Source organism: Streptomyces sp. NPDC005266, from assembly GCF_040607655.1.
Classification (GTDB): domain Bacteria; phylum Actinomycetota; class Actinomycetes; order Streptomycetales; family Streptomycetaceae; genus Streptomyces.
This window is the reverse complement of record NZ_JBEXHC010000030.1, coordinates 4049-60952: the sequence shown is the minus strand read 5'-3', so window position 1 is coordinate 60952 and position 56904 is coordinate 4049. Positions and strand designations below refer to the sequence as shown.

General features: G+C 71.7%; 45 protein-coding genes, 8 tRNA genes and 3 pseudogenes (1 of these 56 running past the window's edge). 25 read left to right on the top strand and 31 right to left on the bottom strand.

The genetic code is table 11. The annotated features are described in order from the left end of the window. Both ABZU99_RS33055 and ABZU99_RS33050 read right to left on the bottom strand, forming a co-directional pair. On the bottom strand, positions 1-495 hold the 5' portion of the coding sequence (locus ABZU99_RS33055; protein WP_356048039.1) for a hypothetical protein. The gene continues 126 nt to the left of window position 1, outside the view; only the first 495 of its 621 coding nucleotides appear in the window; it begins with the start codon at positions 493-495; its stop codon lies beyond the left edge, outside the window. A gap of 209 nt (positions 496-704) precedes the next feature. Further along, positions 705-1055 (bottom strand): metallopeptidase family protein, encoded by a 351-nt coding sequence (locus tag ABZU99_RS33050; RefSeq protein WP_355948619.1) that lies wholly within the window; start codon positions 1053-1055, stop codon positions 705-707. A 115-nt stretch (positions 1056-1170) separates the two neighbouring features. Between ABZU99_RS33050 and ABZU99_RS33045 the strand changes: the two genes are divergently transcribed. The 7 genes from ABZU99_RS33045 to ABZU99_RS33015 all read left to right on the top strand — a co-directional run bounded on the left by ABZU99_RS33045 (position 1171) and on the right by ABZU99_RS33015 (position 5574). After that, positions 1171-2778, top strand: a complete 1608-nt coding sequence (locus ABZU99_RS33045; RefSeq protein WP_356048037.1) for a metallophosphoesterase — start codon at positions 1171-1173, stop codon at positions 2776-2778. An 81-nt stretch (positions 2779-2859) separates the two neighbouring features. Continuing rightward, positions 2860-2932 (top strand) — tRNA-Glu (locus ABZU99_RS33040). Positions 2933-3199: 267 nt separating this feature from the next. Continuing rightward, positions 3200-3274, top strand: a tRNA-Asp gene (locus tag ABZU99_RS33035). A gap of 4 nt (positions 3275-3278) precedes the next feature. Next, positions 3279-3352: transfer RNA gene (locus ABZU99_RS33030), tRNA-Phe, on the top strand. Positions 3353-3517: 165 nt separating this feature from the next. Continuing rightward, entirely contained in the window at positions 3518-4198 is a 681-nt protein-coding gene (locus ABZU99_RS33025; protein ID WP_355948615.1) for a DUF899 family protein, read from the top strand. Positions 4199-4359: 161 nt separating this feature from the next. Beyond that, complete coding sequence (locus ABZU99_RS33020; protein ID WP_356048035.1) at positions 4360-5445, top strand: DUF1152 domain-containing protein; 1086 nt, start codon at positions 4360-4362, stop codon at positions 5443-5445. Positions 5446-5502: 57 nt separating this feature from the next. Continuing rightward, positions 5503-5574, top strand: a tRNA-OTHER gene (locus ABZU99_RS33015). A 48-nt stretch (positions 5575-5622) separates the two neighbouring features. Here ABZU99_RS33015 and ABZU99_RS33010 read toward each other — a convergent pair. Further along, complete coding sequence (locus ABZU99_RS33010; RefSeq protein ID WP_355948609.1) at positions 5623-6687, bottom strand: ABC transporter permease; 1065 nt, start codon at positions 6685-6687, stop codon at positions 5623-5625. Between the two features lie 100 nt (positions 6688-6787). Here ABZU99_RS33010 and hrpA point away from each other — a divergent pair, with 100 nt between their 5' ends. After that, the gene (gene hrpA / locus ABZU99_RS33005) at positions 6788-10747 is read left to right on the top strand and encodes an ATP-dependent RNA helicase HrpA (protein WP_356048032.1); all 3960 of its coding nucleotides are present in this window, start codon (positions 6788-6790) and stop codon (positions 10745-10747) included. A gap of 148 nt (positions 10748-10895) precedes the next feature. Here the strand turns inward: hrpA and ABZU99_RS33000 are convergent. Then, positions 10896-11087 (bottom strand): annotated as a pseudogene (locus ABZU99_RS33000) (transposase); the annotation flags it as partial. A gap of 478 nt (positions 11088-11565) precedes the next feature. On the opposite strand from ABZU99_RS33000, the gene ABZU99_RS32995 reads away from it, so the two are divergent. Together ABZU99_RS32995 and ABZU99_RS32990 are read left to right on the top strand one after the other, a co-directional pair. Continuing rightward, a tRNA-Asp gene (locus tag ABZU99_RS32995) sits at positions 11566-11640 on the top strand. Between the two features lie 128 nt (positions 11641-11768). Continuing rightward, on the top strand, positions 11769-11987 hold the full coding sequence (locus tag ABZU99_RS32990) for a DUF6274 family protein (protein ID WP_355948603.1): 219 nt from the start codon (positions 11769-11771) through the stop codon (positions 11985-11987). A 464-nt stretch (positions 11988-12451) separates the two neighbouring features. Here the strand turns inward: ABZU99_RS32990 and bldC are convergent, their stop codons facing one another. Next, on the bottom strand, positions 12452-12658 hold the full coding sequence (bldC, locus tag ABZU99_RS32985; protein ID WP_003949541.1) for a developmental transcriptional regulator BldC: 207 nt from the start codon (positions 12656-12658) through the stop codon (positions 12452-12454). Between the two features lie 510 nt (positions 12659-13168). Then, positions 13169-14005, bottom strand: coding sequence for a hypothetical protein (locus ABZU99_RS32980; protein ID WP_356048030.1), 837 nt, complete (start codon positions 14003-14005; stop codon positions 13169-13171). Between the two features lie 177 nt (positions 14006-14182). Between ABZU99_RS32980 and ABZU99_RS32975 the strand changes: the two genes are divergently transcribed. Then, positions 14183-15340, top strand: coding sequence for a Glu/Leu/Phe/Val dehydrogenase dimerization domain-containing protein (locus ABZU99_RS32975; RefSeq protein ID WP_355948599.1), 1158 nt, complete (start codon positions 14183-14185; stop codon positions 15338-15340). A gap of 379 nt (positions 15341-15719) precedes the next feature. Then, positions 15720-15974, top strand: a complete 255-nt coding sequence (locus ABZU99_RS32970) for a DUF3073 domain-containing protein (RefSeq protein WP_176181587.1) — start codon at positions 15720-15722, stop codon at positions 15972-15974. A 101-nt stretch (positions 15975-16075) separates the two neighbouring features. On the opposite strand, the gene purM is transcribed toward ABZU99_RS32970, so the two are convergent. From purM to ABZU99_RS32955, 3 genes are all read right to left on the bottom strand, one after another. Continuing rightward, entirely contained in the window at positions 16076-17143 is a 1068-nt protein-coding gene (gene purM / locus ABZU99_RS32965) for a phosphoribosylformylglycinamidine cyclo-ligase (protein WP_355948595.1), read from the bottom strand. A 52-nt stretch (positions 17144-17195) separates the two neighbouring features. Beyond that, the gene (gene purF, locus ABZU99_RS32960) at positions 17196-18755 is read right to left on the bottom strand and encodes an amidophosphoribosyltransferase (protein ID WP_356048028.1); all 1560 of its coding nucleotides are present in this window, start codon (positions 18753-18755) and stop codon (positions 17196-17198) included. Between the two features lie 442 nt (positions 18756-19197). Further along, entirely contained in the window at positions 19198-19992 is a 795-nt protein-coding gene (locus tag ABZU99_RS32955; RefSeq protein WP_356048026.1) for a sterol carrier family protein, read from the bottom strand. 106 nt (positions 19993-20098) lie between these two features. On the opposite strand from ABZU99_RS32955, the gene ABZU99_RS32950 reads away from it, so the two are divergent. After that, positions 20099-20503, top strand: coding sequence for a nuclear transport factor 2 family protein (locus tag ABZU99_RS32950; RefSeq protein WP_355948586.1), 405 nt, complete (start codon positions 20099-20101; stop codon positions 20501-20503). A gap of 59 nt (positions 20504-20562) precedes the next feature. Here the strand turns inward: ABZU99_RS32950 and purL are convergent, their stop codons facing one another. Genes purL through purS form a run of 3 tightly spaced genes read right to left on the bottom strand, consistent with a single transcriptional unit; the run spans position 20563 to position 23770 of the window. Continuing rightward, positions 20563-22812, bottom strand: a complete 2250-nt coding sequence (gene purL / locus ABZU99_RS32945; RefSeq protein ID WP_355948584.1) for a phosphoribosylformylglycinamidine synthase subunit PurL — start codon at positions 22810-22812, stop codon at positions 20563-20565. Then, complete coding sequence (purQ, locus tag ABZU99_RS32940; protein WP_355948582.1) at positions 22809-23489, bottom strand: phosphoribosylformylglycinamidine synthase subunit PurQ; 681 nt, start codon at positions 23487-23489, stop codon at positions 22809-22811. The genes purL and purQ overlap by 4 nt, the downstream gene beginning before the upstream one ends. Then, a complete protein-coding gene (purS, locus tag ABZU99_RS32935; RefSeq protein WP_355948579.1) occupies positions 23486-23770 on the bottom strand; it encodes a phosphoribosylformylglycinamidine synthase subunit PurS in 285 nt (94 codons plus the stop codon). The genes purQ and purS overlap by 4 nt, the downstream gene beginning before the upstream one ends. Positions 23771-24074: 304 nt before the next feature. On the opposite strand from purS, the gene ABZU99_RS32930 reads away from it, so the two are divergent. The 7 genes and pseudogenes from ABZU99_RS32930 to ABZU99_RS32900 all read left to right on the top strand — a co-directional run bounded on the left by ABZU99_RS32930 (position 24075) and on the right by ABZU99_RS32900 (position 26549). Then, positions 24075-24392, top strand: coding sequence for an Lsr2 family protein (locus ABZU99_RS32930; RefSeq protein ID WP_355948575.1), 318 nt, complete (start codon positions 24075-24077; stop codon positions 24390-24392). 104 nt (positions 24393-24496) lie between these two features. Further along, positions 24497-24568, top strand: a tRNA-Gly gene (locus tag ABZU99_RS32925). 81 nt (positions 24569-24649) lie between these two features. Continuing rightward, positions 24650-24725: transfer RNA gene (locus ABZU99_RS32920), tRNA-Gly, on the top strand. Between the two features lie 159 nt (positions 24726-24884). Then, positions 24885-25249, top strand: a pseudogene (locus tag ABZU99_RS32915) (ATP-binding cassette domain-containing protein); the annotation flags it as partial. Between the two features lie 5 nt (positions 25250-25254). Continuing rightward, positions 25255-25681: pseudogene (locus ABZU99_RS32910) on the top strand (response regulator transcription factor); the annotation flags it as partial. Between the two features lie 75 nt (positions 25682-25756). Then, entirely contained in the window at positions 25757-26383 is a 627-nt protein-coding gene (locus ABZU99_RS32905; RefSeq protein ID WP_355948572.1) for an alpha-ketoglutarate-dependent dioxygenase AlkB, read from the top strand. 93 nt (positions 26384-26476) lie between these two features. After that, positions 26477-26549: transfer RNA gene (locus tag ABZU99_RS32900), tRNA-Gly, on the top strand. A gap of 53 nt (positions 26550-26602) precedes the next feature. Here ABZU99_RS32900 and ABZU99_RS32895 read toward each other — a convergent pair. The 4 genes from ABZU99_RS32895 to purD form a co-directional block, all read right to left on the bottom strand. Next, positions 26603-27523, bottom strand: a complete 921-nt coding sequence (locus ABZU99_RS32895; RefSeq protein WP_356048022.1) for a phosphoribosylaminoimidazolesuccinocarboxamide synthase — start codon at positions 27521-27523, stop codon at positions 26603-26605. A gap of 208 nt (positions 27524-27731) precedes the next feature. Continuing rightward, positions 27732-29237 carry a N,N-dimethylformamidase beta subunit family domain-containing protein gene (locus tag ABZU99_RS32890; protein WP_355948567.1) on the bottom strand — a complete coding sequence of 502 codons (1506 nt, stop codon included), beginning with the start codon at positions 29235-29237 and terminating at the stop codon, positions 27732-27734. 248 nt (positions 29238-29485) lie between these two features. Then, on the bottom strand, positions 29486-31423 hold the full coding sequence (locus ABZU99_RS32885) for a hypothetical protein (RefSeq protein WP_356048020.1): 1938 nt from the start codon (positions 31421-31423) through the stop codon (positions 29486-29488). 291 nt (positions 31424-31714) lie between these two features. Next, positions 31715-32968, bottom strand: a complete 1254-nt coding sequence (gene purD, locus ABZU99_RS32880; protein ID WP_356048018.1) for a phosphoribosylamine--glycine ligase — start codon at positions 32966-32968, stop codon at positions 31715-31717. Between the two features lie 682 nt (positions 32969-33650). Between purD and ABZU99_RS32875 the strand changes: the two genes are divergently transcribed. Further along, a complete protein-coding gene (locus ABZU99_RS32875; RefSeq protein WP_356048016.1) occupies positions 33651-34400 on the top strand; it encodes an SLATT domain-containing protein in 750 nt (249 codons plus the stop codon). Positions 34401-34436: 36 nt separating this feature from the next. Here ABZU99_RS32875 and ABZU99_RS32870 read toward each other — a convergent pair whose 3' ends face one another. The 3 genes from ABZU99_RS32870 to ABZU99_RS32860 form a co-directional block, all read right to left on the bottom strand. Continuing rightward, complete coding sequence (locus ABZU99_RS32870; RefSeq protein ID WP_355948556.1) at positions 34437-35087, bottom strand: hypothetical protein; 651 nt, start codon at positions 35085-35087, stop codon at positions 34437-34439. 97 nt (positions 35088-35184) lie between these two features. Further along, the gene (locus ABZU99_RS32865) at positions 35185-35877 is read right to left on the bottom strand and encodes a GntR family transcriptional regulator (protein WP_356048014.1); all 693 of its coding nucleotides are present in this window, start codon (positions 35875-35877) and stop codon (positions 35185-35187) included. A 127-nt stretch (positions 35878-36004) separates the two neighbouring features. Further along, complete coding sequence (locus tag ABZU99_RS32860) at positions 36005-37375, bottom strand: aspartate aminotransferase family protein (RefSeq protein ID WP_356048012.1); 1371 nt, start codon at positions 37373-37375, stop codon at positions 36005-36007. A gap of 556 nt (positions 37376-37931) precedes the next feature. On the opposite strand from ABZU99_RS32860, the gene ABZU99_RS32855 reads away from it, so the two are divergent. Next, complete coding sequence (locus ABZU99_RS32855) at positions 37932-39797, top strand: DUF4328 domain-containing protein (protein ID WP_355948548.1); 1866 nt, start codon at positions 37932-37934, stop codon at positions 39795-39797. A gap of 63 nt (positions 39798-39860) precedes the next feature. Here ABZU99_RS32855 and ABZU99_RS32850 read toward each other — a convergent pair whose 3' ends face one another. Beyond that, positions 39861-41144, bottom strand: a complete 1284-nt coding sequence (locus ABZU99_RS32850; RefSeq protein ID WP_355948545.1) for an adenylosuccinate synthase — start codon at positions 41142-41144, stop codon at positions 39861-39863. Positions 41145-41298: 154 nt separating this feature from the next. Here ABZU99_RS32850 and ABZU99_RS32845 point away from each other — a divergent pair, with 154 nt between their 5' ends. Further along, on the top strand, positions 41299-42420 hold the full coding sequence (locus ABZU99_RS32845) for a hypothetical protein (RefSeq protein ID WP_355948542.1): 1122 nt from the start codon (positions 41299-41301) through the stop codon (positions 42418-42420). Between the two features lie 34 nt (positions 42421-42454). On the opposite strand, the gene ABZU99_RS32840 is transcribed toward ABZU99_RS32845, so the two are convergent. Then, positions 42455-42976, bottom strand: a complete 522-nt coding sequence (locus ABZU99_RS32840) for a MarR family transcriptional regulator (RefSeq protein WP_355948539.1) — start codon at positions 42974-42976, stop codon at positions 42455-42457. Between the two features lie 118 nt (positions 42977-43094). Between ABZU99_RS32840 and ABZU99_RS32835 the strand changes: the two genes are divergently transcribed. Beyond that, positions 43095-44012 (top strand): ABC transporter ATP-binding protein, encoded by a 918-nt coding sequence (locus tag ABZU99_RS32835; protein WP_355948536.1) that lies wholly within the window; start codon positions 43095-43097, stop codon positions 44010-44012. Next, entirely contained in the window at positions 44009-45661 is a 1653-nt protein-coding gene (locus ABZU99_RS32830) for an ABC transporter permease (RefSeq protein WP_355948533.1), read from the top strand. The genes ABZU99_RS32835 and ABZU99_RS32830 overlap by 4 nt, the downstream gene beginning before the upstream one ends. Before the next feature lie 81 nt (positions 45662-45742). Here ABZU99_RS32830 and ABZU99_RS32825 read toward each other — a convergent pair whose 3' ends face one another. The 10 genes from ABZU99_RS32825 to ABZU99_RS32780 all read right to left on the bottom strand — a co-directional run bounded on the left by ABZU99_RS32825 (position 45743) and on the right by ABZU99_RS32780 (position 56197). Continuing rightward, positions 45743-46966 carry a cytochrome P450 gene (locus ABZU99_RS32825; RefSeq protein WP_355948531.1) on the bottom strand — a complete coding sequence of 408 codons (1224 nt, stop codon included), beginning with the start codon at positions 46964-46966 and terminating at the stop codon, positions 45743-45745. A gap of 54 nt (positions 46967-47020) precedes the next feature. After that, positions 47021-48088 (bottom strand): alpha/beta hydrolase, encoded by a 1068-nt coding sequence (locus tag ABZU99_RS32820; protein WP_355948529.1) that lies wholly within the window; start codon positions 48086-48088, stop codon positions 47021-47023. Positions 48089-48091: 3 nt separating this feature from the next. Continuing rightward, entirely contained in the window at positions 48092-49318 is a 1227-nt protein-coding gene (kynU, locus tag ABZU99_RS32815; protein ID WP_355948526.1) for a kynureninase, read from the bottom strand. Continuing rightward, positions 49311-50174: a tryptophan 2,3-dioxygenase family protein gene (locus ABZU99_RS32810; RefSeq protein ID WP_355948524.1), complete on the bottom strand. Its 864-nt coding sequence runs from the start codon at positions 50172-50174 to the stop codon at positions 49311-49313. The genes kynU and ABZU99_RS32810 overlap by 8 nt, the downstream gene beginning before the upstream one ends. Positions 50175-50403: 229 nt before the next feature. Continuing rightward, the gene (locus ABZU99_RS32805; RefSeq protein WP_355948523.1) at positions 50404-50817 is read right to left on the bottom strand and encodes a DUF3151 domain-containing protein; all 414 of its coding nucleotides are present in this window, start codon (positions 50815-50817) and stop codon (positions 50404-50406) included. Between the two features lie 129 nt (positions 50818-50946). Then, positions 50947-52533, bottom strand: coding sequence for a DHA2 family efflux MFS transporter permease subunit (locus ABZU99_RS32800; protein WP_355948521.1), 1587 nt, complete (start codon positions 52531-52533; stop codon positions 50947-50949). A 182-nt stretch (positions 52534-52715) separates the two neighbouring features. After that, complete coding sequence (fbaA, locus tag ABZU99_RS32795; protein WP_355948519.1) at positions 52716-53738, bottom strand: class II fructose-bisphosphate aldolase; 1023 nt, start codon at positions 53736-53738, stop codon at positions 52716-52718. 175 nt (positions 53739-53913) lie between these two features. After that, complete coding sequence (gene pyrE / locus ABZU99_RS32790) at positions 53914-54453, bottom strand: orotate phosphoribosyltransferase (RefSeq protein WP_355948517.1); 540 nt, start codon at positions 54451-54453, stop codon at positions 53914-53916. Positions 54454-54486: 33 nt separating this feature from the next. Beyond that, positions 54487-55302: an aldose 1-epimerase gene (locus ABZU99_RS32785; RefSeq protein WP_355948515.1), complete on the bottom strand. Its 816-nt coding sequence runs from the start codon at positions 55300-55302 to the stop codon at positions 54487-54489. A 73-nt stretch (positions 55303-55375) separates the two neighbouring features. Beyond that, positions 55376-56197: an SRPBCC domain-containing protein gene (locus ABZU99_RS32780; RefSeq protein ID WP_355948513.1), complete on the bottom strand. Its 822-nt coding sequence runs from the start codon at positions 56195-56197 to the stop codon at positions 55376-55378. Positions 56198-56904: the final 707 nt, after the last annotated feature.

Genomic DNA, 56904 nt, shown 5'->3' with positions numbered 1-56904 from the left:
CGGGGCGGGGCCGCCCGGCTGCGCCGGCGCGGAGGGGGCGGGGCGGTTCCGCCGAGCACGGTGCTTCCCGGGAGACGGCGAGGGCGACGCCTCGGGGTCGGTCGCGGCGGCCGACGGGGACCGGCCCTTGCCGTCCTTGCGCTTCTCGCCCTTCTTCTTCTCGCCTCTCGGGTCCGTATACGGATGCCCTCTGCCGTCCGAGCGCACCACGGCGCCGTCCGGCTCCGCCACACCCTCCCGCTGATGGGAGCCGCGGTGCTTGTCCGGGCGCTCGGGGTCGTCGGAAATGCTCATGCAGCCGCCGAGCGCCATCGCCGCGGCCAGGAACGTCACGACCACGACGCCGCGCGCCGTGACGCGGGACCCGGCCCGGGCGCGGGACCCGGCCCGGACGCGGGACCAGGCCCGGACGCGGAGTCGGGCCGCGCGCCCGGCGCGCGGGGAAGGGTCCGTCCCCGAAGAACGGTCGGTGCGATGAGCGGGGGATCCGGGCATGCGCGGGACACCTCCAGGCCGCAGGGCTGTGACGCACTGCCCAACTCGTCCCGCCCCGCCCAGGACACGCGTCCGATGCGGGTCACTCTGTCGGATCCGGGCCGCCGCCCGAATCCGGGTCGCCCGATCCGGGTCGCCCGCACGCGGTGCCGGCCGGGGATACGCATCCCGGCGGAGGCGCGCCGCCCTGCCCTGACGTACGCCCGGCGTCACCCGTAGCCCAGTGCGTGCAACCGCTCGTCATCGATCCCGAAGTGGTGTGCGATCTCATGGACCACGGTCACCTCCGTCTCCTGGACCACGTCCTCCCGGGTCTCGCTCATCCGCAGCGCCGGCCCCCGGTAGACGGTGATCCGGTCGGGCAGTGCGCCCGCGTACCACTCGCCCCGATCCGTGAGCGGCGTCCCCTCGTAGAGCCCGAGCAGCTCCGGATCGTCCGTCGGCGGCTCGTCCTCCACGAACACCGCGACGTTGTCCATCAACCGCGTCAGCTCCGGCGGGATCCGGTCCAGCGCCTCGGCGACCAGTTCCTCGAACTCCTCGCGCGTCATCTCCAGCACGTGGCCATTGTCGGGCAGCCGGGCCCGAATGGGAGTGCCCCCGCGCGGTGCGCGCCCCCGTCGCCCGGGGAGTCGACCAGGAGTAGGTGCCTGAGCCGCCGGGCATACGGGACCAATGTCCCGTGAACCGCTCCGGCTGCTCCATGCAACCGCCCGACGCGCACGGGCCACGGCCGGCCCCCTTCTTCACCGTCTGCTTCGCCGTCTCAGCCGCTCCCGCCATCCCCGCCGCCCGCACTCCACCCCCAGGCGGGGCGCGCCGGCCCAACAGGCCGCGCTCGATCCCGCCGCGCGCCCCCGCCCCCTCGTCCGCGCCGCCGGGCTGGCCGCCGTGACCGTCCTCGGCGCCTGGGCCGGGCTGCTCGTCGTCGGCAGCGTTCATATCCCCGTGGGCCCCATGGACACCCGGATGGCGCTGCGGCCGTCCCTCACCGGCGGTATCAAGATCAATGTGGCCCCGCTCGGCGCCCTCGAACTCAACAGCCACCACGCCCCGCTCCGCCTCGACGTGGACGTGGACCGGCTCGACCCCATCCGGTCCGAGGCCCTCGTCGATCACCCCGAGCGGCTGTCCGGACTCCAGGACGAGGTCGCGGGCGATGTCGCCCACGGCACCTTCGACCTCGCGCTGCGCTCCTGCGCCGCCGTCCTCTTCGGCGCCACCGCGCTGGGCCTGGCCGTCTACCGCCGTCCGCGCCGGGCGCTGGCCGCCGGTGGCCTCGCACTCGCGCTGCTCGGCGCCTCCGGGACAGCCGCGTACGCCACCTGGAACCCGCAGTCCGTGCTGGAGCCGCGCTACTCCGGGCTGCTCTCCAGCGCCCCGTCGGTGGTCGGCAACGCGCGCAGCATCGTCACCGAGTTCGACGTCTACCAGCAGGAGTTGGCCCGGCTGGTGACCAACGTCACCCAGCTCTACGAGGCGACGTCCACCCTTCCCGCGTACCAGCCCGACCCCACGACCATGCGGGTGCTGCACATCTCGGACGTCCACCTGAATCCGGCCGCGTGGCACATCGTCGAGTCGCTGGTGCGGCAGTACAAGATCGACGTGATCATCGACACGGGCGACACGATGGACCACGGCACCTCCGCCGAGAACGGCTTCCTCGACCCCGTCTCCGACCTCGGCGCCCCCTATGTATGGGTACGCGGCAACCATGACTCGGCGGCGACCCAGCGCTACATCGCGCGGCGCAAGAACGTCCATGTGGTCGACGACGCCAAGGTGATCAGCGTCGCGGGGCTGCGGATCGCGGGCATCGGCGACCCCCAGTTCACCCCCGACCGCTCCGTCGCCGCCTCCGGCGACCCGGCCGAACACCGCGCCGGGCGGCAACTCACCGACGCCCTCCGGGCCCATAAGGCCGCGGGCAACCCCGTGGACATCGCCCTCGCCCACAATCCGGTCGCCGCCCGCGAGACCGACGGCACCGTTCCGCTCGCCCTCACCGGCCACGTCCACCACCGCCGAACCGAGGTCCTCCCCGGCGGCACCCGGCTGATGACGGAGGGCTCCACAGGCGGCAGCGGGCTCCGCGCGGTGGACGACGGCGACCCCGACAAGGTCCAGGCATCCGTCCTCTACCTCGACCGGGACACCCACCGGCTCCAGGCCTGGGACGAGATCGACCTGGGCGGGCTGGGCCTGGCAAAGGCCGAGGTCAGCCGCCATCTCCCGGCCGACAACCAACCCGGGGCGACCCCGACGCCCACCACTCCGTAAACCGTTTTGGCGAACCTCCCCGGCATCCCATATGCTTCTCGCGTCCCCGAAAGCGCCGCAAGGCGCTGAGGTGAGCCATCGGCCCTCATCGTCTAGTGGCCCAGGACGCCGCCCTTTCAAGGCGGTAGCACGGGTTCGAATCCCGTTGGGGGCACAGCTTCTTCACGCAGCCGCAGATCAGCCCTGTCCCGGGGATGACCTGCGGCTTTTGCGTTCCTCCTGGCCGCCGCCCGGCCGACACCCGCGGGCTCGCTGAGCGGCCAGAAGACCTCTCGGGGTCTGATACGCTGATCCAGCGACATCGACGCGGCGGAAAGCGCGAAGCCCCCGGTTCGAAGGTCGCGGGGAGTATGAATCCGTCGAGAGAAATCCCGTTGGGGGCATACGCCACCATGTGCGAGACTCGTGCTCGTACAAGCAAGGTCCTGTGGAGCAGTTTGGAGTGCTCGCCACCCTGTCAAGGTGGAGGCCGCGGGTTCAAATCCCGTCAGGACCGCTGCGGCTGGGTAGCTCAGTTGGTACGAGCGTCCGCCTGAAAAGCGGAAGGTCGCCGGTTCGACCCCGGCCCCAGCCACCGCAGCCCTCACCAGGGCAAACACCCTCCCCGAGAGCAACGGGGAGGGTGTTTTCGTGTCCCCCGGCAGATCAGCGGCCCACCGGCTTCCGCTCGACTGTCGGCGCATCGTGCCCCGCCATAAACTCAAAACGACCTCGGGCTTCCACTCAGGAGGAGGCGACGATGCGGCACACCCGACTGCCCGGCGAGTCAGCGGACTACCTCGCCGCTCGCGAAGAACTCCGCCTCGCCGAGATCGATCTCATGCGCCACCGTGAGCAGGTCGCGGCCCAGCGCCGGGCGCTCCCCCAGGGCCCGGCCGTCGACGACTATGTCTTCCTCGAGGGCCCGGCCGACCTCGGCGTGGGCGACAGCCCGGTCCGCCAGGTCCCGCTGAGCGGGCTGTTCAGCGCTCCGGACCGGCCGCTGATCGTCTACCACCTCATGTACGGCAAGCAGCAGACCGAGCCCTGCCCGATGTGCACCATGTGGATCGACGGCTTCAACGGCGTCGCCCACCACATCGCCCAGAACGCCGACTTCGCCATCGCCGCCGCCGCCGAGCCGCCCGTGCTGCGGCAGCACGCCCGCGACCGCGGCTGGTCCCGGCTGCGCCTGCTGAGCTGCGGTGACAGCACCTTCAAGTACGACCTCGGCAGCGAGGACAAGGACGGCGAGCAGGACTCCACCGTCTCCGTCTTCACCCAGGACGACGACGGCACGATCCGCCACGCGTACTCCGCCCACCCGCGCATGGCCGACGACATCCAGCAGCGCGGCATCGACCTCCTCAACTCCGTCTGGCACCTCCTTGACCTGACGCCGAGTGGCCGGGGCGACTGGTTCCCGCGAGTGGACTACTGACGTCGACACCTCACCGGAGTCGTGTCGAGGCTCTGCGTCACCGCCTGCAGCGGCGGCTGGTGCGCCCTCCCGCCGGCTCCCTACCCGGCACGCCGCCGCCCTCCAAGCCCTCGACGAGGTCGGCGCCTGCCTCGATGTGGGGACCGCCGTACGCTGGGCGGATGGTGCGGGTGATCGTGGCCGGTGGCGGGGGCGGGGACGCTGTGGGCGCCGCCGTGATCGATCGGGCGCTGTACGGGACGGATGACCCGGCCGTGGTGCTGACCTACGCCTGGGACCGGCTGCTCGTCGATCCCGTCCCCGGGCCCCGGGGGGCGGGCGGTTTCACCGGACTGCGGCGGCTGACGTCCAGCGTGTACGCCGTGCCCGCCGAGGCGGTGCCCACGCCGCCGGGTGGGTCCACGCTTCCTCGCCTCGCCGGGGAGCTGGCGCACACGTTCGCGCTGATCGATCCGCACCATGGGGTCGCGGGCATGGTCCGGCAGGTCGAGGAGCTGATCGGGCATCTGGCCCCGACGTCGGTCGATCTTCTGGACGTGGGGGGCGACATCCTGTCGCGGGGGGACGAGCCGACGCTGCAGAGTCCGTTGGGGGATGCGCTGTCGCTTGCCGTGTGGGCGCAGGCCGGGGTCCCGGTGCGGCTGCTGGTGGCGGGGCCGGGGCTGGATGGGGAGCTTCCGGTGGAGGTGCTGCGGGAGCGGCTGGGGGCGGTGGTGCACCGGCTCAGCGCCGAGGATGTCGCGCTGATCGGCGAGGTCATGGAGTGGCATCCGTCGGAGGCCACCGGCATGCTCATGGCGACGGCGCGGGGGGTGCGGGGGCTGTGCGAGGTGCGGGACGCGGGGCTGGCGGTCCCGCTCACCGATGAGGGACCCGTCGTCCACGAGGCCGATCTGGAGGCCGCCTTCCGTCGCAACCGGCTTGCCCAGGCCATCGCCGGCACGACCAGCCTCGCCGAGGCCGAGCGGCACTGCCGCGCGATCTGCGGCTATTCGGAGATCGACTACGAGCGCGAGAAGGCCGCCGGCCTCAGGGACGTCGGGGACGCGGCTGCGTTCGATCCCGGCGCCGTACTCCAGGGGCTGACCCGCTTCGCGGCCAAGGCCCGGGGGCGCGGGGTCACGCACACCACCTTCCGTCATCTCACCGAGGTGCTCGGCCTCGACGGGAGCCACCGCACCGCGCTGCGCGGGTTGCTGATCGGGAGTCATCCGGATCAGTACGACGCACCGCTGTGGCGACTGTGATCCCCCGGATGGCGTATAGTTGATCTCGCAACGCCGCCCCGAGGGGCGGAAGTCGATGCGTCGGTCGTCTAAGGAAAGATACTCGTCTCCAAACGAGGGATGTAGGTGCAAGGCCTGCTCGGCGCTCCAGTGAAGATCCCCCTCCCGCCTCCGGGAGGGGGATTTTTTCGTACCCCGTCACTCCGACGGCATCGGCGTGGCGCTCGGCGGGCGGCCGCCCGGGTGGCGGTGGCGCCAGATCCAGAAGACGGCGGTGGAGACCAGGGCCCAGCCGGCCAGCACGAGGAAGGGGAAGGCGTGCTGGTGGTGGCGGAAGTAGACGGCCGTGTGCTGGGCGTTGACGGAGGCGCCGTTGGGGAGCCAGCGGCCGATCGTCCCGAGGAGGGAGGGCAGCAGGGGCCAGGAGACCGCTCCGCCCGATGAGGGGTTGCCGAGGAGCACCATCAGGCCCCAGGTGGGGATGAGCGCCCAGCGTCCGAACAGGACGTTGAACATGGAGAAGACCATCCCCGAGGTGAACATGGTCAGCGCGAGGATCCCCCACGATTCGGCGAACGGCAGATCGAGCGCGCCCAGCCCCCAGTCGACGACCGCCGCGATGGTGAAGCCGCCGAGCAGTGCGTAGGCGAGGGTGAAGGCGATCCGCTCGGCCGGGTTGAGTCCGCGCGCGTTCACGTTCAGCTGGATGGCACCGATGAAGCCGATGATCACCGCGGCGAGCGAGATGTAGAAGATCGCGAGGCCGCGCGGGTCGCCCCTCTGCAGGGGGTTCACGTCCCGCACGGTGACCGGCACCCGGACCGCCCGCCCCACCTTGGTCGCGGCCGAGGTCAGCACCTCGGCGACCGTGGCGCCCGAGGCCGAGGAGATGTCCATCCGGACGCCGTGGTCGCGGGTGCGCAGCACCGCGAAGACCCGCTGCTCCTCGATGGCCCACCGGGCCTTGGCGTACGAGGGGTAGGGGTGCAGCCGGAGGGAGGCGTCCAGGGCCTTCTCCATTCCGGCGATGAACGCCTTCTCGGGGGCGCGGCCGAGGTCGGCGGTCACGACGGCGATGGGGATCCGGTGCGGGGTGGGGTTGGCGAAGGCATAGGTGTACGAGCCGGCGAAGAGCCCCGCGGCCGCCGCGATGATCAACGTGATGACGGTCGCGGGGAAGAAGGGGGAGTCTCTGAAGCCCGACCACCGGGCCGACCACCGGGATCGATGCTCAGCCGCCGCTCCGCCCTCGTCCTCAGCCATGGGGTCACGCTAAAACGCATATCCCGGACATACCGCGCGACGCGGCCCGGACGGAAATGGTTCGCCAGTCGTTTTGCCGAGGTGAGATCCTGGGATCCGTATGTCCACGACGCCTGCCCCCGCCCTGCCCGCCCTGCTGGAGCGGCTGCCCGAGCTCATGCTGCGTGACCAGCAGCGGCTGGGGCGCCGACTCGACGGCGCGCGCCGGATCCGTAAGCCCGAGGCCCGTGCGGCCGTGCTCGGCGAGATCGCCGAGGAGATCGAGCGTGCCGACCTGCGGGTCGCGGATCGCCGCGCCGCCGTGCCGGCCATCACCTATCCGGAAGAGCTGCCGGTCAGCCAGAAGAGGGACGACATCCTGGCGGCCATCCGCGATCACCAGGTGGTGATCGTCGCGGGTGAGACCGGCTCCGGGAAGACGACCCAGATCCCCAAGATCTGTCTGGAACTGGGCCGCGGCGTCAAGGGGCTGATCGGCCATACCCAGCCCCGCCGGATCGCCGCCCGCACCGTCGCCGAGCGCATCGCCGACGAGATGAGGACACCACTGGGCGAGTCCGTCGGCTGGAAGGTCCGCTTCACCGATCAGGTGAGCCAGGACACCCATATCAAGCTGATGACCGACGGCATTCTGCTCGCGGAGATCCAGACCGACCGCGAGCTGCGCCAGTACGACACGATCATCATCGACGAGGCCCATGAGCGCAGCCTCAACATCGACTTCCTGCTCGGCTATCTGGCGCAGCTGCTGCCCCGCCGTCCCGATCTGAAGATCGTGATCACCTCCGCGACCATCGACCCCGAGCGCTTCTCCCGCCATTTCGGCGACGCGCCGATCGTCGAGGTGAGCGGCCGTACGTACCCGGTGGAGGTCCGGTACCGGCCGCTGCTGGAGGAGGGCGGTGAGGACAGCGACCGCGACCAGATCACCGCCATCTGTGACGCGGTCGACGAGCTGCAAGCCGAGGGGCCGGGCGACATCCTGGTCTTTCTCTCCGGGGAGCGGGAGATCCGCGACACGGCCGACGCGCTGAACAAGAAGAAGCTGAGATCGACCGAGGTGCTGCCGCTGTACGCGCGGCTGTCGCACGCCGAGCAGCACCGGGTCTTCCAGCGCCACGCCGGCCGCCGGATCGTGCTGGCGACGAACGTCGCCGAGACCTCGCTGACCGTCCCCGGCATCCGGTACGTGATCGACCCGGGCACCGCCCGGATCTCCCGCTACAGCCATCGCACCAAGGTGCAGCGGCTACCGATCGAGCCGGTCTCGCAGGCCAGCGCCAATCAGCGCAAGGGCCGCTGCGGCCGGACCAGCGACGGCATCTGTATCCGGCTGTACTCCGAGGACGACTTCCTCACCCGCCCGGAGTTCACGGACGCGGAGATCCTCCGGACGAACCTGGCCTCCGTCATCCTCCAGATGACCGCCGCCGGACTCGGTGACATCGAGAAGTTCCCGTTCATCGACCCGCCGGACCGCCGCAACATCAAGGACGGCGTCCAGCTCCTGGAGGAGCTGCACGCCCTCGACAGCAAGCAGAAGGATCCGCGGAAGCGGCTCACCCAGGTCGGGCGGAAGCTGGCGCAGCTGCCGGTGGATCCGCGGCTGGCCCGGATGGTGCTGGAGGCGGACCGCAACGGCTGTGCGCGCGAGGTCATGGTGATCGCGGCGGCGCTGTCCATCCAGGACCCGCGCGAGCGCCCCTCGGACAAGCAGCAGCAGGCGGATCAGCAGCACGCGCGCTTCAAGGACGAGTCCAGCGACTTCCTGGCCTTCCTCAACCTGTGGAAGTACATCAGGGAGCGGCAGAAGGAGCTGTCGTCGTCCGCGTTCCGCCGCATGTGCCGCAATGAGTTCCTGAACTACCTGCGCATACGCGAATGGCAGGACATCTACAGCCAGCTGCGCGCGGTCGCCAAGACCATGGACATCCACATGTCCGAGCAGGACGCGGCGCCGGATCACATCCATACGTCGCTGCTGGCCGGGCTGCTGTCCCATGTGGGCCTGAAGAACGTCGGGGGGGAGGGCGGGAAAGACGGTGCGAAGAACGAGTACGTGGGCGCGCGCAGCGCGAAGTTCGCGGTCTTCCCCGGCTCGGCGCTCTTCAAGAAGCCGCCGCGCTGGGTGATGTCCGCGGAGCTCGTCGAGACCTCCCGGCTGTGGGCGCGGGTCAACGCGAAGATCGAGCCGGAGTGGATCGAGCCGCTCGCCCAGCATCTGGTCAAGCGCACTTACAGCGAGCCGCACTGGGAGCAGAAGCAGGCGGCGGTGATGGCCTACGAGCGCGTCACGCTCTACGGCGTGCCCATCGTCGCCCAGCGGAAGGTCAACTACGGCCGGATCGACCCGGAGACCAGCCGCGATCTGTTCATCCGCAATGCCCTGGTCGAGGGCGACTGGCGCACCCACCACCAGTTCTTCCACGACAACCGCAAGCTGCTCGGCGAGGTCGAGGAGCTGGAGCACCGCGCGCGGCGCCGCGACATCCTCGTGGACGACGAGACGCTCTTCGACTTCTACGATCAGCGGCTGCCCGAGCATGTCGTGTCCGGGGCCCACTTCGACTCGTGGTGGAAGCACAAGCGCCGCGAGGAGCCGGAGCTTCTCAACTTCGAGAAGTCGATGCTCATCAATGAGCGGGCCCAGGGCGTCACCAAGGACGCCTATCCGGACTCCTGGCGCCAGGAGAAGCTCAAGTTCAAGGTGACCTATCAATTCGAGCCGGGCGCGGACGCGGACGGCGTGACCGTCCACATCCCGCTCCAGGTGCTCAATCAGGTCACCCCGGAGGGCTTCGACTGGCAGATCCCTGGGCTGCGCGAGGATCTGGTCACCGAGCTCATCCGCTCGCTGCCAAAGCCGATCCGGCGCAATTACGTCCCGGCGCCGAACTACGCGAAGCGCTTCCTGGAAAGCGCTGTCCCCCTCCAGGAGCCGCTGACAGCGGCGCTCGGCCGCGAGCTCCAGCGGATGGTGGGCGTGCGGATCGAGCCGGAGGACTGGGATCTGTCGAAGGTCCCCGACCACCTCAAGATCACCTTCCGGGTGGTCGACGAGCGGCGCCGCAAGCTCGCCGAGGACAAGGATCTGGAGGCGCTCAAGCAGCGGCTGAAGCCCAAGACGCGGGCGGCGATCTCCAAGGCCTTCGAGAGCTCGAAGGAGTCCGCGGGCATCGAGCAGCGCCGCGGGCTGACCCGGTGGACGATCGGGACGCTGCCGCGCACCTTCGAGACGCGCCGCGGCGGCCAGCCGGTCAAGGCGTATCCGGCACTGGTCGACGAGGGCGCGTCGGTGGCGGTACGGCTCTTCGACACCGAGGCCGAGCAGCGGCAGGCGATGTGGCAGGGCACCCGCCGGCTGATCCTGCTCCAGCTTCCCTCCAACCCGGCGAAGTTCGCCCAGGGCAAGCTCTCCAACCAGGCGAAGCTGGCGCTGTCCAGCAGCCCGCACGGAAGCGTCCAGGCACTTTTCGAGGACTGTGTGGCGGCGGCGGCCGACCGGCTGATCGCGGCCCGCGGCGGCCCGGCGTGGGACGAGGAGTCGTTCCGCAAGCTCTTCGACGCCGTGCGCGCCGACATCACGGACGCGACGATGGACGCCATACGGAAGGTCCAGGAGGTGCTGGCGGCGTGGCAGTCGTGCGAGCGCCGGCTGAAGAGCCCGCCACTGTCGACGAGCGCCGCCCTGCTGCCGTCGCTCACCGACGTCAAGGAGCAGCTGGCGGAGCTCATCACGCCGGGCTTCGTGACCGCGCACGGGGTGCGCCGCCTCCCGGACCTCATGCGCTATCTGGTGGCCGTGGACCGGCGGCTGCAGCAGCTGCCGGGCAACTCCGAGCGGGACCGCACCCGGATGGCGAAGGTGCGGGAGATGCGGGACGAGTACGCCTGGCTGCTGGAGCAGTTCCCGGCGGGCCGGCCAGTGCCCCGGGAGGCGCTGGAGATCCGCTGGATGCTCGAGGAGCTGCGGGTCAGCTACTTCGCGCACGCGCTCGGCACGGCCTACCCGGTCTCGGACAAGCGCATCGTGAAGGCCATTGACGCGGCGGCCCCCTAGGAGCGTGTCCCAGTAACCGGCAACTGTCCGGGCAGTCGTGATCGGCGGGACCGGGCGTGATGGCTCTCGCCTCCGGGTGCTCGGGAGCGTCGCGTCGTTGGTTCGTGGCTCGGCGGGGGCATGGTGGTCCGGTGGTATGCCCGGTTGGTCAGCCGGTCGCGGCGGCCGGAGCGGCGCTCCCGAAGTGTCGGAAGATCTTGAGGAGGTTGTGGCAGGCGGCCAGCAGCTGCCATTCGCCGCCGGCGCCGTCCTGGCCCCGCACCAGGAGTTGGCGGCCGTTCTGGCAGGTCATGATCTGGCCGAAGACGGGTTCGACGATGGCCTTGCGGCGAGCGTAGGCGGCCCCCGCCCGCGGCCGTCCGCGGGCGGGGCTCCCCCGCGCCCGCTGCCCCAGGGGCTCCCCCGCGCCTTCCGAGGGTTCTTCAGGGGAGCCGGGGCCGGCATCCGCGGAGTGTGTGGGGCAGACCCATGCCCCAGCGCGGATGAGAAGCGACCACGCCGACGACTTCGCGAGGCCCTGCCGACAACGGCGGGCCCCGCGCCGCCGCCTTGCCCGGCCCCTCGCCCCCCACCCCGCCCGCGGCCGTCCGCGGGCGGGGCTCCCCCGCGCCCGCTGCCCCAGGGGCTTCCGGGGGCTTCCCAGGGCTCTTCAGGGGAGCCGGGGCCGGCATCCCCGGGAAGCTTTCCCGGGGCGTCAGCAGCCCGGCGGGTCCCCACCGGGCGCGAGTTCGACCAGAGCCCCTGACCTGCTGTACAGTCTGGGACGCAAGCGCACAACAGCGCGGCGCAGCACAGCGAAGCTGTAGGGCGTCACTGTTGGTCCTGTGGAGCAGTTTGGAGTGCTCGCCACCCTGTCAAGGTGGAGGCCGCGGGTTCAAATCCCGTCAGGACCGCATCATTTGAAGGCCCGGATCCCATGGATCCGGGCCTTCGGCGTCTTCCGGCGTCTTGACCGCGACCCTCACCCAGAGGTACGCAGGCCAGTAAAGGTGTGCGTGGCGGTACGCGGGAGGTGCGGCGTATGACGGCGTTCGCGAAGCATGAGACCAGGGCGTTGCTGCGCGCCCATCTGGCGGCCGCCACGGGCTATCGCCACTTCACCCGGCACTGCCCGATCTGCCATCGGCTGCTGCGGCTGGCGATGGAGCCGTCGGAAGCCGACGGCGGCCACGAGGCGCTTGACGGGGCGATCCCGGAGGCGATCGAGGAGACGGTCGAGGACCGGCGGCCCTCCGCGTAGCGGCTCGCAGCAGCCAACTCAGCAAGCCCTTACCGCAGTTGCCCTCTACCGCAGTTGCCGGGTGGAGGACAAGCGCTGAGCGGTGTGACGGGAGTCACCGAATGTGTTTCCGGAGTGAGGGAAGTTACGCCCCGCTCGCCATCGGTCAATTTAATATGTGCAATTGCACCCTCTGTCCCACGCCACCCCGGAGCCGTTTCCGGACCGCTCCCACTGGCCCGAATGCATGCCTTCACGGGCGCTTGGCGGCGCTTGCCGGCACCCTCCGAGCCGCCCGCCACGGAGCCATGGACGGGGGTCGTGGAGGCATAAAAAGATCGCGCTGGACCCGGCGGAGTCCAGCGCGATCGACGACGCACCATGTCGAGCGGTGAGAGGGCCTGTTGGGGCAGGCGCCCGTCGTGTGGAGCCATACAGGCGAATGCCGGGCTGGGGAGCCCGGAAATGCCTGGTTATGCGGTTGTTCAGGCTTCGCTGCGCTGCTGCGGGATGCCCGCGAGAAGCGCACGGACCTCCGCTTCGCGGTAGCGCCGATGCCCTCCGAGCGTGCGGATGGACGTGAGCTTGCCTGCTTTTGCCCAGCGGGTGACCGTCTTCGGGTCCACGCGGAACATCGTGGCAACCTCAGCCGGGGTCAGCAGCGGCTCGGCATCAGGGGTGCGAGCGGTCATGAGCGGCCTCCTCGGGAGAACCGAACCATCACGGTTCTTTCCTCTAAATTCTGCACCTTGACCCGCGTTGCCCGAAATGGCGGACGCGGGCCGAGTCGGTTATAGGACGAACGGCTTGTCCTCGGCACTACAACTACACCATCTGTCCAGCCCCGTCGGCCAAACCGACGGAATTGCCCTCTCAGGTGTTCAACCTCGACGGAAGCCGATGGACCATGCCATAACGGACAGTCACGCAGCCGTGACGATCAGTCACAACAGGATCAGGGGTCACCAGATCCACCAAGGAGTGCAATACCGATGAATCCGCCCTTACTTGGGCGGAAGGAGTCCCTCCCGGACTCCTTGTCCTATTTTGACACGAGGGTGGGGGATTGCCGCAAGGCCCGAAGTCAGTGCTTTAGGTCACGATTGAGGCAATGGCCCGGATCGGGACCTACGTCCCCTGCGCTCCCCCACCGGCCGCCCGGCACCGGACCGGCTCACGCTCCGCTCGCGCCCTGGGCGCGCTCAGCTCGCGTTCTGCCGCCCGCGCACCTCGCTCCACCGGTCGGTCAGCCGCTCGTACGCGGCACCCGCCCGATCCCCGTCCCCGTCGCGCAGCGCGGCGAGACCCTCCGCCACATCCGCGGCCGAGTGATCATCTTCCAGCATCCCCGCGGACACCGCGTGCACCAGGCCCCCGTAGTCCAGCTCGACCAGCGACCGCGGATGGAACTCCTCCAGCCACCGGCCGACGTCGACCAGCCCGTCGATCAGCGGCCCCTCGCCGAGGGATTCCCTGAGCACCTTAAGGCCACGCGCCACCCGCCGCCTGGCCTGGACCATTGGCGTGCGGTAACGGAGGACGAGCCCCTCCTCACCCTTGGTGTACTCGCGCTCGTCGTCCGAGAAGAGCACGAACCAGCGCACCGGCACATGCCAGGTCGCCGAACGGATCCACGGCCGGGCGTCCGGGTTGCGCTCCAGCCACCGTTCGTAGTCGGAAGCGGCCTGCCGGCGCACCACCGGGGGCAGCGCGGCGTCCAGAAGGGGGCCGGGAAGCAGCTCGGACAGCTCCTCCAGGGCCAACCAGCCCCGCAGCCGGGTCCGCCACGGACAGACGCAGGTGACGCCGTCCACGACCGCCACGAAGGCGTCGGCGCTCTCGTGCACGGGGACCGGCACCGGTGGCACCGGCAGGAGATCGGCCAGCGAGCGGCGGAGCTCGTCCTGCGCGCCCGGGATGTCTTCGCGCTTGGCATAGCGCGCCCAGTGCGAGCGTTCCGGCTCCGGAAACGCGGCCAGCGGCTCATAGACCCGGAGATACGTCGCGTACGGGACAATCACCGAAGACGCCAAGGTCACACGCGCTCCCTCAAGGCTGAGACCACCGCCAGGAGTTGCCTTACCCCCGGATGACCGCATCGTCCCATGCCTGTCCTGCGGACTCGGCGGGGACATGGCCGATCCGGCGGGGCCCCAGGGCTTACCCTCTTGCCCAACGGCCCTCCCCACCTGCCAGGAGGGCGTCTACCCCGACCTATGGGAGTCACCACCGTGACCGACGTACGTCACACCGTCAGCGCCGACGGTCCGACGGTAAGTCGCGTGCCTAACCCTCTCTCACCTCTCACGACGCTGTTCCGCTCCGACCTGGGCGGACATGAGCGGGTCCTGCTGTGCCAGGACCGGGAGAGCGGTCTGAAGGCCGTCATCGCCGTCCACTCGACCGCCCTGGGCCCCGCGCTCGGCGGCACCCGCTTCCACGCCTACAGCTCCGAGGAACACCCTGAGGACGCGGCGGTCCTCGACGCGCTCAACCTCGCGCGCGGCATGTCGTACAAGAACGCGCTGGCCGGGCTCGACCACGGCGGCGGCAAGGCCGTGATCCTCGGCGATCCCGAAGAGATCAAGAGCGAGAAGCTGCTGCTGGCCTACGGACGCTTCGTGGCCTCCCTCGGTGGCAGCTACGTCACCGCCTGCGACGTCGGCACCTATGTGGCCGACATGGACGTCATCGCCCGCGAGTGCCCCTGGACGACCGGCCGCTCCCCCGAGAACGGCGGCGCCGGCGACTCCTCCGTGCTGACCGCCTACGGCGTCTTCCAGGGCATGCGGGCCAGCGCCCAGGCGTCCTGGGGCGCGCCCACGCTGCGCGGACGCCGGGTCGGCATCGCGGGCGTCGGCAAGGTGGGCCACCACCTCGTGGAGCATCTGCTGGAGGACGGCGCCGAGGTCGTGGTCACGGATGTGCGCACCGAGTCGGTCGACCGCGTGCTCTCCCGCCACCCGCGGATCCAGGCCGTCCCGGACACCGACGCGCTGATCCGCGCCGACCTGGACGTCTACGCCCCGTGTGCGCTCGGCGGCGCGCTCGACGACGACACGGTGTCCGTGCTGACCGCGAAGGTGGTGTGCGGGGCGGCCAACAATCAGCTGGCCCACCCGGGCGTCGAGAAGGACCTCGCCGACCGCGGGATCCTCTACGCGCCGGACTACGTCGTGAACGCCGGTGGTGTGATCCAGGTCGCCGATGAGCTGCACGGTTTCGACTTCGACCGGGCCAAGGCCAAGGCGGCCAAGATCTTCGATACGACTTTGGCCATATTCGACCGGGCCAAGACCGATGGCATTCCGCCCGCCGCGGCCGCCGACCGGCTGGCCGAGCACCGGATGGCGGAGGGCCACGACAGCGTCTGAGCGCGCCTGAGCGCGTCTGAGAGGCGCTGAGCACCGCCCCGGCCTCATCCGTGCGGGCCCTTGCTCGACGGGGCCCGCACGGGGCTGTGAGGAGCCAGTGGGGAGCCATCAAAGCCCATTGGGGAGAGATCCCTCACGGCCTGTCGGCGGGTCGGCGCCCAGGACACGTTAAAATCGCAGATGACCAGCGAGGAAAGGGCTCCTCGCGGGTCCTGCCGCGTGGCACGTCGTGTGGGCGACGTACCGTATGGCCACAGAAGCAGGTACGGTTGAAGCCCTACGGACCGGACTCTCTCAGGGGAGTCCGCTCCGACTCATGAACGTGAACGCGTGTCAAGACTCTGGGGCCGTCGAGCCCCGTCGTTGAGGGGGTCGAGCCATGGGGCGCGGCCGGGCCAAGGCCAAGCAGACGAAGGTCGCCCGCCAGCTGAAGTACAACAGCGGTGGGACGGACCTCTCACGCCTGGCCGAGGAGCTGGGCGCATCGACATCGAGCCAGCCGCCGAATGGCGAGCCGTTCGAGGACGATGAGCTGGACGATGACCCGTACGCACAGTACGCGGATCTGTACAACGACGATGAGGACGAGGACGACGAACAGTCGGATCCGTCCCCGCAGCGTCGCCGCGCCTGAACCAATCGTTCGAGGCGCTCGGCTTTTCGCCGCATCTCCGCCGGTCCGGGGCACCGCCTCGGACCGGCTTCTGTGCTGCCTCCGCCCGCCGCGCGGTCGGCTCAGCCCGCGTAGTCACCGGTCAGCGTCACCGCTTCGGTGTCCTGCTCCGTACGCTCGGTGATCTCGCCGCTGACCCAGGCGTCCACGCCCCGGTCGGCGAGTGTGGTGAGCGCCACGTCGACCGACTCGCCCGGTACGACCGCCATCATGCCGACGCCCATGTTCAGCGTCTTCTCCAGCTCCAGCCGGTCGACCGAACCGGTCTCGCCCACCAGCTGGAAGATCGCGCCGGGAGCCCAGGTCGAGCGGTCGACCACCGCGCGCAGGCCGTCGGGGACGACCCGGGCCAGATTGTTGGCGAGCCCGCCGCCGGTGATGTGCGAGAAGGCGTGCACCTCGGTCGTCCGGGTCAGGGCCAGGCAGTCCAGCGCATAGATCCGGGTCGGCTCCAGCAGCTCCTCCCCCAGCGTCCGGCCGAGCTCCGGAACCTCCCGGTCCAGCGACCAGCCGGCCCGGTCGAAGAGCACATGCCGTACGAGTGAGTACCCGTTCGAGTGAAGTCCGGACGAGGCCATGGCGATCACCGCATCACCCGTTCGGATGCGATCGGGGCCCAGCAGCCGATCGGCCTCGACCACGCCCGTACCGGCCCCGGCCACATCGAAGTCGTCGGCGGCCAGCAGCCCCGGATGCTCGGCGGTCTCGCCGCCGACCAGCGCGCAGCCGGCCAGGGTGCACCCCTCGGCGATGCCCTTGACGATCGCCGCGACCCGCTCCGGGTAGACCTTGCCGACGCAGATGTAGTCGGTCATGAACAGCGGCTCGGCGCCGCAGACGACCAGATCGTCCACGACCATGCCGACCAGATCGCGGCCGATGGTGTCGTACACGCCCATCCGCCGTGCGATGTCCACCTTGGTGCCCACGCCATCGGTGGCGGAGGCCAGCAGCGGCCGCTGGTAGCGGGCCAGCGCGGAGGCGTCGAAGAGCCCGGCGAAGCCGCCGATCCCGCCCACGACCTCGGGGCGGCCGGCCTTCTTCACCCACTCCTTCATCAGCTCGACGGCGCGGTCGCCCGCCTCGATGTCGACGCCCGCGGCGGCGTAGGTGGACCCGGACTCGGACATGACGTTGAGATCTTTCGTATCGGGGATGACAGGCGGGAGGGCCTGTAAGGACCTACGGGCGGCGCAGTGCGTCGGCGCCGCCGACACCAGCGGTCAGCGTCTTCACGCCGTCGGCGTCGCTGCTGCTCGGGGCCCGTGTCTCGGACTCCAGGAGGTGCTTGCCGAGCAGCTCGGGATCGGGCAGATCCATCGGGTACTCGCCGTCGAAGCACGCGCGGCACAGGTTCGGCTTGGCGATCGTGGTCGCCTCGATCATGCCGTCGGTGGAGATGTACGCGAGCGAGTCGGCGCCCAGCGACTTGCCGATCTCCTCGACCGACAGACCGTTGGCGATCAGCTCGGCGCGGGTCGCGAAATCTATGCCGAAGAAGCAGGGCCACTTGATGGGCGGGCTGCTGATCCGGATGTGCACCTCGGCCGCCCCGGCCTCACGGAGCATCCGCACCAGGGCACGCTGGGTGTTGCCGCGGACGATCGAGTCGTCCACGACCACCAGGCGCTTGCCCCGGATGACCTCCTTGAGGGGGTTCAGCTTGAGCCGGATGCCGAGCTGCCGGATGGTCTGCGAGGGCTGGATGAAGGTCCGGCCCACATAGCTGTTCTTGACCAGCCCGACGCCGTACGGAATCCCGCTGGCCTCCGCGTACCCGACGGCGGCGGGGGTGCCGGACTCCGGCGTCGCTATGACGAGGTCGGCGTCCGCCGGGGCCTCCTTGGCCAGCCGGCGGCCCATCGCGACCCGGGAGAGGTAGACGTTACGGCCCGCGATATCGGTGTCCGGGCGGGCCAGATACACGTACTCGAAGACACAGCCCTTGGGGCGGGCCGCGGCGAACGTGGTCGAGCGCAGCCCGTCCTCGTCGATCGCGACCATCTCGCCGGGCTCGATCTCCCGGATGAAGGAGGCGCCCACGATGTCCAGCGCCGCGGTCTCCGACGCCACCACCCAGCCGCGCTCCAGGCGGCCGAGCACCAGCGGACGGACGCCCTGGGGGTCACGCGCCGCGTACAGCGTGTGCTCGTCCATGAAGACGAGGCTGAAAGCGCCCTTGACCTTGGGCAGCACGATGGGGGCCGCCTGCTCGACGGTCAGCGGCTTGCCGTCCTCGTCGACCTGGCCCGCGAGAAGGGCCGTGACCAGGTCGGTGTCGTTGGTCGCCGCGACCTGGGTGGCCCGCCCGTTGTCCCTCGGCAGGGCCGCGACCATCTCCGCCAGCTCGGCGGTGTTGACCAGGTTCCCGTTGTGACCCAGCGCGATCGATCCGTGCGCTGTCGCCCGGAATGTCGGCTGCGCGTTCTCCCACACCGAGGCTCCGGTGGTGGAGTAGCGGGCATGGCCCACCGCGATATGGCCCAGGAGCGAGCCGAGGGAGGTCTCGTCGAAAACCTGCGAGACCAGGCCCATGTCCTTGAAAACGAGAATCTGCGAGCCGTTGCTCACCGCGATGCCCGCGGACTCCTGTCCACGGTGCTGCAGCGCGTACAGCCCGAAATAGGTGAGTTTGGCGACCTCTTCGCCCGGCGCCCAGACTCCGAAGACGCCGCAAGCGTCCTGGGGGCCCTTCTCGCCGGGGAGCAGGTCGTGGCTGAGTCGTCCGTCACCACGTGGCACGGCATCGAGTCTAGGCCAGTTCCGGGGCACCTCCGAACGAGGGACGGGCGCGGGGAGATACATCACATTCGCCGGGACTCCGGGTGAGCGTCGGCGGCCCCCTGCGACCGGCCTTACGACCGGCCTTACGACCGGCTTTTCGGGCGAGGGCGGGGGCGCGTCAATGGGGCACGGATCACATCGGGGGGTGCGGTGGGATCGGGGGCGCCTGCGGCGGACGGAGCCCCCACCCCGCCCCTCCCCGCAGCATCCGATGCGGCTCCGCCGCGTGGAAGGGACTCCGCCCCCGCACCCCCACCGGCTCCCGCCTTCGGGGCTCCGCCCCCGCACCCCCACCGGCTCCGCCCGGACCCCCGCCTTCGGGACTCCGCCCACGCACCCCCGCTGGGGGCATCGCTTCAGGTCAGCGCCTCGCAAGCCCTATTAGTCACCGGCATTGGGGCTAGGTGAGGACCGGGAGGTGGGGGCCGAGGTCGGCTCGGTCGCCGCTGGCCGTCAGTTGGGCCGATTTCAGGGCTTCGGGCCAGGTCAGGCGGCCCGTGGCGAGGCGGATCCAGGGGAGGGGGGCCGTTTCGATGACGTTTGGGGGTGTGCCGCGGGTGTGTTTGGGGCCCTCTACGCACTGGACGACGGCGAACGGGGGGACGCGGACCTCGACCGAGCCGCCCGGGGCCTTGGCCGCGAGGGCGTCGGCGAGGACGCGGGTCGTGGTGGCCAGGGCCTGACGGTCGTACGGGATCTCCGCGCCGGTGGCGGCCGCCAGGTCGTCGGTGTGGACGATCAGCTCGACACAGCGCGTGACGAGGTAATCGTCGAGCCGCATCGCCCCGACGCGCGTGGCCAGCAGGCGGTCGCCGGGGGCCGTGGCGGCCGGCTCCGCGAAGCGGGTCTCGGCCTGCTCCAGCAGTTCGCCCGGGGCCGCGCTCGCGGCGAGGGCGCGGGTGTCCTCGTCAATGTCCGCGGCACGCGCGGCGGTCGCGCCCGTCCAGCCGGTGACGGTGACGACGGGCTCCCGCGAGGGCGGCGCGGGCTGTTCCAGGAGGTGGGCGACGGACCGTACGGCCATCGTCACATGGGCGATGAGCTCGCGGACCGTCCAGTCGCCGAGCCGGGTCGGCGCGCCCAGTCGCTCCTCGTCCAGCTCCTTCACCGCGTCCCTGACGTGCCGCAGCTGCGCGGTCACGGCGGCGCGGGTCTTGGCGGGGTCGTACATGCGGGCGCGGGGGCGAGGGGGCATGGGCCGAGCTTACTCAGGGGCCATGAGGCCTCCGCGCGACAGCACGCGGACCCCGTCAGACCATGGAAGAGAACGGTATCTATCGGTACGAAAGGTGTGAATCGTCATGGGCGAGCACCCGGACTGTGCCCTGGTGCGCCGCGCTTTCGAGACGTTCATCCGGGGCGATCTGAACACCCTGTCCACGATGATGACCTCGGACGTCGTCCACCATGTGCCCGGCACCAACTCGTTGTCCGGCACCCACAAGGGCCTGGACTCCGTCATCCGGCTGTACCGCGATTGGGGCAGGCCGGACGGCAGCAGCAAAGGGATCGAACCCGAGTCGTTCACGGCCGATGGCCAGGGCCATGTGATCTTCGCTTACCGCTACACCGCGAGGAAAGCGGACGGCAGCCGCAGCTTCGCCATGAAGGGCGCGCAGTTCATCACCCTGATCGGCGGAAAGATCTCCGACATCGAGGAATGCGTCGAGGACCTCGACGCCTTCGACGCGTACTGGCTGGGGTGACCGGCCGGGCGTACGGCCCCGCCGCCCCCTGAGCCTGAGGGAGGGCGGGGCCGCGTCCGTCAGGCGAGCAGGCCCGGGATGGTGGCCTCGTAGGCCTCCCGGAGCTCCCCGAGCGGGAGGGAGAACTGCCCCTGGACGTCGATCTCGTCGCCGTCGATCACGCCGATACGGACCGCCGGGAGACCCCGCGCCCCGCACATGTCGTTGAAGCGGATCTCCTCGCTGCGCGGAACGGCGACGATCGCCCGGCCCGCGGACTCGGAGAACAGCAGCACGAAGGGGTCCACACCGTCGGGGACGACGATCCGGGCGCCCTTGCCGCCGCGCAGACACGACTCGACGAGCGCCTGGATCAGGCCACCGTCGGACAGGTCGTGCGCCGCGTCCACCATGCCGTCGCGGGAGGCCGAGATCAGGATCTCGGCGAGCAGCCGCTCGCGCTCCAGGTCGACCTTGGGCGGCAGTCCGCCCAGATGGTCGTGGATGACCTGCGACCAGGCGGAGCCGCCGAGCTCCTCGGCGGTGTCGCCGAGGAGGTAGAGCAGCCCGCCCTCCTCCGCGAAGGCGATCGGGGTGCGGCGGGCGACGTCGTCGATCACGCCGAGGACGGCGACGACGGGCGTCGGGTGGATGGCGGTGTCCCCGGTCTGGTTGTACAGGGAGACATTGCCGCCGGTCACCGGGGTGCCGAGCTGACGGCAGCCGTCCGCCAGGCCTCGCGTGGCCTCCGCGAACTGCCACATCACGGCCGGGTCCTCCGGCGAGCCGAAGTTGAGGCAGTCGGAGATCGCGAGCGGCTTGGCGCCGGACGCGGCCACATTGCGGTACGCCTCGGCGAGCGCGAGCTGCGCCCCCGTGTAGGGGTCGAGCTTGGCGTACCGGCCATTGCCATCGGTGGCGACGGCGACGCCGAGCCCCGTCTCCTCGTCGATCCGGACCATGCCGGAGTCCTCGGGCTGGGCGAGCACCGTGTTGCCCTGGACGAAGCGGTCGTACTGGTCGGTGATCCAGGACTTGGATGCCTGGTTCGGGGACGAGACCACCTTCAGCACCTGTTCGCGCAGCTCGGCGCCGGTGGCCGGGCGCGGCAGCTTGTTGGCGTCGTCGGCCTGCAGGGTGTCCTGCCAGTCGGGGCGGGCGTACGGACGCTCGTAGACCGGGCCCTCGTGGGCGACGGTGCGCGGCGGGACGTCGACGATCTGCTCGCCGTGCCAGAAGATCTCCAGCCGCTCGCCGTCGGTCACCTCACCGATCACGGTGGCGATGACGTCCCACTTCTCGCAGATCTCCAGGAAGCGGTCGGCCTTCTCCGGCTTCACGATCGCGCACATGCGTTCCTGCGACTCGCTCATGAGGATTTCCTCGGGCGAGAGGGTCGCGTCACGCAGCGGCACGGTGTCGAGCTCGACGCGCATACCGCCGGAGCCGGCCGAGGCCAGCTCGCTGGTGGCGCAGGACAGGCCGGCGCCACCGAGGTCCTGGATGCCCTCGACCAGGTCCTCCTTGAAGATCTCCAGGGTGCACTCGATGAGCAGCTTCTCCTGGAAGGGGTCGCCGACCTGGACGGCGGGGCGCTTGGTGGGCTTCGAGTCGTCGAAGGTCTCCGAGGCCAGCACGGAGACGCCGCCGATGCCGTCGCCGCCGGTACGGGCGCCGTAGAGGATGACCTTGTTGCCGGCGCCGGACGCCTTGGCGAGGTGGATGTCCTCATGCTTCATCACGCCCACGCACAGGGCGTTGACCAGCGGGTTTCCCTGGTAGCAGGGGTCGAAGACGACCTCGCCGCCGATGTTGGGCAGGCCCAGGCAGTTGCCGTAGCCGCCGACGCCCGCGACGACGCCGGGCAGCACCCGCTTGGTGTCGGGGTGGTCGGCGGCGCCGAAGCGCAGCGGGTCCATGACGGCGACCGGGCGGGCGCCCATGGCGAGGATGTCGCGAACGATGCCGCCGACGCCGGTGGCCGCGCCCTGGTAGGGCTCGATGTACGAGGGGTGGTTGTGCGACTCGACCTTGAAGGTGACCGCGTACCCCTGGCCGACGTCGACCACGCCCGCGTTCTCACCGATGCCGACGAGCAGGGCGTCGGTCTCCGGGGCCTTCTCGCCGAACTGCCGCAGATGGACCTTGCTCGACTTGTACGAGCAGTGCTCGGACCACATGACGGAGTACATGGCGAGCTCGGCGCCGGTGGGCCGGCGGCCCAGGATGGCGTGGATGCGCTCGTACTCGTCCTGCTTGAGACCGAGCTCGGCCCAGGGCTGTTCGGTGTCCGGGGTCTGGGCCGCGTGCTTGGTGGTGTCCAGGGTCATGCGCTGACCAGCCTCTTGAGAATCGAGGTGAAGAATCCGAGACCGTCGGTGCGACCGGTGCCGGTCAGCGGTTCGACGGCGTGCTCGGGGTGGGGCATGAGGCCGACGACATTGCCCGCCGCATTGGAGATTCCGGCGATGTCGCGGAGCGAACCGTTGGGGTTCAGCTCTTGATAGCGGAACACGACACGGCCCTCGGCCTCGAGTTCATCGAGGACCCGTTCATCGGCGACGTAGCGGCCGTCGATGTTCTTCAGCGGGATGTTGATCTCCTGGCCCTGCTCATACGAGCGGGTCCAGGCGGTCTCCGCGTTTTCCACTCGCAACTTCTGGTCGCGGCAGATGAAGTGCAGATGGTTGTTCCGCAGCATCGCGCCGGGGAGCAGATGGGTCTCGGTGAGAACCTGGAAGCCATTGCAGATGCCAAGCACCGGCATACCGGCCTTCGCCTGGTCGATCACCGACTCCATTACCGGAGAGAAGCGGGAGATCGCCCCGGCCCGGAGATAGTCGCCATAGGAGAAGCCACCCGGCAGGATCACCGCGTCGACCTGCTTGAGGTCCTTGTCACGGTGCCACAGCGGTACGGCTTCGAGTCCCGCGGTGCGGACCGCGCGCTGGGTGTCGCGGTCGTCGAGCGTGCCGGGGAATGTGATGACTCCGACGCGTGCGGTCACGATTCCGCCTTCACGGCGGCGGTGCCGGCACCCTCGCCGACCTCGACCTTCACGGAGAAGTCCTCGATCACGGTGTTGGCGAGGAAGGTCTGAGCGATCTCATGGATACGGGCGAGGGCGGCATCGTCGACCGGTCCCTCCACCTCGAGTTCAAAGCGCTTGCCCTGACGGACGTCGGCGATCCCCTCGAAACCGAGGCGGGGCAGTGCTCGCTGCACCGCCTGGCCCTGGGGGTCGAGGATCTCCGGCTTGAGCATGACGTCGACTACGACGCGTGCCACTGGCACTCCCGGTGGTGTGGTGCTGGTGCGTAAGGCGGTGACGCAAGCCTACCCCGCGGCAAAATCTACGCGAGTAGATACGGGCGCCTTCGGTCACGTTTAAGCATCGTCGGGGGCAACTGCTGGGGGAAACCCCCGGAAAAACGTATGGTCCCGATTGCGGCGTGACACGCGGATGGAATTAACGGGGTTCCCAATGCATTGCCGGTCGCTGTACAAATGAAAAAGCATTGTTCGCTACAACTGGACACCTGACATCGACGCACGTCAACGCATCGATGCCAGGGCGAAAGGACCGATATCCGTGGCGCAGCGCGTAGTAGTCACGCTCTCTGACGACATCGACGGAGGCGAAGCCGAGGAGACGGTCGCGTTCGGACTGGACGGCAAGGCGTACGAGATCGACCTCACCGCAGAGAATGCGTCGAAACTGCGGGATGTACTCGCGCCCTACGTGGAGGCCGGCCGCAAGCGGTCCCGCTCGGGCAAGGCGTACCGCCGCACCTCCGTCGCCCCGGACCCGGCCGCGGTGCGCGCCTGGGCGCGGTCGCGCGGCATGGAGGTGCCGCCGCGGGGCCGAATCCCCAAGAAGGTCTACGAGGCGTTCAACGAGGCGAGCTGAGCTACCCGTTCGGCCGAGTTGCACAGCACCCCGGGTGATCCGCTAGAGTCTGCAGCACGCCGAGGGGCGAGGCCGAAAGGCCGAAACCCTGCGGAAGACACCATGCGGGTGTAGCTCAGTAGTAGAGCGCCCCCTTTCCAAGGGGGAGGCGCAGTGTGCGATCCCTGTCACCCGCTCTCATCGCCTACCGCGTCCACCCCCGGATGGATCAGGTAGAGTGATGCACGCGCCGATCGGTGAAAGCCGGTCGGAGGCATGCGGACGTGGCTCAGTTGGTAGAGCATCACCTTGCCAAGGTGAGGGTCGCGAGTTCGAATCTCGTCGTCCGCTCCAGCGAAAATCTGAGGCCGCCGGTCAAATCGACCGGCGGCCTCAGGCGTTTTCCCACCGTCGCCCACCTGCTTCCGCACGATCAGCTCCGATGACATTTGTCATCGCGGCCGGTGACAGCTCGCACTACCTGCCCGGCCCGGGCGGCGAAAGCCTTGAGTCATGGATGCCGTCGACAGCGCGACCAAGGTAAGTGAACCGCGGCGCAGATACGGGCCCTCGGGAGCCCAGGGCTTCGACGCGGTACGGGGCGTCTCCTTCTCGGTGGCGCGCGGGGAGCTGTTCGCCCTGCTGGGCACGAACGGCGCGGCAAGACCTCCACCGTGGAGCTGCTGGAGGGGCTGGCCCTCCCGACCGGCGGGAGGGTGTGTGTGCTCGGTCACGACCCCTACCGGGAGCGGGCGAAGGTGCGGCCGCGGATCGGGGTGATGCTCCAGGAGGGCGGCTTCCCGACCGAGCTGACGGCCGCCGAGACCGCGCGGATGTGGGCGGGGTGCACCAGCGGCGCCCGGCCCGTCGAGGAGAGCCGCCGGACGGGGTGGGCGTCGCCGCCGCGCTCCGGTCCGAGCTGCCCGGCTGCCGCACCGTGATCGTGACCAGCCATGGCAAGCCCGGCCATCTCAAGCGCGCGCTGGAGGCGGGGGTCCGGGGATTCGTCCCGAAGACGGCGTCGGCGCAACGGCTCGCCGAGTGATCCGCACGGTGCACAGCGGACGGCGCTATGTGGATCCGGATCTGGCGGCCGACGCGATCAGCGCGGGGGATTCCCCGCTGACCGCGCGCGAGGCCGAACTGCTGGACCTGGCGGCCGACGGCGCGTCCACATCGCGGAAATCGCCCAGCGGGCCGGACTCTCCCAGGGAACGGTGCGCAACTGTCTGTCGTCGGCCGCCATGAAGCTGTCGGCGGAAAACCGCCATGCCGCCGCGCGGATCGCCCGGGAGCACGGCTGGCTTTGAGGGGTGGCCGCGGGGTTGGCCCGGCGCGGGATACGGAATAGCACGTACGTTCGGCAGCTCGTTTACCCTGGACGCATGCCCCCGTACTTCCAGGGCTCGCTCTTCGACCAGACCGACGACATCCGGCTCGGCCCGCTGCGCGGCGTGCGCAGGACCGTGCTGGGCGACGGCGCCTGGATCGATGTGCTGCCCGGGTGGCTGAGCGGGGCCGACGCCCTGTTCGTGCGGCTCGCCGCCGATGTGCCCTGGCGGGCGGAGCGGCGCCAGATGTACGAGCAGGTGGTGGCCGTGCCGCGGCTGCTCTCCTTCTACGGCGCCAAGGACCCGCTGCCGCACCCCGTCCTGGATCAGGCACGCGCCACACTTTCCACGCACTACGCCCCCGAGCTGGGCGAACCGTTCACCACGGCCGGGCTCTGCTACTACCGGGACGGCCGCGACAGCGTGGCCTGGCACGGCGACCGGATCGGCCGGGGAGCTCGCGAGGACACGATGGTGGCCATCCTGTCCGTGGGCGCCCCGCGCGACCTCGTGCTGCGGCCGCGGCGCGGTGGGGCCACCGTGCGGCGGCCGGTCGGGCACGGCGATCTGATCGTGATGGGCGGCTCCTGCCAGCGGACCTGGGAGCATGCGATCCCGAAGACCAGACGGGCGGCGGGGCCGCGGATCAGCATTCAGTTCCGGCCGGACAACGTCGCCTGATGGCGAGAACCGGGCTCGCGCGGGCACCGAGGTAGTTCGCCCGTCGCGCGTTTGGTTATAGTGGATGCGCGCTGCGGGAAATCCGCGGCGCATGCGGACGTAGCTCAGTTGGTAGAGCGCAACCTTGCCAAGGTTGAGGTCGCGAGTTCGAGCCTCGTCGTCCGCTCGATAAACAACGGCCCTGGTCGCTTGACCAGGGCCGTTGTCGTGTCTCCGGGGCTACGACCAGGGGATGCCGGTCAGCCGCTCGTACGCCTCGACGTACTTCGCCCGCGTCCGCTCGACGACCTCGTCCGGCAGCGGGGGCGGCGGCTGCTCGCCGTGGCGGTCCCAGCCGGAGGCCGGGGAGGTCAGCCAGTCGCGGACGAACTGCTTGTCGAAGGACGGCTGGCGGCGGCCGGGCTGCCACTCGTCGGCCGGCCAGAAGCGGGAGGAGTCGGGGGTCAGCACCTCATCGGCGAGGATCGGCTCCGCGCTCTCCACGCCGGCCGTCGCCTCCGCGTAGCCGAACTCGAACTTGGTGTCGGCGAGGATGATCCCCCGCTCACGGGCGATGTCCCGGGCCCGGCTGTAGACCGCGAGGGTGGCCTGGCGCAGCTTGGCGGCGGGCTCGGCGCCGATGCGGTGGGCGACCTCCTCGTACGCCACGTTCTCGTCGTGCTCGCCGACCTCGGCCTTGGTGGCGGGGGTGAAGATCGGGGCGGGCAGCTCGGAGCCGTCGGTCAGCCCCTCGGGGAGGGCGAGCCCGCACACCGTGCGGCTCTCCTGGTACTCGACCAGACCCGAGCCGGTCAGATAGCCCCGCGCCACGCACTCGACCGGAACCATCCGCAGCGACCGGCACACCAGGGTGCGGCCCTCCCAGTCGGCGGGTGCACCCGTGGGCAGCTCGGTGGACACGACATGGTTCGGTACCAGATCGGCGAGCAGATCGAACCACCAGAGGGAGAGCTGGGTGAGGACCTTGCCCTTGTCGGGGATCTCGGTGGGCAGCACCCAGTCGTAGGCGGACATACGGTCGCTGGCGACCATGATCAGATCGCCCGCCTCGTTCCGGTAGAGGTCGCGCACCTTGCCCGTATGCAGGTGCTGCAGGCCCGGCACCTCCACCGGCTCGGGCTTCTCGACGAATCCGGACACGCTGCCTCCTGGTGGTTTTGTCCAAGCCCCACGATTCTGCCGCACGTGGGGGCGGGTACCGGAGGCGGGGCACGCGCCGGTGACGGGCGCCCCGGGATCGATTCCGCTTCGGCCCGCCCCCAGGGATCGGGTGCCCCTGGGGGCGGGTCCGCAGACGGATTGCGCCCCACGGGGTCAGGCCCGCTTGCAGATGCGGTCCAGGAGGGGGTCAGGACCGCTTGCAGATGCGGTCCAGGAGGTTGGCCGTCGCCCGCTGGATCCGCTCATCCGTGTGGCCCGGCCGATCCAGCGCCGGCGACCAGGCGAAGGTGCCGGACGCGAACACCAGAGCCCCGCTCGGGGCGCGGTAGACGGAGGTCTCCTGGTGACGGGTCGCACCCTCCGTGTCCTGGTACGGGGAGTGGGCGAGCAGGATCCGGCGCAGGTGCTCGGGCAGTGCGGTGCGCGGGAAGTAGCGATCCGCCTCCCCCGCGACCAGGCCCGGCAGCTCGTCGCCCTCGCCCGCCCCCGTCCCCTCCCACAGCCAGTGGCCCGCGTTGCGCACGATCAGCGGGTGGGGCTCGGGCACCCGGCCCGCGTACTGGATGCCGATCAGCTGTTGCTCCGGCGCCGTCTCCCGCCACAGCGCCGAGCGGCCGGGGCCGCGGCGCTTGCGGCAGGTCAGCAGCCGGTCCGGAGCGGAGGGCGAGGAGGCGAGCTCGACCTGCCAGTACATGGTGTTCGCGGACAGGAAGACCAGCGAGGTGCCGCTGTCGCGGGCCAGCTCCACGCAGCGGCGCAGCGGCGCCGACCAGTACTCGTCATGGCCGGGGAAGACGAGGCCGCGGTAGCGGGTGGGGTCGATGCCGCCCGCGTGCAGATCGCGCATCTCGGCGTAGGCCAGGTCGTAGCCGTAGCGCTCGGCCCACCGGATGAAGTCGTACGCGTGCCCCACATGCAGCGGCAGCCCCGCGCCCGCAAACGGCCGGTCGAAGGAGACCGTGACCGCCGCCTCCGACTCGCCCAGCAGCCGGCCCCCCTCGTCCCAGGCGTGGTAAAGGCTGGCGCCGGTCCGGCCGTCCTCGGGGTACAGGTTGTACGCCTGCCAGGTGAAGTCCGGCAGGACCAGCAGAAGGTCGGCGGGGTGAGTGTCACGGACGGTGAAGGGGATGTGGCTGCGGTAGCCGTCCACGGTCGTCAGCACCGCGACATACGCGCCGAGCTTCCAGTACGAGGGGATCTGTAACCGCCAGGAAAGCCACCAGTGGTGGCAGGAGACGGTGCGGTCGGCGGTGAGCGGGGCCGGCTGGACGATCCCGGACAGCCGGGGGCTGGTGGTGATCTTCAGTGCGCCGTCGCCGCCGTAGTAGCCGATGCGGTAGATGTCCACGCTGAACTGCTGGGGCGGGTCCACCGTGATCCGGAAGTCGATGGCCTCGCCGGGGGCCGCGGCAGAGGTGGAGGCGAAGCCCTTGATCTGCCGGTGGACGTCATCGGCGGTGCGGGGGCCCGGGATCGTGGCACGGCCCTTGGCGCCCGCCCGGCCGGCGTCGGAGACGCGGTCGGTTGCCCCGGGGACATGGACGTGGTTCACGTACCACGGGACGATATGGCCGCTGTCGTCGAAGTAGTTCTCGCTGCCGCGCAGCCAGGGCAGCGGGCCCTGGCCGAAAGGATCCGTCACCGCGTGGGCGAGTGCCCCCGACTCCCAGCGCCGGATCTGGTCCGTCCCCATCCTCGCTCCCCCTTTCCCTGCGTACCGCGGCGGTGCGTCGCCTCGCTGTCCTGTGCGCACCGTGCCGCCGCGGTCCGGCCTTGTGGGCCGGTCCAAGCACATCACATTACGCACCCACTCCGTCACCGATCGTCGCGAATTTGCCGGAACGAGACGGGAAGGGGAAGACGGGCCGGGAGGCCGTGCGCTATACGCCCGTGCCCCACACGCCTGTGCGGTACCTGTGCTGTGCGCAGGTGCCGGGTGCGCTACGCCAGGCGAACGGGCTTCTCCGGCCGCACCCCCACCTCGCCGAGCCAGGCGCGCAGCGGCCCGGCGTCGCCGTCCTCGACCAGGCTCAGCACCGGACGGGCCAGATCGGCCCGCCGCCGACCGCCCACCAGCAGCGCGGGCCCGTCCAGCCAGTCCAGGCCCGGGGCCGCGCCCGCGGTGTCCACGGCGGCGCAGCACACCATGGCGGTGACATGGTCGGCGAGCAGCTCACGGCCGGTGCGGGGCGGCTGGAGCGGGAACAGCGGAGCGAAACCGTCGATCCACGGATCGCCGACGGCCCCTCCCCCGCCGCCTGCCTCCCCCGCCGTACGGGCCTGGCCGTGCGCCCGCGTGGCCGCCTGCTGCACGGCCTCCTCGCGGGCCACCTCCACGCTCAGCCGGGCGGCCAGCTCCGGGGCGCTGCCGCTGTCCTCGTCGCTTTCGGGGCCGCTTCCGGCGCCGCCCCGGGGGGCGGCCCCGGCGCGGGTGAGCCGGTCGATTACCCGGGCCAGGGTAGGCGGGGCGGGCGCGCTCACGGAGCCCGGCGGAGGGCGCACGGCGCCGGTCCGCTCGTCGAGGACCCGGTGCAGCCGGGCGGCCTCCAGCCGCCACTTCCGGTCCACCACCTCCTCCGGGTACCGGCCCCAGTCGACCGGGGACCAGTCCGGGCCCGGCTCCGGCGGGCCGCCGTGGAAGAGACGGGCGGCGAGCAGCGAGGTCGCCTCGTCGATCAGGCCCGGCTCCTCCAGCAGATCGCAGGCCGGCCGCTCGCTGAGCCGGGAGGCGAACCCCTCGGCGAGCCGGTCGCGCCGGGAGAGCTCGGTGAGGGCCGCGACCACGCCCACGTCCAGCCGGGACGGCCAGCGGCCCATCCGCCACGCGGGCAGCGCGACCCGGGTCAGCAGCCTGTCCCAGCCCGCGTAGGCCAGGCCCACCTGCTCCTGCGCGACGATCCGCAGACCGTAGTCGACCGCCTGGGCCCGCTCGGAGGCGGCCGCGGCGACCGCGCGCTCCATCCCGGCGGCATGGTCCCGGCAGCCGCGCAGCAGCAGCCGGGCGATCCCGCCGACGAAGGCGAAGGCGGGGCGGCGGACCACCGCCACCACGGCGGACCCGGGGGCGGCGGCGGGCCCCGGCCCGGCGGACGAGGACTCGCCGCCGTGCGAGGCGACCGCCACGGCCGCGTCCAGCCCGCGGACGAAGCGACGGGCCGCGGCTATGTCGGGATGCACGGACGGGCCGGTGCCCGCCACCACCGGGGCGAGCAGGGCGCGCAGCTCGGCGACGCGCATCCACCACAGGAACGGCGAGCCGATCACCAGCACGGGCGCCTGCGGGGCGCGGCGCTCACGGCGGTCCATGACCCGGTCCGTGCCCCGGTCCAGGCCCCCCGCATCGGCTCCCCCACCCGACCCCTGCCCGGGCCCGGGTGCGGGCCGCCGCTGGGCGGCGCGGGGGCCGTCGACCGCGATGGCCCCGCGGTCCCGGCGCTCCCGGCGGCCGCCGTGCGCCGGATGCGTACGGTCCTCCAGCCAGCTGTCGCAGTCCGGGGTGAGCGCTATCGACGTCGGCGCGGGCACCTCCAGCCGCTCGGCCAGATCGCGGACGAGCTGATAGAGATCCGGGGCCGTCTCCTCGGCGATGGGCACCGTGGGGCTCAGCGCGGGCTTCGCCCGTACGATCACGGCGGCCACGGCCGCCGCCATCAGCAGGACCAGCAGGGCGCCGCCGGTCACCACCCAGCGCAGAGCCGTCCAGCCCCCGTCGTGCGAGCCGCCGCCGATCCGGCCCGTCGCGCCGCCGACCAGCAGCACGACGGCCGCGGCAGCCGGGAGGAGCGCGACCGCGAGCGCGGTGCTCCGGATGCGCAGCACCGCCAGGGCGCGGGCTCGCGCCGCCAGTGCACCTGCTTCGGGACCTGCCACGGTTCTCATCACCCCCTACTGTCCAGCCGGTCTCGGAACGGCGGACGACGGCGGCGTTGCCTTCCCCCCACTGTCGCACCGGGCGCCCGCACCGCAATGCCGGTGGGCCAGTTGCCGCACCTCGCCTGAGCGGCACACTAGTTGGGGGCCGGGCGTGCGTCAGCAGGATGCGGAAGCGCTCACCCAATGGAATGGCTCTGGGCAAAACCGGGAACCCGCGATCGCGAAGGCGAGTCCCTTAAGCCCCTTGACGATCAGCCCTGACCCCGCGGACGGCCCCGGCCGGTCGGCGCTACCCGGTTACTCGGCCGCCTTCGCGGCGATGTCCGAACGGTGGTGCGAGCCCTCCAGGCCGATCCGGGCCACCGCGCGGTACGCCCGATCACGCGCCTTGCCCAGGTCGGAGCCGGCCGCGGTGACCGACAGCACCCGGCCGCCCGCGCTCACCACCTCACCCGAGTCGCCGTCCCGCTTGGTCCCCGCATGCAGGACGTACGCGTGCGGCCCGTCCTGCTCGGCCACCTCCGCCAGTCCGGTGATCGGGTCCCCCGTGCGCGGCGTGCCCGGGTAGTTGTGCGAGGCGACGACGACCGTCACGGCCGCGTCATCACTCCAGCGCAGCGGCGGCTCGGCGCCCAGGCGGCCCGTCGCGGCAGCGAGGAGCACCCCGGCCAGCGGGGTCTTCAGCCGGGCCAGGACCACCTGGGTCTCCGGGTCGCCGAAGCGCGCGTTGAACTCGATCACGCGGACACCGCGCGAGGTGATCGCCAGCCCCGCGTACAGCAGCCCGGAGAAGGGCGTGCCGCGGCGGCGCAGCTCGTCCACGGTGGGCCGGCAGACGGTGGCCACGACCTCGTCCACCAGCTTGGGGTCCGCCCACGGCAGCGGGGAGTACGCGCCCATGCCGCCCGTGTTCGGGCCCTCGTCGCCGTCGTAGGCGCGCTTGAAGTCCTGCGCGGGCTGCAGCGGGACGACAGTCTCGCCGTCGGTGATCGCGAAGAGGGAGACCTCGGGGCCGTCCAGGAATTCCTCGATCACCACCCGGTCGCAGGCCAGCGCGTGCTCGCGGGCGGCCTCGACGTCGTCGGTCACCACGACGCCCTTGCCCGCGGCGAGGCCGTCGTCCTTGACGACGTACGGGGCGCCGAACGCGTCCAGCGCCGCGTCGATCTCGTCGGCGGTCGTGCAGACGTAGGAACGGGCGGTGGGCACGCCCGCCGCCGCCATCACATCCTTGGCGAACGCCTTCGACCCCTCCAGCCGCGCGGCCTCCGCGGACGGCCCGAAGGCCGGAATCCCGCGCTCGCGCACGGCGTCGGCCACCCCGGCCACCAGCGGCGCCTCGGGACCGACCACCACCAGCTCCGCCTTCAGCGAGGCGGCGAGATCGGCGACGGCGGCGCCGTCGAGGGCGTCGACCGCGTGCAACTCGGCGACCTCGGCGATGCCGGCGTTGCCGGGGGCGCAGTGCAGTGCGGTGACGTCGGGATCGAGGGAGAGTGCGCGGCACAGGGCGTGTTCGCGGGCGCCGCTGCCGATGACGAGGACCTTCACGGTAAGCACCCTATTGCCTTCCCCACACCGCTCACGCCCCGCCCCCAGCCGGGCGGCCGCCGTGGCCCCGCTCGCGGAGCCGCGGGGCGCCGGGATCCGCCGGGCCCCGGCCGGGCCCCGGCCGGGCCGGGTCCCGGGCGCCAGGTGGCGCGCAGCCCCCATCACGGACGCCCCGCCCGGGCCACCCGCCCCGCTCCGGCGGACCCGGAGACGACCGGCGGGGCGCTCCCGGCTCGGCCCCCCGTGGCGCCGGGGGCCATGGCAGCCCACAGGCCGTACGCCCCACGCGAGCACCGACCGACCTCGCGGGCAAGGCACAGCCCCGCCCGCCCGGGGGGCAAGGCGCAGCCCCTCCCACCGGGCCGGGGCCAGGGCGCCAGGTGGCCCGCGGCCCCCATCACGGACGCCCCCGCCCGGCCGGGGGCGGCGGGGCGCTTCCGGGGCTGGCCGCCGGTGGGCCCGCTCCGGGCGGGGAGGTGGTGGGCTCGGGCTTCGGCGGGCGGTCGGCAGGGTGGGCGGCACTCTTTTGGGTGAGGGGTGGGTGGGCCTATACCCGATGGGGCAGCTCTTACGGGCGGATATCCCGTGATCCGGTCCGCGTGGCCCACCGTTCGGCGGTAGGAATGGTGGCCGCGCATCAGCCGCGCGCCAGGAAAACAGCCGCCGCAGAGGGAGTGCACGGGTGAGTCAGCCGGAGATGCAGCCCGAGGGGCTCCCTCGGCAGGAGGATGCGAGCACCCAAGGGGACCTGCTCGGTCGGCCCTTTCCGCACGGCGACTGGGGAGAGCCCGCGGATCGGCTCGACGAGTTGTACCGGTGGGTCGAGGAGGGGGCGCTGGAGGTGGCCCAGTGGTATCTCGCCGACCGGGTGTGGAAGCGGCGGGCCGCGCGGGTGCTGCGGGTGGGGGCCGCGGTGGCGGGGGTGGTGGGGGCCGCCCTGCCGTTGCTGGATCTGATCGGGGTGCTGGGCCGCGGCGCCGGCTGGGGCGCGCTGGCGCTGCTGCTGGCGGTGGCGTGCGTGGGCTGCGACCGGTTCTTCGGGCTGACGTCCGGCTGGATGCGGGATGTGGCCACGGCGCAGGCCGTGCAGCGGCGTATCGAGTCGCTGCAGTTCGACTGGGCGTCGGAGAGCGTGCGGGAGGTGCTGGGCCCGACGGAGGGGACCGCGTCCGAGGCGGTGGAGCGGTGTCTGTCGGTGTTGCGGCGGTTCTGCGAGGACGTGTCGGAGCTGGTGCGGACCGAGACCGCGGGCTGGATGGTGGACTTCGGCTCCGGGGCGGCGTCGCTGTTCACCCAGTCGCTGTTCACGCAGTCGCTGGTGGCTCAGGGCTCCCGCCCGGACAGCGGGAGCCCCGCGAGCCGCTTTCCGCTGCCGCCCGGCCCGGCCCGGCCGAATATGCCTCGGCAGCGTCCTCCTGAGCCGCCCCGCTGACAGACGTCAGCCGAAGGCGATCATCAGCGGAAGGCGTCAGCTGAAGACGATCATCGAGCCCTGGCCCAGGCTGCGCGTCGCCGCCGCGTGCAGCCCCAGCCACACATGGCGTTCCCGCGCGAAGGGGCTGTCCTCGTACGGTACGGGCGCCGCCGGTTCCTCCAGGCTCGTCGGGCGACTCGGGGGCGCGGGGGCGACCGGCGGGTTGTGCGGGTCGATGCCGAGCGCCGGGGCGACGGCCTCCAGTTCACGCAGCAGCCCATGGCTGGAGCCCAAGGGGCCGCCGCCCTCCAGCAGTTCGTCGTTGGTCAGGGGGCTCTGGAAGTCGACGGGGACGTACGCGCCCGCGTGGTCGTAGTGCCAGACCAGATGCGACTGCTGCGCGGTGGGCTCGAACATCTCCAGCAACTGCTCGTAGTCCCCGCCGAGTTCGTCCACCGGCGTGACCGCGAGCCCGCACAACTGCAGCATGTAGGCGCGGCGCAGAAAGTGCAGCGCGTCGTAGTCGAAGCCCGCGACCGGGGCGACATCGCCGGACAGGCCCGGCATATAGCCGAAGACGGGCACGGGCGGCAGACCGGCGTCACCGAGTGCCTTGTCGTACGCCGCGATCTCCTCGGCGAACGGATTGTCGGGGCTGTGGCACAGCACATCGACGAGGGGGACCAGCCAGAGGTCACATGCCACGCGATCTCACTCTCGTATCCGTATGGTCGATGGTCGGCCCAGCGTAATGCCCCCCGTACGCGGCGCGAAGAGTGCTGTCCGACGGGCGCTCCGGGCGTCAGTGCCCGTCCGCCTCCGTGACCAGCCGCTCGATGAGCATGCGGAAATGCGTGTTGTACGCGGCTATCAGCCGCTTGGAGCCGACCGGGTCTCCCCGCGTCACCGCCGCCGTGAGTTCGCAGTGCCCGTCCCACAGCTGGCCGCGCAGGTCGCGCACCCGGCGCAGATACGGGACGGTGAAGACCCAGGTCTGCACCCGCAGCCGCTGAAGGAACTCCAGCACATAGGGATTGCCGACCAGACCGCAGATCTCGCGCCAGAAGCGCAGGTCGTAGCCGATGAGGATGTCCAGGTCGCCGGAGCGGGCGGCGCGCTCGGCCTCCTCCGCCCGGCGCCGCACCGAGGCCAGCGCCTGCGGGGTCATGGCGCGCAGCGTCTGGTCGACGTAGCGCCGGAAGACGCCCTCGACCACCATCGTGCGGGCTTCGACCATGTGCCGGAAGTCCTCGATGGTGAACTCGTGGACCTTGAAGCCGCGATGTTCCTCGACGTCCAGCAGACCCTGGGAGCACAGGTCGAGCAAGGCCTCGCGGACGGGGGTCGCCGAGACGCCGTACTGCTCGGCCATCTCCTTGACGGTGAACTGCCGGCCGGCGGGGAGCCTGCCCGCGAGCACCTCGTCACAGAGCGCGTCGGCGATCTGCTGCCGCAGGGTGTTCCGCTTGACCGGGCTGGTGCCGGGCACGGGCATCGGGGACCGTCTCCTTCCGCAGCCGTAGTGATCATACGAAGCAACGGCCCTCGCGTCACGATATGCGAGGGCCGTTGCGCGCACTGCGAAGAGTACGGCGGTGGTCTACACCGGGCTGAACGGGGGGTTACCCGGCGTACGCGTCGGCGGCGTTCAGCGCCTCGTCGAGGATCGCCAGACCCTCCTTGGCCTCGGCCTCGGTGACCGTGCACGGCGGTACGACATGGGTGCGGTTCATGTTCACGAAGGGCCACAGGCCGCCGCGCCTGCAGGCGGCGGCGAAGTCCGCCATGGCCTGGTTGGCCGGGCCGCTCGCGTTGTACGGGACGAGCGGTTCGCGCGTCTCCTTGTCCCTGACGAGGTCGAGCGCCCAGAAGACGCCGAGCCCCCGCACCTCGCCGACCGAGGGGTGGCGCTCGGCGATCTCCCGCAGGCCCGGCCCGATCACGTTCTCGCCGATCGCGGCGGCGTTCTCCACGATTCCCTCCTCCACCATCGCGTTGATCGTCGCGACGGCGGAGGCGCAGGCCAGCGGGTGGCCGGAGTAGGTGAGGCCGCCGGGGTAGGGCCGCTGGTCGAAGGTCGCGGCGATCTCGGCGGAGATCGCGACGCCACCGAGCGGCACATAGCCGGAGTTGACGCCCTTGGCGAAGGTCAGCAGGTCAGGCGTGACGCCGAAGTGGTCGGCCGCGAACCAGCGGCCGGTGCGCCCGAAGCCCGCCATCACCTCATCGAGGATGAAGACGATGCCGTAGCGGTCGCAGATCTCGCGGACCCCGGCCAGATAGCCGGGCGGCGGGACCATGATCCCGGCGGTGCCGGGGATGGTCTCCAGAATGATCGCGGCGATGGTCTGCGGGCCCTCGAAGGCGATGGTGTCCTCAAGGTGACGCAGTGCGCGCTCGCACTCTTGGCGCTCGTCCTCCGCGTGGAAGGGCGAGCGGTAGAGGAACGGCGCCCAGAAGTGCACCACACCGGCCGAGGCGGTGTCGGAGGGCCAACGGCGCGGATCGCCGGTCAGGTTGATCGCGGCGGCGGTGGCGCCGTGGTACGAGCGGTAGGCGGAGAGCACCTTGGGACGGCCGGTGTGCAGCCGGGCCATGCGGACCGCGTTCTCGACCGCCTCCGCGCCACCGTTGGTGAAGAAGATCTTGTCGAGGTCGCCGGGGGTGCGCTCGGCGACCAGCCGCGCCGCCTCGGACCGTACGTCCACGGCGAAGCCCGGCGCGATGGTGCACAGCTTCGCGGCCTGCTCCTGGATGGCGGCGACGACCTTGGGGTGCTGATGGCCGATGTTGGTGTTCACCAGCTGGCAGGAGAAGTCGAGGTAGCGCTTGCCGTCGTAGTCCCAGAAGTACGAGCCTTCGGCGCCCGCGACGGCCAGGGGGTCGATCAGCCCCTGCGCGGACCAGGAGTGGAAGACATGCGCGCGGTCGGCGGCCTTGACGGCGGCGCCGGCCGCGGGATCGGGGCTGGGGTGCGCGGGTGGCACGGACACGTTCGCTACCTCTGATCGCTCGCGGGTCGGGGGTTGGGCCCAGCGTACGGACCCGGTTCCCGGGTCGGGCACCGACAGGCTGTCCGCCATTCGGCCCGTGCCCGGACACTCTGCCGGGCCGCCGCCGGGATGCGGTGCACCGCCCCGACCTCGCCCCGGCCGACAATGACGCGAGCGGATACGGAACCGATACGGACCCGGTTCCCGGGTCGGGCACCGACACGCTGTCCGCCATTCGGCCCGTGCCCGGACACTCTGCCGGGCCGCCGCCGGGATGGGGTGCACCGCCCCGACCTCGCCCCGGCCGACAATGACGCGAGCGGATACGGAACCGATAACGGATTGTCCGCGTCGTCCCCTTCTCTCTCGGCCGCCTCTATTCTCCAGAGGGGCTGATCAGGGGGATCAACACGACAAGCGTCACGTGCGATATGACGACCCGAATGACAACCCGAATGACGACAGCGATGAGACGATGACACACACGTTCACCCGTATCGACTGATCGGCCGATCGGCAGGCGGACCATCGGCACACGGACAGGAGCCACACCGCGATGGAAGACCTCGGGGGCCAGGACCCGCGGTGGATAGGCGAGTACCGGCTACTCGGCAAGTTGGGCGAGGGCGGAATGGGCCGGGTCTACCTGGCCCGCTCGGCCCGCGGCCGCACCGTCGCGGTGAAGCTCGTACAGGCCGAACTCGCCCGCCAGCCCGACTTCCGCGACAGATTCAAGCGCGAGGTGGAGGCGGCGAGACGGGTCGGCGGCCAGTGGACCGCGCCCGTGCTCGACGCCGACACCGAGGCGGCTGTGCCCTGGGTGGCCACGGGCTATATCGGCGGCCCGTCCCTGCACAGCGTGGTCGCCGAGGACTTCGGGGCGCTGCCCGAGCACTCGCTGCGGGTGCTGGCGCACGGTCTGGCGCTGGCGCTCCGCGACATCCACGGCGCCGGTCTGGTCCATCGCGACTTCAAGCCGTCGAACATCCTGATCACGATCGACGGGCCGCGGGTCATCGACTTCGGCATCGCGCGGGCGCTGGACGCCGTCGGCTCCACCTCGGGTGGCAACCTGACGATGACCGGCGCGGTCGTGGGCTCGCCCGGCTTCATGTCGCCGGAGCAGGTGCGCGGTGAGCCGGTGACCGCCGCCAGCGATGTCTTCTGCCTCGGCTCGGTGCTCGCCTTCGCCGCCATCGGACGCCAGCCGTTCGGCAGTGTGGACAGCGGCGTCCATGCCCTGATGTACCGAATAGCCCAGGAGGAGCCCGATCTGACGGGGCTTCCCGACGGCGCGCTGGCGCTCGTCAGCGCCTGCCTGAACAAGGACCCGGCCCTGCGGCCCTCGGTGGACGACCTGATCGCGGCCACCGAGCCGGTCGACGGTGAGGCCGAGCCCTGGCTGCCGGGCGGCCTGCTCGCCCGGCTGGGGCGCGACGCGCTCCAACTGCTGGAGGTGGAGGCCGAGAACGCGCAGCCGGTCGCCGGGCCGCCGCAGGGCCCCTCGGCGTACGCCACTGGGCCGGCGCCCTCGCCGACCGCCCCGCCGTCGCCCGTCCCGCCCTCCGCCTACGCCTCGCCCTCCCCTCCCTCGGCGTATGCCTCACCGGCCCCGCACGCCGCCGCGCCGACCGCGCCCGCGTACCCGATGAACGGTGGCATGGGGCCCGTCCCCCATCATCCGGCCCCGCCCTGGCAGCAGGGCGTCGGCTATCAGGTCCCGGTCCGCTTCCCCGCCCAGGGCACCAGGGTGAAGTCGGTGCGCGGGCTGGGCAACGCCCTGCTGACGGTGTTCGGACTCTGGGTCGCGCTGACCGTCATCGATCTGTATCTGAACATGTCGCTGTTCGGCGCGTACCGCGACTTCTTCGACGGCGAGGGCACGATCGCGGCGGTCGGCCGCCGCAAGGAAGCGGCCGACTCGATGGACATCGGCACTGGGGTGAGCGGCCTGGTGGTCCTGGTGCTGTGGCTGATCTGGTTCTGGCGCACCTATGTCAACGCCACGGTGCTGGCCCCCGGCCGTCAGCGGTTCGGCAGCGGCTATGCGGTCGGTGCCTGGTTCATCCCGGTCGCCCAGCTGTGGATTCCCAAGCAGATCGCCAACGACGTCTGGACCTCCAGCGCCACCCCGGGCCCCGGGCGCGTCCCCCGGGCGGCACTGCACTGGTGGTGGACGCTGTTCGTCACGATGTTCTGCGTCGACCCGCTCGCCGGCCTTGTCGAGCTCGGGTCCGAGGACGACTGGGACAAGCGGGTCTCCGTCGTCTTCAACATCACCGACGACATCGTCTCGCTGCTGGCGGCCGTGCTGGCCATGGTCGTGGTGGCACGGCTGACCGGGATGCAGGAGCGGCGGGCCGCGCCGGCGGCCGGGCCGCCGCAGGGCGCCGGGATGTTCGGCCCGCCCGCGGCGCACTGACACCGGCGCGCGGGCCGCGCTCCCGGCCGGTCCCCTCGGGTTCCGGCCGGGCCGCTTCGGTCCTCAGAGGAACGAGTTGATCTGGATCGTCTCGTCCCGGCCCGGCCCCACGCCGATCGCCGAGATCGGGGCGCCGGACATCTCCTCGAGCGCCTGCACATACCGCTGGGCGTTCTTCGGCAGCTCTTCGAAGGTCTTCGCCTTGCTGATGTCCTCCGACCAGCCCGGCAGCATCTCGTAGACGGGCTTGGCGTGATGGAAGTCGGACTGGCTGTGCGGGAGCTCCTCGACCCGCTTGCCGTCGATCTCGTACGCCACGCACACCGGGATCCGCTCCCAGCCGGTGAGCACGTCGAGCTTGGTGAGGAAGAAGTCGGTGAGGCCGTTGACCCGGGTCGCGTAGCGCGCGATGACCGCGTCGAACCAGCCGCAGCGCCGGTCGCGTCCGGTGGTCACACCGCGCTCGCCGCCGATCGTGCGCAGCTTCTCGCCGTCCTCGTCGAGCAGCTCCGTGGGGAAGGGACCGGCGCCGACGCGCGTGGTGTACGCCTTCAGGATCCCGATCACGCGGGTGATCTTCGTGGGGCCGACGCCGGTGCCGGTGCAGGCACCGCCCGCGGTCGGGTTGGAGGAGGTGACGAAGGGGTACGTGCCGTGGTCGACGTCGAGCAGCGTGCCCTGACCGCCCTCGAAGAGGACGACCTGGCCCTGGTCGATGGCGTTGTTCAGCACCAGGGTGGTGTCGGCGACATAGCCGCCGATCCGCTCCGCGTAGCCCAGCAGCTCCTCGACCACCTGGCCGGCGTCGATGCCGCGGCGGTTGTAGAGCTTGGCGAGCACCTGGTTCTTGAAGTCGAGGGCCGCCTCGACCTTCTGCCGCAGGATCGACTCGTCGAAGAGGTCCTGGACCCGGATGCCCACGCGGTTGATCTTGTCAGCGTAGGCCGGGCCGATGCCGCGGCCGGTGGTGCCGATCTTCCGCTTTCCGAGGAAGCGCTCCGACACCTTGTCCAAAGTCGTGTGATACGACGTGATCAGGTGGGCGTTACCGCTGATCAGCAGCTTGGACGTGTCGACGCCGCGCTCGTTCAGCCCGCTCAGCTCGGAGAGCAGGACCGCCGGGTCGACGACGACGCCATTGCCGATGACCGGGGTACACCCCGGCGAGAGGATTCCGGACGGGAGGAGGTGCAGCGCGTACTTCTGGTCGCCGACCACCACCGTGTGGCCGGCGTTGTTGCCACCCTGGTAACGCACCACATAGTCAACCGAGCCGCCGAGCAGATCGGTGGCCTTTCCCTTGCCCTCGTCACCCCACTGAGCACCGAGCAGCACAAGTGCGGGCACAGGCGTACACCCCTTCCGGGCGGGGCATGTCCAACGTGCGTGGTGGCGTGCGCCACCACAAGAGCCGTCGAACCGGTGCCCCGGATAGACGAAGCCCCTGGCGCAACAGCGACAGGGGCTCTTGCACCGAGAGATTACCTGAGGAAGGACCGAGGTGTCGGCTCCAGATCCCTGGCACTGTCCGCCGGACGCCGTCCGGGGGCGCCCCCTGCTCGTGGTCATCGACCCCCTCGCCCGGCGAACGGACGGGGAGTCGGTGCGCATCGCGAAGGATGTCCTGTGTGCGGGCGCGCAGACGAAAATCTGCCTGCCGGACGGGCCGGAGGAGGTCGAGCGGGCGCTGGCCCGGCGCGGCGCCCGCCGGCCGGTGGTGGTGGGCGACGACCGTGCCCTGCTGCGCACGGTGGAGCTGCTGCACCGCCGGCGCGAGCTGGCGGACGCGGCGCTCGCGATGGTCCCGGTCGGCAGCTCCGCCACGGTCGCCCTGGCCCATGCGCTCGGGGTGCCGACGGACGCGGTCACGGCGGCGCGCACGGTCCTCGACGGGGCCGTGCGCGCGCGCGACCTGCTGGTGGACGAGAGCGGCGGGGTGGTCCTCGGGGGTCTGCGGATTCCCTCCGGACCGCAGCAGCGGCCGGGGATCGGCGCGGGCGGTACGGAGGGGGCGTACGGGACGTACGGGACGTACGGCGTGCCGGGCGGGCCCGACGGGACCCCGCACGGCGCCGGGGCGGACGGCCATGGCTGTCCCTGCGGGCCCTGCGGCCCCTGTGCGCACGGCCGGAACCCCGACCACCCCGGCGACCCCGGCGACCACCACCGGCATGACGGTGCGGCCGACGGCCATGGCACGAGCCCGCCCGGCTCGGCACCCCCGGACGGCCATCCGTGGTGGATCCCGGCGGCCCGGACCGCGCGCACGGCCCTGACGCTGCTTTCCCTGCCGGTCATCGGCCTCACCGGCGGTGGGCGCCGCCGGGCGCATCCGCCGCCGCAGCGGCTGCGGATCGAGGCGGACGGGGTACTGCTGACCGATCTGGACCGGCCCGTCGAGCGGGTCTCGGTGTCCACGGCCGGGCCGGGCGGCGGGCTGGCCGAGGTCGTCGTCCATCCGCACGCCGCCGACCGTCCGCTGCGCGCGCGGGCGCACGCCATCACCGTCTCCGGCCAGGACTTCCGCTACCACGCGGACGCGCTGATCCGGGGCCCGGTCCGCAGCCGTACCTGGACCGTGCTGGCAGAGGCGTGGAGCTTGATGCTGCCGTCCCGGGCTTGAGCGCCGCTCGCGCCCTGCTCGACCCTGCGGCGCGCTACTCGCCGGCCGCCGCGCGGCGCTCGGCCTGGTGGATGCGCCAGCGCGCCAGCATCTTGGGCAGCTCCTGCTGCATGAAGTCGAAGAAGTCGGCCGTCTCGGAGACCCGACGCCCGGCCGGGGTGTCGGGGCCGAGCACCTTCGCGCCGTCGCGCATCGTGCTCTCCCAGCGGGCGATCATCTGGTCGCGGCGGGTCAGGGTCTCGTACCAGACCTCGTTGTAGAGCCGGTAGCGATCGCGCCGGGAGCCCGGCTCGCGCTCGCGTACCACCATGTCGACCTGGGAGAGGTAGCGGATCGCGCCCGAGACGGCGGCCGGGCTGATCCGCAGCCGCTCGGCGAGCTCGGCGGAGGTGAGGGCGCCGGAGTCGGAGACGAGCAGCGCCGCGAAGACCCGGGCGCCCATCCGCTGCATCCCGGCCTCGGTCAGGTCGGCCGCGAACCGCTCGACGAACCGCGACACCGCCTCTTCGTCCCGCGTCTCACCCGGCGCGCCGTCCGGCCCCTTGCTCTCCCTCACCGCTTCGTCATCTCCCCTCTTCAACACGCCTCTTCAGCACGTCCCTTCAACACGTCCCCACAAGTTTATACGATTCCTTAACTTCACAAATTTGTGAATCTAGCGTAGCTTCGGAAACATGAAGACGGCAATCTCCGCGTCCGGCCTCCACAAGTCGTTCGGCCGGATCCACGCGCTGGATGGCCTCGACCTCGAAGTCGAGGCAGGTGAGGTCCATGGCTTCCTCGGCCCCAACGGCGCCGGGAAGTCCACGACCATCCGGGTCCTCCTCGGCCTGCTCCGTGCCGACGCCGGCGCGGCGCAACTGCTGGGCAAGGACCCCTGGCACGACGCGGTCGGCCTCCACCGCCACATCGCGTACGTCCCCGGAGACGTCACCCTGTGGCGCAACCTGAGCGGTGGAGAGGTCATCGACCTGTACGGGCGGCTGCGCGGCGGGCTGGACACCGCCCGGCGGGCCGAGCTCCTGGAGCGGTTCGAACTCGACCCCACCAAGAAGGGCCGTACCTACTCCAAGGGCAACCGCCAGAAGGTCGCCCTGGTCGCCGCGTTCGCCTCCGATGTCGAGCTGCTGATCCTCGACGAGCCGACCTCCGGGCTCGACCCGCTCATGGAGGAGGTCTTCCGCGACTGTGTCGCCGAGGAGAGGAACCGTGGCCGCACGGTGCTGCTCTCCAGCCATATCCTCAGCGAGGTCGAGGCGCTGTGCGACCGGGTCAGCATCATCCGCAAGGGCCGGCGGGTGGAGTCCGGTTCGCTCGCCCAGCTGCGCCATCTGACCCAAACGTCGGTGACCGCCGAGCTGGCCGGCCGGCCGAGCGGCCTGGCCACCCTCCCCGGCGTGCACAACCTGGACATCCAGGACCGGCGGGTCACGCTCCAGGTCGACTCGGACAAGCTCGATGCCGTACTGCGCCGGCTCACCGAGGCCGGGGTACGCAGCCTCATCTCCACCCCGCCCACCCTGGAGGAGCTGTTCCTCCGTCACTACCAAAACGACGCCGCGCACACGGAAGCCGAGGCGATCGTCCGATGACCGCCGTAGCCGACGCGCCGGTCACCCGCCGTGCCCGCGGATCGGCCAGAGACCTGACCGGCACGGGCGCCCTGCTGCGGCTCGCGCTGCGCCGCGACCGGATCATGATGCCGGTGTGGGTGCTGTGCCTGGGGCTGACCGCCGGCAGCACCGTCGGCCGGCTCAAGAGCGCGTACGACACCCCCGCCCGGCGTGCCGAGCTCGTCCATGACATGAATGCGAACGGGTCGACCCGGGCGCTGTTCGGGGCCGCCTTCGACGATTCGCTCGGCGCCCTCACGGTCTGGCGGGTGGGCGCCTTCCTCACGGCATTCGCCGCGATCATGAGCGTGCTCATCGTGATCCGGCACACCCGCGAGGAGGAGGAGACCGGCCGTCAGGAGGCGCTGTCCGCCTGCGTGGTCGGCCGTCGCGCGGGTCTCACCTCGGCCCTGCTGGCCGTGACCATCGCCAATGGCGCCGTCACCCTTCTGATCACGGGCAGCCTCGCGGGCCGGGGCGGCACCGGGGCGCTCGCCCTGGGGCTCGCCGTCGGCCTGTCCGGTATGGCCTTCGGCGGTCTGGCCGCCGTCGCCGCCCAGGTCACCGAGAACGCACGGCTGGCCCGGGGGCTGACCTGCGCCGCCGTCGGCGTCGCCTTCGTCCTGCGGATGGCGGGCGACGCCGCCGAGGACGGCTCGAAGGGCTCCGGCCACCTGCTGGTCTGGCTCTCGCCCCTCGGCTGGGCGGAGTACGCCCGGCCGTTCGCGGACGAGCGGTGGTGGCCGCTGCTGCTGATCGCCGTTCTCGCCGCCGCCTCCATCGCCCTCGCCTGCTCGCTCGTGGGCCGCCGTGACGTGGGCGCCAGCTTCTACGCCGGCCGCCCCGGCCCCCCGGCCGCCGGCTCGCTGCTGAGGGGCGTCTACGGTCTGGGCTGGCGCCTGCAGCGCGGTGCGCTGCTCGGCTGGGCGGCGGGCTTCGTCTTCGCGGGCGCCGTCTTCGGCTCCATCTCCAGCAGTGCCGACGACTTCCTCGGCGACAGCGACCAGACCCGCGACATCATCCAGCGCATGGGCGGCGCCCAGGGACTCAACGACGCCTTCCTGGCCTCCATGGTCGGCATCCTCGGCACCGCCCTCACGGTCTACACCGCAGGCTCCGTGCTGCGGCTGCGCGGCGAGGAGACCGACCAGCGCGCGGAGCCGCTGCTGTCCAACGCCGTCAGCCGGCTGCGCTGGGCCGGAAGCCACCTGGTCATCGCCTGTCTCGGCCCGATCGTCATCCTCACGGCCGGCGGTCTGGCCCTGGGCCTGGGCTACGGCATCGCCGCGGACGACCTGGCCGAACAGCTCCCCCGCGTCCTGGCCGCCACGCTCGCCCAGGCGCCGGCGCTGTGGGTGCTCACCAGCCTGACGCTCTTCCTCATCGGTGTGGTGCCGAAGTACTCGGCCGCGGCCTGGGGTTTCGTCGGCTGGGTGGTCGCCGTGGGCTGGATGGGCCCGGCGCTCAGGGTCTCCCCGTCGATCATGAACACCTCCCCCTTCAGCCATCTGCCGAAGCTGCCGGGCGGGCATGTCACGGCCGCGCCCTTCCTGTGGCTGCTGCTCCTGTCGGCCGTTCTGGGCGCCGCGGGTCTGGTGGGTCTGCGCCGCCGCGACATCGGCGGCTGACTCCTTCGCCACGCGGGCCCGTTGCCCACAGGCTGTGGACAACGGGCCCGTGCGCGTATCCCCGCCTCGTAGCCCCGCCGCTCAGACCTCGACCAGCAACTCCGTCAGCCCTCGGATCACAAACCCCGGCCGCCACTCCGGCTCCCTCACCAGCCGCAGATCCGGGGCCTTGCGGAACAGGGTCCCGAAGGAGGCGATGAGCTCCCGGCGGGCCAGCGGGGCGCCGAGGCAGTAGTGGATCCCGGCGCCAAAGCTGACATGGGGGTTGTCGGCGCGGGAGAGATCGAGCCTGTCGGGCTCGCCGAAGCGGGCCGGATCGCGGTTGGCCGAGCCGAAGAGCAGCGCGACCTCGCTGCCGCGCGGGATGACGGTGCCGCCCACCTCGATGTCATCGAGGACCCAGCGCTCGAAGAGCTGCAACGGGGTGTCGTAGCGCAGCAGTTCATCCACGGCCGTGGGCAGGAGCGCGTCGGGGGCGGCGCGCAGCAGGGCGAGCTGCTCGGGGTTGCGGAAGAGCGCCCACCAGCCGTTGCCCGTGGTGTTGACCGTGGCCTCGTGGCCCGCGTTGAGCAGCAGCACACAGGTGGAGATCATCTCCTGCTCGGAGAGCCGGTCGCCCTCGTCGTGCGCGGCGATCAGCGCGCTGATCAGATCCTCGCCCGGGGCCTTGCGGCGGGCGGCGATCAGCTCCCGCAGATAGGCGGAGAACTCCAGCGAGGCGCGGACGGCCCGGCGTGCGGTCTCCTCGCCGGGGTTCAGCTCGTACATCCCGCAGATGGCGGCCGACCAGGGCCGCAGCGCGCCACGGTCGGCGGGCGGAATGCCGAGCATCTCGGCGATGACGGCCACGGGCAGCGGTTCGGCGACCGTCGCGATGAGGTCGCCGCCTCCGGAGGCGAGGAGGGAGTCCACCAGCTCTTCCGCGAGCCGCTCGACGGTCGGCACCAGCGCCTCGACCATACGCGGGGTGAACGCCTTGGAGACCAGGCGGCGCAGCCGGGTGTGGTCGGGCGCCTCCAGATCCAGCATGCCGTGGTCATTGAGGGTGTGGAACGGCTCGTGCTCGGGCGGCGGGGCGGTGCGGCCGAACTCCTCATGGCTGAACCGGTGCAGATAGGTGCGGCCGAGCCGGCGGTCGGTCAGCAGGGCACGGACGTCCTCGTGGTGCGGGATGAGCCATTGCCGGGACGGCGCGAAGTAGTGCGCACGGCCGCGCTCGCGCAGTGCGGCGTACGCCGGATACGGATCGGCGACGAACGACGGCTGCCACGGGTCGAAGGCGGGGGCCGGGGGTGCGCTGCTCATCCTCGGACGGTACCGCCCGGCCCGCTCGGCCTCCAGAGGGTGACCGGACAGGCGTCACCGCGTGACCATGCGGGCGATCTCGTCGGCGACCGTCCGCGCGGCGGCGGTGGTCGGGTCGATCGGCGGAAAGTGCCCGCCGCCGGTCCGCACCACCCGCACCGGCTGTCCGGCGCGTGCCGCGGCCGCCGCGAAGGCGTCCGCGACCCGCGGCGGCACGTCGATGTCGGCGTCGCCCTGCACGAGGGTGGTGGGCACGGCGGTGGGCAGCAGCGCGGCCGGATCGGCGAGCGCCAGCCGGGCCGTCAGCTCATCGCCGTCACCGAGGAGTTCTGCGACGGCACCGGAGCAGACACCCAGCGCGTGGGCCGTGGCGAGGTCCGCGATGGGGGCGAGGGCGACGACACCGAGGAGCGGTGCGGGCGAGGCCGGAGGCCAGGGCGTGCCGGGCGGCAGCCGGTGCCGGGCCGCCGCCCACAGCGCCGCATGGCCTCCGGCGGAGTGCCCGGCGAGCACGACCCGGTCCGTATCGACGCCGGGGAGGCCGAGCCCCCGGGCGAGACGCGGCACGATGTCCACGGCGGCGGCGATGTCATCGAAGGTCTCCGGCCACCGCCCGGCCCGCGCCGGACCCACTGGCGCGGGTCCGGCGGTTTCCGCGGCGGCGCCACGGCGGTACTCCACGGACGCGACCGCGAAGCCCCGCTGCGCCAGGAACGCGGCGAACGGCGACAGATGGCGGCGGTCGTAGGGGGCGCGCCAGGCGCCGCCGTGGAAGAGCAGCACCAGCGGGGCGGGACGGCCATTCCCGGGGTAGGCAACCTCCGGGCGGGCATCCGGGCAGGCAGCCTCCGGGCGGGCAGCCTCGGGGCGGGCATCCGGGCGGGCAGCCTCCGGGCGGGCAGCCGGGCAGGCAGCCTCCGGGCGGGCAGCCTCCGGGCGGGCAACCGGGCAGGCAGCCTCCGGGCGGGCAACCTCCGGGCGGGCAGCCTCCGGGCGGGCAGCCGGGCGGGGCAGGTAGAAGTCCACCACCTGATCCCGGTGTTCGCCGTACCCCGCGGTCACCTCCGGCCGTACCGGGTCGAGCCCGAAGAGGGACGCCTCCTCGGCGGCTGCCGTCTCCATCGGCTACGCCAACCCCGTCAGCGCATTCCCCAGCACCCGCGCCGCCCACTCCACCTCCGCGAAGCCCGTGTACAGCGGGGTGAAGCCGAAGCGCAGCACATCGGGGCGGCGGAAGTCAGCGACCACGCCGCGCCTCACGAGCTCCGCCATCACCTCGCCCGCGTCCGGGCACCGCAGCGCGACCTGGCTGCCGCGCTCCGGGTGCGGGCCGGGGGTGAGGCACTGGACGCGGCCCGCCGGGACGTAGGTGTCGACGCAGCGCAGGAAGAAGTCGGTCAGGGCCAGGCTCTTGGCGCGCACGGCCTCGATCGCGACGTCGTCCCACACCTCCAGCGCGGCCTCCAGCGCCAGCATGGAGAGGATGTCCGGCGTGCCGACCCGGCCGCGGGCCGCCCCGTGGGCCGGGGTGTAGGCGGGGGCCATGGCGAAGGGGTCGGCGTGGGAGTTCCAGCCGGGGAGCGGGGAGTCGAAGCGGGGCTGGTGCTCGTGGGCGACGTACAGGTAGGCGGGCGCGCCGGGCCCGCCGTTGAGGTACTTGTACGTGCAGCCGACCGCGAGGTCCACTCCGTGCGCGTCGAGGCCGACCGGCAGCGCGCCGGCGCTGTGGCACAGGTCCCAGACCACCAGGGCGCCCGCCGCGTGGACGGCGGCCGTCGTCCCGGGCAGGTCATGGAGGCGGCCGGTCCGGTAGTCGACGTGGTTGACGAGCGCGACGGCGGTGCGGGGGCCGACGGCCGTGGGGACCTCGGCCGCCTCGACCGGCCGTAGCGTGCAGCCGGTCATGCGGGCGGCGGACTCGGCGATATAGCCGTCGGTGGGGAAGGTGGCCTCGTCCACGAGGATCTGGTCGCGGTGGGCCCCGCGCTCCTGGGCGATCCGTACGGCGGCGACGACCGCCTTGAAGACGTTCACGCTCGTCGAGTCGCCCACCACCACCTGGCCGGGCGCGGCGCCGACGAGCCGGCCGACGCGGTCGCCGATCCGCTCCGGCGCGGTCCACCAGCCGCTCTCCTCCCAGGAGCGGATGCGCAGGGCGCCCCATTCGCGGGAGACGACATCGGCCAGCCGGCCGGGGACGGCGCGGGGCAGCGCGCCGAGCGAGTTGCCGTCGAGGTAGACGGTGTCGTCGAGGGTGAAGGCGGCGCGCTTGGCGCGCAGTTCGTCGGCCGCGTCGAGCGTCGCGGCCTCGTCCTTCAGCACGTCCGGGATCGTGGCCTCGGGGTCAGACATGGCTGCGCGCCGTCCACAGCTCGGGGAAGACGTTCTTGGTGGCGCGCTTCTCCAGCCACGCGACCCCCGCGGAGCCGCCGGTGCCGGTCTTGGCGCCCATGGCCCGCCGGGTCGCCACCAGGTGGTCGTTGCGCCAGCGCCACACCAGCTCGGCGACCTCGGTGAGCGCCTCGCCGAGCCGCATCAGCTCGTCCTCGCGCGGGCCGGAGCCGGAGTAGATCTCCTGCCAGACCCGCTCCACCCCGGGGTCCGGCTCGTACCGCAGCGACGGGTCGCGGCGCAGCACGGCGGCGGGGACGTCGAGACCGCGGCGGGCGAGATGGCGCAGCACCTCGTCGTAGAGGCTGGGCTCGGTCAGCGCCTTCTCCAGCTCGGCGTGGACGCGCGGTGCGCCGCGGTGGGGGACGAGCATGGACGCGGACTTCTCGCCGAGCAGGAATTCCAGCCGCCGGTACATCGCCGACTGGAAGCCGGAGCCGTCGCCGAGCGCGGAGCGGTAGGCGTTGAACTGACCCGGGGTGAGGTGCGCGAGCGGCTCCCAGGACGCGTTCAGCGACTCCAGCTCGTAGGTGGAGCGCTTCAGCGCGGCCATCGCCGTGGGCAGATCGTCCTCGCGCAGCGCCTGGGCGGCGGTGTGCCACTCATGGACGATGACGGTGAACCACAGCTCCATCACCTGGGTGGTGACCAGGAAGACCATCTCGCCGGGGTCGTCGGAGAGCGGGTGCTGGAGGTGGGTGAGCACGGAGGCCCGGACGTAGTCCTCGTACGGGGTGGTGCCCTGGAAGTCCAGATGCGGGGCGTCCGGCTCGGCTTCCTGGTGCGGGGCGTGCGGGGCGGCAGGCTGCTGTGACATCTCTGTCTCCTGAGTACTGCGTGCTACCGGGTAGCGGTCCGCCCCTTCCTCTCGGTCTCGGAGCCCCGGTCCCCTCAGGGCCCACAGCCGATGGGTCCTCCACGCATCATCGGGGCCACGCGCATGTGCCGCAAGTACGGCAAGGGGCCTGTGGGGGATGACGACACCCCCACAGGCCCCTCCGCCACACAGGCCCTCGGCCGCTACGGCCCTGCGGGCCCGCCGCGGCTCAGGAGAGCGTGTCCGCCGCGGTGGGCGAGCTCTCGCGCAGGAAGGCCGAGCAGCGCTCGTACTCCTCCTGCTCACCGATCGACTGCGCGGCGCGCGCGAGCGCGTGCAGGGCACGCAGGAAGCCGCGGTTCGGCTCGTGCTCGAAGGGCACCGGACCGTGGCCCTTCCAGCCGCTGCGACGCAGGGCGTCGAGTCCGCGGTGGTAGCCGGTGCGGGCGTACGCGTACGACTCGACCACCCGGCCGGCCTCGAACGCCTCGTCGGCGAGCTGGGCCCAGGCGAGCGAGGAGGCCGGGTACTTCGCGGCGACCTCGGCGGGGGCCGCGCCGGAGGCGAGCAGCTCCCGGGGCTCCGGGTCGTCGGGCAGATGGGTCGGGGGCGGTCCCCCGAGCAGGTTCTCGTGAATGGCCATGGGTTCCAGTCTGCCTGGTCCGGGCACCTGTCCGACACGCTCCGGCCACGGCGGTCCGTCGATCCCGGGGCGCGGTGGCGAGCACCGGATCGCGTTCCGGCGGCGCGCGCCCGTCCGGCCGCGGGCGCGTCAGCCGCGTTTCGGGCGCTCCCCGGGGTCCAGGGGCGGCGCGAAGACGCCGCAGTGGTAGGCGCACTCGGGACGGCAGGGGGGCTCCACAGGCTGCTCCCCGGGACGCTCACCGGGACGCTCCTTGGGCCGTTCCGCCGCCTCCTCGGCCTCCGGAGGCGCCACCCCCGCCTGCCGCAGCGCGTCGGCCCGCACGGTGCGCCAGGCGATGAGCGCGCCCACCACCAGCACCGCCGCGCAGATCGGCATCGCCCGCCGGAAGGACTCCGAGAACAGGACCGCGGACCGGTACGCCTCCGGGCCCATCCCGGCCAGCAGCGGCAGCGCCGCCACCGCGATCAGCCCGGCCGCCCGCGCCGCCGCGTTGTTGATGCCGCTGGCCAGGCCCGCGCGGCCGACGTCCACCGAGGCCAGGACGGTCGCGGTGAGCGGCGCGACCAGCACCACCATGCCCAGGCCCATCACCAGCAGCGCGGGCAGAATGTCCCGCCAGTAGACCGCCCCCACCCCCGCCCGTGTCATCAGCAGCATCGCGACCGCGCACAGCAGCGGCCCGACGGTCAGCGGGATGCGCGGCCCGATGCGCTTGCCCAGCTCCCCCGAGCGGGCCGACAGCAGCAGCATCAGCACGGTGGTGGGCAGCAGCGCGGTGCCGGCGATGAGCGCGGAGTAGCCCACGACCACCTGGAGCTCCACCACCGTCAGGAAAAAGAAGCCCCCGAAGGCCGCGTAGACGCACAGGGTCACCGCGTTGACGGCGCTGAACTGCCGGGAGGAGAAGATGGTGAGCGGCAGCATCGGATCGGGGCGCCTGCGCTCCACCTGGAAGAAGGCCACGCCCAGCAGCAGCCCGAGGACGGCCGGCACCACCACGGCGGGCGAGGTGCCCCGCTGCGGCGCGGCGATCAGCGCGTAGGTCACCAGGCCGAGCGACAGCGCGCCCAGCACGGCGCCCACGACGTCGAACCGGCCGCGCGCCCGCGGATCGCGGGTCTCCGGGACGTGACGCAAAGCGACCGGCACGCATACCGCCGCGAGCGGCACATTGAGGAAGAACACCCAGCGCCAGCCGGGCCCGTCCACCAGCCAGCCGCCCAGGAACGGTCCGATCGCCGCCCCCACCCCGCCGAACCCGGACCACAGCCCGACAGCCCGCGCCCGGTCGTCGGGGTGGATGACCGACTGGATCAGCGCGAGCGAGCCGGGGGTGAGCAGCGCCCCGCCGATGCCCTGGAGCGCACGGGCGCCGATGAGCACCGCGGCGTTCGGCGCCACCCCGCACAGCAGCGAGGCGAGGGCGAACCACACCACCCCCACGACGAACACCCGCCGCCGCCCGAACCGGTCCCCGAGCGCCCCGCCGAGCAGGATCAGCCCGGCGAGGGTGAGCATGTAGGCGTTGACGGTCCACTGCAGGACGGCCAGATCGGCGCCCAGGTCGAGCCCGATGCGCGGCAGCGCCACGTTGACGACGGTGCTGTCGAGCAGCGCCATGGCCGACCCCAGCACGGTGGTGAGCACGACCCAGCGCCCGGCCGGTGCCGATAGCCGGACGCCTGTCGGCGGCTCGGGCGCGGTGCCGCTCATACCTGGATCATCCCCGCCTTCCCGGTGGTGGGCAATCGGCAACGCGAACGGGCCCGACGGCTCGCCGTGGGGCGAGACGCCGGGCCCGGGAAACGCTCGGTGTCGCTTCAGCGCCGTGTTACTTCAGCGCGGTGTTACTTCAGCGCGGTGTTGCTTCAGCGCCGTGTTGCTTCAGCGCCGTGTCACTTCAGCTTGGTGCCGGTCGAGCGCAGGTCCGCACACGCCTTGGTGACGCGCTCGGCCATGCCCTTCTCGGCCAGCTTGCCCCAGCTCCGCGGGTCGTACTGCTTCTTGTTGCCGACCTCGCCGTCGACCTTCAGCACACCGTCGTAGTTGCGGAACATGTGGTCCGCGACCGGGCGGGTGAAGGCGTACTGGGTGTCGGTGTCGAGGTTCATCTTCACGACGCCGTTCTCCAGCGCGACGCGGATCTCCTCCTCCGTGGAGCCGGAGCCGCCGTGGAAGACGAAGTAGAACGGGTCCTTCTTGCCGTACTTCGCGCCGACGCCGTCCTGGAGCTCACGCAGCAGGTCCGGGCGCAGCACGACATTGCCCGGCTTGTAGACGCCGTGGACGTTGCCGAAGGAGGCGGCCAGCAGGTAGCGGCCCTTGTCGCCCAGGCCGAGGGCCTCGGCGGTGCGCAGGGCGTCCTCGACCGTCGTGTACAGCTCGTCGTTGATCTCGTGCGAGACGCCGTCCTCCTCGCCACCGGTCGGGGTGATCTCGACCTCGAGGATGATCTTCGCCTTGGCGGCCTCGGCGAGCAGCTCCTGCGCGATGCGGAGGTTCTCGTCGAGCGTCTCGGCGGAGCCGTCCCACATGTGGGACTGGAACAGCGGGTTCTGCCCCTTGGCGACGCGCTCCTGGGAGATCTTGAGCAGCGGGCGGACATAGCCGTCCAGCTTGTCCTTGGGGCAGTGGTCGGTGTGCAGGGCGATGTTGACGGGGTACTTCTCGGCGACCACGTGGGCGAACTCGGCGAGCCCGACCGCGCCGGTCACCATGTCCTTCTTGTACTGGCCACCCAGGAACTCGGCACCACCGGTGGAGATCTGGACGATGCCGTCGCTCTCCGCCTCGGCGAAGCCACGCAGGGCGGCATGCAGAGTCTGCGTCGAGGTCACATTGATCGCCGGGTAGGCGAACTTGCCTGCCTTCGCCCGGTCGAGCATCTCGTTGTAGATCTCAGGGGATGCGATGGGCATCTGTCCGCTCCTTGTGATGTGCGGGTGAGGATTCTTGGCCCTGACCTAGGGGGCGACATCATCGTCGGGGTCATCTTCCCAGATCCGGGCGATTGCTCCACCCGGCGCACCCCGGGACCACACGGACGGGGGGTGGGCGGTTTCACGTGAAACCACCCAGTCCCATCATCGCAGGTCAGCTCAGGCCGAGATCGGCGAGCGAGTACGCCGGCACGTAAGGGAGCCCGGCCTCGGCGATCGCCGGGGCGGCGCCGCGCTCGACGATCGTGGCGACCGCGACCACCTCCGCGCCCGCCTCGCGCGCCGCCTCGACGGCGGTCAGCGGCGAGCCTCCGGTGGTGGAGGTGTCCTCGACCACCAGCACCCGCCGCCCCGTGATGTCCGGACCCTCGATCCGGCGCTGCATACCGTGGGTCTTCTGAGCCTTGCGCACGACGAACGCGTCGAGCCGGCGCCCACGCGCGGCCGCCGCGTGCAGCATGGACGTGGCCACCGGGTCGGCGCCCAGCGTCAGCCCGCCCACCGCGTCGTACTCCAGGTCGGCCGTGGCATCGAGCATGACCTGCCCGACCAGGGGCGCGGCCTCGGCGTCCAGGGTGATCCGGCGCAGGTCGATGTAGTAGTCGGCCTCGCGACCGGAGGAGAGGGTCACCTTGCCGTGGACCACGGCCTTGTCCTTGATCTGCTGCAGCAGGGCGTCACGCGCATCGCTCATGCGACCGAGCTTAGGCGGTCTCCCGGACCACCCCTACGCCAGTTCCCGCCAGCTCCAGGTCATGGAGATCTCCAGCGGGTCGATGGGTGTGACCAGGCGCGGCGTCGTGTTGAGGCCGTTGGGCGGACCAGACTGCGGTTCGACGCACACCGCCTCGGACTGCTCGTCGTAGACGATCACCCATTCACTCCGGCCGGTAACCTTCAGCTCCAGCCGCTCCGGCCAGGTGAGGGTGACATCCACCCCGTCCGGCATGCCGAAACAGTCGTCCCAGGGGCCGGGGCGCGGCGGGATCCGACGGCCGGTGGGGAGGTGGTCCCCGCCGCGCTCCTCCTGCCATGCGGCCGTGAAGTCGAGCTCCACATCGGCGCCACCGTCGCCCAGGTTCCGCAGAAACCACGGATGCCAGCCCGCCTGCGCCGGGAAGGAGTCGCCCTCCGTCTCCACGCTCATGGTGACGGTGAGGCCATTCGGGGACAGCTCGAAGCGCTGGGTGACCCGGCCCTCGTACGGCCAGGGGTCGGCGAGGTCGTACGTGAACACGGCGTCGGACGGCCCGGTGCTGACCGGGTGCCAGGCGGCATCCCGGCCGGTCCCGTGGATGGCGTGCGGCGGGGAGTTGACGGGCAGCTGATGGGTCCGGCCGCCGTTGCGGAACCGTCCGTGATCGACCCGGCCGCACCACGGCACCATCGGGAACGACCCGAACCGCGGGCCCTGCCGCAGCAGCTCCGTACCGCCGACGCGCAGCGAGGCGATACGGCAGCCGTTCTCGGGCGCGACGGTCAACTCGGCGTCACCGGCCGTCAGCCGTACGCCCTTGGTCTCCGTAGTCTCTTCGGTGGTCACACCCACGACCCTATGCGCCCGGGGTCACCGGCACACGCCCGATCGGCCAGGGCTCAACGTGAATGGCCGGGGCTCACCGGCGGCGGCGCAGTACCCGACGGCCGACCACGACGGCGGAGGCCAGCACCAAGGCCGCGGCGGGCGCGGCCCAGCGCAGCGCGGCCCTGGCGGAGACGGTCTCGGGCGCGGGCACGGGGGCGTAGCGGCCGCGCGGCGGGGCATGGTCGACCTCTTCGGTGGAGCGTCCGATCATCGTGCGGCGGGCGTGCGCGGCCTCGGCCGGGGGCTCGTCGTCGAGCTCCCCGAGGTCGCCGAAGCCACCGGTCTCGTCGATGGCCTCCAGGTCCTCCACGGCCCCGACGGCGTCCACATCATCGAGGTCGCCGATGTCGTCGACGTCCACATCCTCCGCCTCCGCCTCGGCCGGCAGCGGGGCCTCGCCCTCGGTGAGCGCCGTGATCGGGGACGCCTCCAGACCGGCCGCGAGCGCCCCCGCGAAACGGTCCAGCATCCGGCGGGCCACGGTGAGGGCGGCCTGCTCGTCGAACTCGGCCAGCCGCCCCTCGCTGTGGACGGTCCCGGAGCAGACCAGCTCCGTACCGCCGGTCACGGCCTTCGGCACCAGCGTCAGCGCGAGCTTGACCGAGCCGCTGCCACGCGCCTCGGTCCCCTCGCCCTCGACCTCGAAGGACCCGGCGCGCTCGACGATGCGCAGCGCGCCGCGGTACGTGATGGTGGACCCGCCGATGCGCAGCCGCAGCCGCCCGGCGAGCGGCCCCGCGGTCTCCTCCGCATCCTGCTGGAGCCCGGGGACACAGCGGGCGATGCGGTCGGGCTCCGCGAGTGCCAGCCGTACGGTGTCGACGGGGAACGGAACGAACACCTCATGCTCCATAGGTCAAGACACTACCCACCGCGCCTTGCCTGAGACCCCTTCCCGCGCAACTTTCGCCCCGCGCGTCAAGCCCACCGTTCGCCTCCGGAAGGGGCGCGGGCCCGTCCGCGCCCCGGACCCGCGTCGAGCGTCACCAACCCGGCCGGACACCCCGCGGCGCCGGGAGCCGCACAGCGGCGGGAGCCGAAGCGGGCCCGGGAGCCGAAGCAGGCGCGGGAGCCGAAGCAGGCGCGGAGCCCCACGGCGCCGGAAGCCGCACAGCGCCGGACACCCCCCGGCGGCGGGAGCCGAAGCGGGCCGCGAGCCGAAGCGGGCCCGCGAGCCCCACGGCGCCGGGCACCCCGCGGCGGCGGGAGCCGAGGCAGGCGCGGGAGCCGAGGCGGGCGCGGGAGCCCCACGGCGTCGGGAGCCGCACAGCGTCGGACAACCCGCGGCGGCGGGAGCCACACGGCGTCGGGAGCCGAAGCGGGCCCGGGAGCCCCACGGCGCCGGAAGCCGCACGGCGTCGGGAGCCGCACAGCGCCGGACAACCCGCGGCGGCGGGAGCCGAAGCAGGCGCGGGAGCCGAAGCAGGCGCGGGAGCCCCACGGCGCCGGGAGCCGAAGCGGGCGCGGAGCCCCACGGCGCCGGAAGCCGCACGGCGTCGGGAGCCGCACAGCGCCGGACAACCCGCGGCGGCGGGAGCCGAAGCAGGCGCGGGAGCCGAA

Excerpts from the sequence above, each read along its gene's own strand:
- ABZU99_RS33045 (WP_356048037.1), top strand. The coding sequence starts at position 1,171 with ATGTCCCGTGAACCGCTCCGGCTGCTCCATGCAACCGCCCGACGCGCA.
- ABZU99_RS33025 (WP_355948615.1), top strand. The coding sequence starts at position 3,518 with ATGCGGCACACCCGACTGCCCGGCGAGTCAGCGGACTACCTCGCCGCT.
- ABZU99_RS33020 (WP_356048035.1), top strand. The coding sequence starts at position 4,360 with ATGGTGCGGGTGATCGTGGCCGGTGGCGGGGGCGGGGACGCTGTGGGC.
- ABZU99_RS33010 (WP_355948609.1), bottom strand. The coding sequence starts at position 6,687 with ATGGCTGAGGACGAGGGCGGAGCGGCGGCTGAGCATCGATCCCGGTGG.
- hrpA (WP_356048032.1), top strand. The coding sequence starts at position 6,788 with ATGTCCACGACGCCTGCCCCCGCCCTGCCCGCCCTGCTGGAGCGGCTG.
- ABZU99_RS32990 (WP_355948603.1), top strand. The coding sequence starts at position 11,769 with ATGACGGCGTTCGCGAAGCATGAGACCAGGGCGTTGCTGCGCGCCCAT.
- bldC (WP_003949541.1), bottom strand. The coding sequence starts at position 12,658 with ATGACCGCTCGCACCCCTGATGCCGAGCCGCTGCTGACCCCGGCTGAG.
- ABZU99_RS32975 (WP_355948599.1), top strand. The coding sequence starts at position 14,183 with ATGGGAGTCACCACCGTGACCGACGTACGTCACACCGTCAGCGCCGAC.
- ABZU99_RS32970 (WP_176181587.1), top strand. The coding sequence starts at position 15,720 with ATGGGGCGCGGCCGGGCCAAGGCCAAGCAGACGAAGGTCGCCCGCCAG.
- purM (WP_355948595.1), bottom strand. The coding sequence starts at position 17,143 with ATGTCCGAGTCCGGGTCCACCTACGCCGCCGCGGGCGTCGACATCGAG.
- ABZU99_RS32955 (WP_356048026.1), bottom strand. The coding sequence starts at position 19,992 with ATGCCCCCTCGCCCCCGCGCCCGCATGTACGACCCCGCCAAGACCCGC.
- ABZU99_RS32950 (WP_355948586.1), top strand. The coding sequence starts at position 20,099 with ATGGGCGAGCACCCGGACTGTGCCCTGGTGCGCCGCGCTTTCGAGACG.
- purL (WP_355948584.1), bottom strand. The coding sequence starts at position 22,812 with ATGACCCTGGACACCACCAAGCACGCGGCCCAGACCCCGGACACCGAA.
- ABZU99_RS32905 (WP_355948572.1), top strand. The coding sequence starts at position 25,757 with ATGCCCCCGTACTTCCAGGGCTCGCTCTTCGACCAGACCGACGACATC.
- ABZU99_RS32890 (WP_355948567.1), bottom strand. The coding sequence starts at position 29,237 with ATGGGGACGGACCAGATCCGGCGCTGGGAGTCGGGGGCACTCGCCCAC.
- ABZU99_RS32885 (WP_356048020.1), bottom strand. The coding sequence starts at position 31,423 with ATGAGAACCGTGGCAGGTCCCGAAGCAGGTGCACTGGCGGCGCGAGCC.
- ABZU99_RS32865 (WP_356048014.1), bottom strand. The coding sequence starts at position 35,877 with ATGCCCGTGCCCGGCACCAGCCCGGTCAAGCGGAACACCCTGCGGCAG.
- ABZU99_RS32855 (WP_355948548.1), top strand. The coding sequence starts at position 37,932 with ATGGAAGACCTCGGGGGCCAGGACCCGCGGTGGATAGGCGAGTACCGG.
- ABZU99_RS32835 (WP_355948536.1), top strand. The coding sequence starts at position 43,095 with ATGAAGACGGCAATCTCCGCGTCCGGCCTCCACAAGTCGTTCGGCCGG.
- ABZU99_RS32830 (WP_355948533.1), top strand. The coding sequence starts at position 44,009 with ATGACCGCCGTAGCCGACGCGCCGGTCACCCGCCGTGCCCGCGGATCG.
- ABZU99_RS32825 (WP_355948531.1), bottom strand. The coding sequence starts at position 46,966 with ATGAGCAGCGCACCCCCGGCCCCCGCCTTCGACCCGTGGCAGCCGTCG.
- ABZU99_RS32820 (WP_355948529.1), bottom strand. The coding sequence starts at position 48,088 with ATGGAGACGGCAGCCGCCGAGGAGGCGTCCCTCTTCGGGCTCGACCCG.
- kynU (WP_355948526.1), bottom strand. The coding sequence starts at position 49,318 with ATGTCTGACCCCGAGGCCACGATCCCGGACGTGCTGAAGGACGAGGCC.
- ABZU99_RS32810 (WP_355948524.1), bottom strand. The coding sequence starts at position 50,174 with ATGTCACAGCAGCCTGCCGCCCCGCACGCCCCGCACCAGGAAGCCGAG.
- ABZU99_RS32805 (WP_355948523.1), bottom strand. The coding sequence starts at position 50,817 with ATGGCCATTCACGAGAACCTGCTCGGGGGACCGCCCCCGACCCATCTG.
- ABZU99_RS32800 (WP_355948521.1), bottom strand. The coding sequence starts at position 52,533 with ATGAGCGGCACCGCGCCCGAGCCGCCGACAGGCGTCCGGCTATCGGCA.
- fbaA (WP_355948519.1), bottom strand. The coding sequence starts at position 53,738 with ATGCCCATCGCATCCCCTGAGATCTACAACGAGATGCTCGACCGGGCG.
- pyrE (WP_355948517.1), bottom strand. The coding sequence starts at position 54,453 with ATGAGCGATGCGCGTGACGCCCTGCTGCAGCAGATCAAGGACAAGGCC.
- ABZU99_RS32780 (WP_355948513.1), bottom strand. The coding sequence starts at position 56,197 with ATGGAGCATGAGGTGTTCGTTCCGTTCCCCGTCGACACCGTACGGCTG.